We start from the raw sequence: 57,671 nt of genomic DNA on the forward strand, positions 1-57,671 counted from the left end.
AAAAGCGGTACGACAACGGTATAAAAATGGAGCAGATTGCATTAAAATTACAGCAACTGGAGGAGTATTAAGTGTTGCTAAATCAGGCGATAATCCGCAGTTTACAATTGAGGAAATTAAGACAATTTGTGATACTGCAAAAGATTACGGAATGCATGTTGCTGCGCATGCTCACGGAGATGAGGGCATGCAAAGAGCGATTATTGGAGGGGTAAAAACCATAGAACATGGTACCTATATGAGTGATGAAACTATGGAACTCATGAAAAAGCATGATGCTTATTTGGTGCCAACAATAACAGCAGGCAAAGAAGTGGAGGAAAAGGCAAAAATAGCAGGTTTTTATCCTGAAATTGTGGTGCCAAAAGCACTGGCTGTTGGTCCACAAATTCAAGGAACTTTTGCAAAAGCGTATAAAAAAGGAGTCGGAATTGCTTTCGGTACAGATGCAGGGGTTTTTAAACACGGAAATAACGGAAAAGAATTCGGATTTATGGTGGCCGCAGGAATGCCCGCTATGGAAACAATTCAGTCTGCAACCATTACCAATGCTATGTTATTAAAAATGGAAAACGAAATAGGACAAGTTAAAAAAGGTTTTTTCGCTGATATTATTGCGGTAAACGAAGATCCCACTAAAAATATTAACACCATGGAAAATGTTGTTTTTGTGATGAAAAACGGTGTTGTTTATAAGAAGTAAATTTTTAGACCTCACAGGTTTTTAAAACCTGTGAGGTCTCCCTTAATAAATTAATAATGACTTTATTTTGCAGACTTTCATGTGCTTAAAGGTTAAGTTTTTTTGAGGTTTGTTCTTTCCGTAGCGTTTTTTTTCTTTTTTGTATTTCTTCTTTAATAATCTTTCTGCTAAATCATAAGACATTGCTGTAATATTACCGTAACTAAAAATTTATTTACTAAATTGATGTGCGTTCACAAAATTAAAATAACGAATAACTGCTTTTTTATCATTTTTAGCTCGTAAAAAAAGTTGGTAAGCTTTTGCTCTTAAATCTTCATGAAAACATTCATCTACATAAGTTTTTAAGAGAATGTCCTTAATATAAATTTCAGCATCAAGTTTTTTATGGAATTCTATCTTTCGTTTTCTTCAGTTTTTTTTATTCAGAATATTTCTTAAAATTCCTTTTTTTAGGGCAGTATAATCTTTTTGGCTTCTTTTAAGAAATGCTATTAAAGAGTTTTATTTCTCATCTTGGATATAGCCAAATACCTTGTAGTTTCTTTTTAGTTTTTCTTGTAAGTCAAAATTTTTTAATTCGTAAAAATTAGAAAAACCTATTTATCTTCGTCAAAAGTAATATGTTGATATGCTCCAATATCAGGATTTGTAGTTCTGTCGATACCTAAAATATCAAAAGAGAACATCGTGCTTTTTGCTTTGTTGATTCCATCCGAATTTTCCCCAATGATAAAATCTCCATTCCTAGAATCTCTGAAATCTGAAAATCCATTTAAAATGATATTTTGATAGAAAGGATTGTTTTGAAAATCCATTTCGATATTTTCAGCAAAAGAATTGTTTGAATCTGTAAAAGAAATCAGACAATTCTGAATATTATAATTAAATAATAAGCCACCTCCGTCAACTTTATCTAAAATAAATTCAATATTGTTATTTCCATCAAAAATACAATTTGTAAAATTTGCCGCTTTTAAATTTCTTGTTTCTGTAATTTCTTGTCCGTTTTCATCATTATAAACAAAGAAATTATTTACTAAAACTGTTGGTAATTGGCGAATACCATTATTCCAATAATTTGCAAAAGTACTGTGTGTAAAATTATAAGTTCCGCCAATAGTAGCGGCTAAAGAAGCTTGACCTGCAGAACCAATCACTAGGTTATGCCCTTCAATATTAGTTTCTCTGGCTAAAATTCCAAAGTTAGCATGGTTATAAATTTCTGTATTTTGTATTTTTAAAGTGGGTAAAGAAGAGGATCCAATACTATCAATCAGAATACCAATAATTCCGTTTTTAATTTGTGCATGTTGCATTTCATTGTCTTTACTACCTGCTCGCATCCAAATTGTACCCCATTGTCCGGGTACATTGCTAAAACTATTTTCTAATCGATCGCCTTCAAAAATAACTTTTTCAGCTAAAGTTCCGTTTACTTTTAAGGTAGCTTTATGGTCAATAATTAATCCAGAATTACTATGAAAATAGACTTTTGATCCTGCTTGAATTGTTAACGTTTTATTGGCAGGTACGGCGGCATATCCGTAAATAACGGTTGGTTTTATATTGGTAATTATTAATTCGGTATCTGTTAAAAAACGTCCTTTAATAGTTGTTGCCTGTCCGTTAATAGTTAAACTATCAATTTTCATGGTAATAGGATCTTTACCTGGATAAATAAAATTAGCATCTTGTACTAAAGTAATCAAATCTACATCTTGCTGATTGGTACCCGTATCAAATAAAATTCTGTCTGTATATAAAGGATCTGAAACATTATGAACATCAATTGTAGTTTCTACAAAAACATAAATGCTGTCTTTACCAAGAATATCGATGTCATTAAATTCTTTTCCTGGAACCCCATCAACATTAAGTCTATAGTTAGAAGATGTTCCGTTTTCTAAGGTAATTTTAGGAATCGTAATGGCTTTATTACTTCTGTTATACACTTTTAAATTATACGTGGCAGAACCAATATTGGTGAAAACAGTATCTAAAAAAACGGTGTCTTTAGAGAACTCTAAGCTTCCAAAATTGGGAATTGTAGAAAAATCTTTTCTACAAGAACTTACAGAAATTAAAGCAACACAAATAAGAAAGGTAATGAGGTAACGCATAAATCAATTTTGTATTAAAATAGAACTTTAAAATGACGGATTTATTATTTTTTGATGAGCTCTATTTCAAAAAGTTTCCCCCAGTTTTTACCCGTAACAAACAATCTGTTATTTTCTTTGTCAAAGGCAATGCCGTTTAAAACTTCATCATCGGCAACTAGTTTTTGAGTTTTTTCCATTTCTTTTTTTAAACCAGATAAATTTACGATTCCTTCTACAACTCCATTTTTAGGGTTTATGATAGAAATTAGAGGTTTTAAATAATAATTAGCATAAATTTTTCCATTTATATATTCTAATTCATTCAATTTAGGGATGCTTTGTTTATGAGTATAAGCTTGTATATATTTTATTTCTTTTTTTGAATAAGGATCTAAAAACCAAATTTTAGAAGTTCCATCAGATTTAATAAGTAAACTATCATTGTTTGTTAAACCCCAGCCTTGTTTGCTTTTATCATAATCAAAACTTTCTTCTTGTTCAAATGTTTCTAAATTGTAGACAAAACCCTTCTTACTTTCCCAAGTTAACCAATAAATTTTATTATTAAAAATGGTCATACCTTCTCCGAAATATTTTTTATCCAAATCTACAGACTGTAAGACTTTCCCCGTTTTAATTTCTATTTTTCTTAACGTAGACTGTCCTCTTCTTCCAGTGGTTTCGTATAGAAAACCATTGTAATATTCTAAGCCCTGCGTGTATGCTTTTGTGTCATGAGGATAACTATTAATTATTTTATAAGTGTAGGCTTGGTATGGTGTATCGGCAAAAACTTCAAAAGAATTATTGATTTTTTTTGTTTTTCCAGGATAAAAAGCTAAAACAGAAACGGCGTGTTTGCCAACACCAAAATCAGAGGTATTAATGGTTATTTGATTTCCTTCAGAAGTAATTTCTTTCCCGTTTATAAAAAACTGAATTTTATCTAATGGTTTGTTATTCTTTTCTTTTAGACGAATGGTTACATTAGAGTTTATCGTTGTTTTCTTTGCAACATCTAACGTAAATTTGTAATCTTCATTGCAACCAATACATACTAATAAGGTTAAGATAGATATAAAAAAAGCAGTTTTCTTCATTATTTTTTAATTTTAAATAGTTAAAAAGAGTGCAATAAATCAATGATTTATGACAAATATAAAGCGATTTTCAAAGAATATTTTTATCATACCAAATAAAAGTAAAATATTTATTTGTAAATTAAAAAATATCGTTAAATTTGCATCCTCAAAATAGTAGTATATAGCTATTTAGAGATTTGAGTAAAATCTTACCAACTTTACTTATTGCAAACATAACATTAAAGAATTAAAATATAATAAAATGAAAAAAGGAATTCATCCAGAAAATTACAGAATGGTAGCTTTTAAAGATATGTCTAATGAAGATGTTTTTTTAACACGTTCTACAGTAGACACTAAAGAAACTTTAGAAGTTGATGGTGTTGAGTATCCTTTAGTAAAATTAGAGATTTCTAGAACTTCTCATCCATTTTACACTGGTAAATCTAAATTAATTGATGCTGCAGGTCGTATCGATAAATTTAAAACGAAATACGCAAAATTCAAAAAGTAATCTTTTTAGAATTTTCAACATATTAAAAAGCTCTAACATTTATTTGTTAGAGCTTTTTTTATGCCAAGCTTAACGCAACATCCAAGAAAAAATATTTTATTTTTGTGGATATGAAAATTTATGACATTATCATTGTTGGAGGTGGTCCTATTGGAATTGCTTGCGGATTAGAAGCTAAGAAAAAAGGATTAACATATGTAATTATTGAAAAAGGACCGATTGTAAATTCGATTTACAACTATCCTGTAAACATGCAGTTTTTTTCATCTTCAGAAAAGTTAGAAATAGGTGAAGTTCCTTTTATTAGTAAAGAACCAAAACCAAGTAGAAGCGAAGCTTTAGAGTATTATAGACGCATAACTACTTCTAATAAACTAAATATTCATTTATTTGAAAAGGTAAATTCGGTTGAAAAAAATGATGCCTTTTTTACAGTTATAACTTCAAAAAATAAGTATCAAGGAAAAAATATTGTGGTGGCGACTGGTTTTTATGATCTTCCGAATACCCTAAATATTCCCGGGGAAAGCTTACAAAAAGTTGCTCATTATTATAAGGATCCTCATTTTTATGCAGGTCAAAAATTAGCCGTTATTGGTGCTAGTAATTCTGCTATTGACGCGGCTTTGGAGTGTTATAGAAAAGGTGCTGAGGTTACTTTAATTATTAGAAAAGATGAGGTTGGTCAGCGTGTAAAATATTGGGTGCGCCCGGACATCATTAATCGTATAAAAGAAGGAAGTATTAAAGCGTTATACAATAGTACAGTTGTAGAAATTGAAGAAAATCATTTAAAAGTACAAACTTTAAAAGGAGAAATCAGAATTGAAAATGATTATGTTTTGGCTTTAACGGGGTATAAGCCTAATTTTGATTTTTTAATACATATGGGAATTGAATTGTCTGACGATGATAAGAAATATCCAGTATACAAGCAGGATACGATGGAAACCAATGTTCAAGGAATTTATTTAGCGGGTGTTATTTGTGGAGGTTTGGAAACTCACAAATGGTTTATTGAAAACTCTAGAGTACACGCAAAAATGATTGTCAATAGTATTTTGGACAAGTAAAATCATCATCAGAAATAACATGTTATCAGTTCGAGTGATTTCGCTTTTGGCCAGAATTGTATCGAGAACTCCTTCAGAATTCGTAAATCAAAAGTTACTGATATTCAAAGTGAATTCAAAAAAGGATTATTTCTTTGAAAAATAAAGATCGCGTAAATTGATAGGCTGTAAGAATTATGATTTTTTTAAAATTGATGTTTAATGTCAGAAGAAAATTCTCAAAAAATAAAAAAACCTTGGCCAACTAAAAAGGCGATGGAACAGATTTACGATCGTAATTTATGGGGAAATAATGATGCTGAATTCTATTCTGGTTTTGGTTCTCACAGCCCAGAATTGGTAAATCCTTATATTGAAAAAGTACAATCTTTTCTTACTTCGTTTGATGAATTTTTAACAGTTTGTGATTTAGGTTGTGGCGATTTTAATATAGGGAATCAACTTGTAAAATATACTCAAAAGTATATTGCTGTTGATATTGTGCCAGAGTTAATCAAATATAACAAGTCAAAATTTATGGCCGATAATTTAGAATTCAAATGTTTAGATGTTTCGAAAGATAACTTACCAAAAGTAGATTGTGTCATTATAAGACAGGTTTTGCAACATTTATCCAATGCTGAAGTACAACGTATCTTGCATAAATTAGTCAATTTTAAATATATTATTATCACAGAACATATCCCAAAAGGAGATTTTATAGCGAATAAAGACATTATTTCAGGGCAAGGAATTCGTCTTAAGAAAAATAGTGGATTGGATATTTTAAAACATCCTTTTTGTTTTGAGGTTAAAGATAAAAAGCAACTATTATGTGTTGATTTAGAAAATGAGAAAGGGGTTGTTGTTAGTTGGCTACTTGAAGTTTTTTAATTTCTCTTTTAACTTAATTTTTGTGAAATAGATTTGTTTGAGTGCCGTTTTTTGTCAAGATTACTTTTTGTTTATTAATTATCGTCCATTCTTGTTTATAGTTTAAGTTGTCAATTCTTTTTCCAATTGAGGTGAAAATTTGATAAACAAGCCTTTCTGTTTTGTCTAGCAATTTAAGTGAGATTATTATTACTTCTATATTTCTAAATTAGACACCAAAATTCCAGAAATTATAAATTAACAATTGTATAACAACCTGTTATTTTATATATTTACAAAAATTTAATAAATTATGAAAACGCAAACAGCATTTAGAATAGATAAGGCATTATTAGAGCTGATTAAGGAAAAAGCTAAAAGCACTAATAGAAGTTTAAATAATTATGTGGAATATTTGTTATATCAAGATGTTGGTAAAATGCCAAATGATAAAACTATAAAGGCTATTGAAGAAGTTGAAAGTGGTAAGGAATTGACTACTATTGAAAATCTTAAAAAATATAAAAAATCATTATTGAAATTGAATCGTTAATGTATATTTTAAAGGAATCTACTCAATTTAAAAAAGACCTCAAAAAACTTTCAAAAAAGAGTTTAGCCGATTTAAATATCACTTTTGAAGTTTTAGAGATTTTACAAATTAGTGGAGCAGTTGGGATACCCAAAGAAATGAAACCTCATAAACTAAGAGGTAATTACAAAAATAATTGGGAGTGCCATATGAAACCGGACTTACTAATTATTTGGTTTCAAATAGAAGAGAATTTTACCATTAAATTAGTTAGAATTGGTTCACATTCTGAATTGTTTACATAAACAGTTTTAATAATTTTAAAAAATTGGTTTTTATTTTTTATTGATGGATCATTTAGAATAAAAATTAATGAATAAGCTTTAACAGAATGTTGAATGCAATAATTCTTTAAAACTAGAATACAAAAAAAAACCGCTTCAAAAAAGAAACGGTTTTAAAATATTTAAAAACACTGCGTGTTTACATATATTCTTCAATCGGAATACAAGAACAAATTAAATTTCGATCTCCATAAGCATCATCAACCCTTCTTACAGAAGGCCAGAATTTATTATCAGAAACAAAACTTAGAGGAAATGCTGCCTGTTGTCTTGTATAAGGAAAATCCCAATCATCGTTAGTTAACATTTCTAAAGTATGTGGTGCATTCTTAAGAAGATTATTGCTTTCATCTTTAGTAGCTTCTACAATTTCTTTACGAATGGAAATCATGGCATCACAAAAACGATCTAATTCAGCAATAGATTCAGATTCGGTAGGTTCAATCATCATGGTGCCATTGACTGGAAAAGAAACAGTTGGGGCATGAAAACCATAATCCATTAAACGTTTTGCAATATCTACAACTTCAATACCACGTTCTTTAAACCCACGACAATCAATAATCATTTCGTGAGCCGCACGCCCTTTTTCGCCGGTGTATAAAGTGGGATAATGTCCTTCTAAACGCTCTTTAATATAGTTTGCGTTTAAAATAGCCATTTTAGTCGCATCCGTTAATCCTTGAGAACCAAGCATCGTAATATATCCGTAAGAAATTAAGCACGCCAAAGCAGAACCCCAAGGTGCTCCAGAAATTGCTGTTATTGCTTGTTCTCCTCCTGTTGCAATTACAGGGTTAGATGGTAAAAAAGGCACTAATTGCTTAGCAACACAAATAGGACCGACTCCTGGCCCTCCACCACCATGCGGAATTGCAAATGTTTTGTGTAAGTTTAAATGACAAACATCGGCGCCAATCGTAGCAGGATTCGTTAAGCCAACTTGTGCGTTCATATTTGCACCATCCATGTATACTTGACCTCCATGATCGTGAATTATTTTAGTAATTTCTTGAATTTCACTTTCAAAAACTCCATGCGTTGAAGGATAGGTAACCATTAAGGCTGCTAAATTATCCGCATGAAGAATTACTTTTTCACGCAAATCATTTAAATCGATATTTCCGTTTTCGGCAGCTTTCGTTACAATTACTTTCATACCAGCCATTACAGCAGAGGCAGGATTTGTACCGTGTGCAGAAGCAGGAATAATACAAATATTTCTATGCCCATCATTTCTTGATAAATGGTACGCTCTAATAGTCATTAGACCAGCAAACTCACCTTGAGCCCCAGAATTTGGTTGCAAAGAAGTGCCTGCAAAACCAGTAACCACATTTAATTGGTGTTCTAATTTTCTTAAAACTTCGTGATAACCCTCCGCTTGATTCAACGGAACAAAAGGATGAATATTTCCCCATTGTGGATTGCTTAAAGGCAACATTTCTGAAGCTGCATTCAATTTCATAGTACAAGAACCTAGAGAAATCATCGAATGATTTAATGCCAAATCTTTACGTTCTAGTCTTTTTATATAACGCATCATATCGGTTTCCGAATGATAGGTGTTAAAGATTTCGTTGTCTAAAAATGAGGTGTTTCTTTGCGTATTTTCTAAAATATTATTTCCTTGAGAAATAGCAGAAATAGTGACTTTGTTTAAGTTTAAAGCTTCTGTAAAAACAGCAACAATAGCATTCAGTTCTTTTAAATTAACTGTTTCGTTTATAGAGATAGACAAGGTTTCATCATCTATATAATTAAAGTTTATTTTATGTGCTTCTGCAATTTTTTTAATTTTTTTAGCGTCAGTTTTTATCGTAATCGTATCAAAATAAGAAGTGTTGGTTTGTTCAATTCCTAAGTCTGATAAAGCATTTGCTAAAGTACTTGTTTTATCATGCACAGAATCTGCAATAAATTGAATTCCACTTTTTCCATGAAAAACAGCATACATTCCTGCCATTACCGCTAATAAAACTTGTGCAGTACAAATGTTAGAGGTTGCTCTTTCTCGCTTAATGTGTTGTTCTCTGGTTTGCAATGCCATTCTTAAAGCACGCTTTCCATTCATGTCTTTAGTAACGCCAATAATTCTTCCAGGAATACTTCTTTTATAGGCTTCTTTGGTGGCAAAGAATGCAGCATGTGGTCCTCCATACCCTAAAGGAATTCCAAAACGTTGTGTAGTTCCTACCACAACAGATGCTCCAAATTCTCCTGGTGCTTTTAGTTTTACTAAGGATAAAATATCTGCGGCAACCGCAACTTTAATATGTTTTTCATTTGCTTTCGCAACAAAACTTTCGTAATCAAAAATTTGTCCATATTTTCCAGGATATTGCAAAATTGCTCCAAAAAAATCATCTGCAAAATCAAAATCTTCATGCTTTCCGATTACTAATTCAATGCCAATTGGAGTAGAGCGGGTTTGCAAAAGGGATAAAGTTTGTGGTAAGATTTCATCAGAAACAAAAAACTTATTGGCACCTACTTTTTTCTTTGCACGTTCTCTCACATCAAATAATAAAGCCATAGCTTCTGCGGCAGCGGTACTTTCATCTAAAAGCGAAGCATTTGCCAATTCCATTCCTGTTAAATCGCAAATCATGGTTTGGTAATTTAACAAGGCCTCCAATCTACCTTGTGCAATTTCTGCTTGGTAAGGAGTGTAAGCTGTGTACCAACCCGGGTTCTCTAAAATATTACGCTGAATTACACTCGGTACAATCGCTTCATGGTAGCCTAAACCGATATAACTTTTAAAAACTTTATTTTTTTCCGATAATTCTTTAATGTGTGCCAAATATTCGTATTCACTCATGGCTGGTGCTAAATCTAACTCGTTTTTTAAACGAATATTATCCGGTACAGTTTCATTAATTAATTGGTCTAAACTATCAATTTTAATAGTTTGTAACATTTTTTCTTGCTCCTTTTTGCTAGGGCCTATGTGTCTTAGTTGAAACGAGTTTGTATCCATTTATGATTGTAAAATTGCTAATTATTGAATAATTATCTGATTGCGTTAAAAATTTTAAAAAAATATCCTTTTTTTGCGATACAAAAATAAGCATTCTTTAAAATATACGCGATCAAAAAACAAGAGTGAGGCAATTAATTATTAACTATATAGAATAATTATAAACAAAAAGTTATTTTTGTGATATGAAGGTTGTAAAAAAGCTCGTAAATTTTTATATCAATGCAAGTATTCATGTTGCTTTTGCGGTGTTTGCTTTTTTAAAAATTACAGAAATCTATTTTGATCTTTCGTATGATAAAAACATAGATTATTTTGTTTTTTTCGGAACCATTACAGGGTATAATTTTGTAAAATATGCTGGCGTTGCAAAATTGCATCATAAAAGCCTAACCGATGATTTGAAAATTATTCAGATTTTTTCACTTTTATGCTTTGTAGTGCTGTGTTATTTTGCCTATGTAATTTCTTTAAAAACCCTACTTTTTTCCATTCCTTTTTGTTTGCTAACTATTTTGTATGCAGTTCCTTTTTTAAGCGGATTTGGCAAAAATTTAAGACAAATAAGTTATTTAAAAATAATTGTAGTCGCTTTAGTTTGGTCGGGTTTTACAGTTTTACTTCCTTTTGTTGATTCGATGCAAGAAATCACATTAAATACTGTTTTTTTCATCTTACAACGCTTTTTAATTGTCATCGTTTTAATACTCCCTTTTGATATCCGAGATGTAAAATATGATGCTATTTCTTTACAAACAATTCCTAAGAAAATTGGAATTGCAAAAACCAAAAGATTAGGTTTGCTATTAATGATTTTTTCATTGATTTTAGAGTATCTTTTTGCCACGGAAGCATTCGTAAAAACTCCTTTTATGATTTTCTTTTTTTTGGTGATTTTATTCTTAATGAGAGCTAAAATAACGCAATCTAAATACTACAGTTCTTTTTGGGTAGAGTCATTGCCAATTGTTTGGTGGTTGCTTCTTTTAGGATTTCATAATTTTTAATAGTGTAACATGATTTTCTTGTAAAGTATTTTGAGAATCAATCTTAAATAAAACAGATTTCATAAAACTATAAATTAACTACTTAATTTCCTGCTATATTTGTAGCTTTACCCACTTAAATTCAATCAAGATTTTTAAGGAATGAGTACCACAAAAAGAAATTATATTTTCGATTTTGATAGCACTTTAACTAGAGTGGAGGCGCTAGATGTTTTAGCGGAAATTACGCTTCAAAATGATCCGAAAAAAGATGCCATTATTCAGGAAATAATTGATATTACCAACCTTGGAATTGATGGTGAAATATCCTTCACAGAATCTCTAGAAAGAAGAATAAAATTACTAAATGCAAACAAATCTCATTTAACTAGATTAGTAGAACATTTAAAAAAGCAAGTATCAAAATCCATAGAAAGCAACAAAGGTTTTTTTGAATTGTATGCGGATGATATTTATGTTATTTCTTGTGGATTTAAAGAGTTTATAGATCCTATCGTACAAGAATATAATATTCCTTCAGAAAAAGTTTTTGCTAATACTTTTGAGTTTGCCGAAGATGGTAAAATTATTGGTTTTGATGCTGGCAATCCACTCTCACAACACAATGGAAAAATTAGGTGTTTAAGAGAGATGAATCTTGAAGGAGAAATACAAGTTATTGGAGATGGTTACAGCGATTATGTAACGCGAGAAGCAGGTGTCGCAGATAAGTTTTTTGCATACACAGAAAATGTTTCTAGAAGTAAAACAACAGAAAACGCAGACCATATTGCTCCGAATTTAGATGAATTTTTATACGTAAACAATTTGACAAGAAATATCTCATATCCAAAGAATAGAATTAAAATTTTATTGTTAGAAAATGTACATCCAGATGCTTTTACAAAGCTGTCTAAAGATGGATTTTCAGTAGAAACCGTTTCTAAAAGTTTATCAGAAGATGAACTGATAGAAAAAATAAAAGACGTCCATGTTTTAGGAATTCGTTCTAAAACCAATGTTACGCAAAAAGTCGTGGATGCCGCAGAAAAGTTAATGGTGGTAAGCGCTTTTTGTATTGGAACCAAACAGATTGATTTAGAGGCGTGTAAAGAAAAAGGAATCGTTGTTTTTAACGCTCCTTACAGCAATACACGTTCAGTGGTTGAATTGGCAATTGGCGAAATTATTATGTTAATGCGTAGTGTTTTTCAAAGAAGTACAGAAATTCATAATGGGCAATGGCAAAAAACAGCTGCTGGTTCTAAAGAAGTTCGTGGAAAAAAATTAGGAATTATAGGCTATGGTAATATTGGTTCTCAATTATCTATTTTGGCAGAAGCGCTAGGAATGGACGTGTATTATTATGATGTTGAAGATAAATTGGCTTTAGGAAACGCAACCAAGATTCATAAATTAGAAGATTTATTAGCTATTTCTGATGTAGTTACCTTGCATATTGATGACAACGCGGCTAATAAAAATTTCTTCGGAGAAAAGGAAATTGCTCAAATGAAAGAGGGTGCTCATTTAGTAAATCTTTCAAGAGGTTTTGTAGTAGATATTGAAGCTTTAGTAAATGGACTAAAAACCGGAAAAATAGCGGGTGCTGCCGTAGATGTTTATCCGGAAGAACCTGCAAAAAATGGCGAATTTTTCACAGAATTAAAAGGATTGCCTAACGTAATTTTAACACCGCATGTTGGCGGAAGTACAGAAGAAGCCCAAAGAGATATCGCAGATTTTGTTCCTGGGAAAATTATGGCATATATCAATTCAGGAAATACCGTAGATGCTGTAAACTTCCCAAATATACGTTTACCCAGACAAACCAATGCGCATCGTTTTTTACATATTCATAAAAATGTATCTGGGGTGATGGCAAAAATCAACAAAATTCTGGCAAAATATGATTTAAATATTACAGGTCAGTATTTGTCTACAGATTCTAAAGTAGGGTATGTAATTACCGATTTAGATAAAGAATACAACAAAGAGGTGATTGAAAAATTAAGAAATATTGAAGGAACTATTAAATTTAGAGTTCTATATTAATCGTATAGAATTCCGCGATGCTCTGCGTCGGGGTTTCCGTTGAAATTGTCATTCCCGTGAAATTTATGCTCAACTAGATTGGGTAACGGGAATCTAAATAATAGAATTTTGATTTTTGACCTTTTTAGGTCAAAGCTTGTGCTCAACTTGATTGAGTATGAAACGAGCGAAATTCCTCTATGGCTCTGCCTCCAGGATAGTTCGCTTCAAGAAATTCTTTATTTTTAAAAATTATCAAAAAAAAACTTGAAGAAAATATCTTCAAGTTTTTTTTTATTTGGGGGAAGTACTGTTAGCGATCAAAAATTAGGGGGAAACTCATGAAGATTGCTAGTAAGGTTGGCTTATTAAATATTAGCGCCTTTGTTCATTAAATCAACTAAAAAAGCTAATAACTTTAATAAGTTTTCTGGAGTTAAAAAAGATTGGACTGTAGGGTTCTTCTTTTTCTTTTATTTCGCCTAGAACCAAGGAGTTTAATAGATTCTTCTCAAAGACGTTCGTTAAAGTTTTATTTGATCCTTTAAATCAACAATCATAGCGTCTTTCTCACCCAAGTAACGTTTGCTACCTAAATAACGATTCCTATTCATCTCGTCATAATGAGATTGGTTTTTATCCATAGAACTCAAATGCACATTGCCAGAAGCATGAATAAATTCCATTTTATCATTCCCTAACCAAATACCAACATGCGTAACGCGTTGTTTCTTCTTTTTGGTCGCTTTTTTTCCGAAGAAAAGTAAATCTCCTTTTTCTAGACCTTCAAAAGTAAGTTTGTTATCAACCATTTTCCCTGCATTAATTTGCTGGGAAGCATCTCTAGGAATGATAAAACCATTCATTAAATACACCATTTTTGTAAAACCACTGCAATCCATCCCTTTGCTAGAGGTTCCTCCCCATAAATAAGGAAATCCATTCATGTTTTTAGCAACAGTTTCAATATTTTCTTTTGATGGAATTAAATTTTGGAGCCAAGATGCATATAAAATAGCCTCCTCTTGTTTTACAAACCCCGTTCTTTTATCAGGATATTCTACTTCAATAAAATTAGTACTTAAAGATTTAAATTTTAAAATCCCTCCTAAAGTAATATCAGATATGATCTTAGAATCTTCACTTTTATCAGCATACACATATCCGAAATTTTTAGTAAAAATGACTTTTTCAGAAGCATTCCAAGTATCAAAATCCTCTTTATTTACTATAGTAATTCCACCTTTATCAACCCAAGAAATATATTGGTCAGGAGTTTGTATTCTATAAAAATCACCGTTTTTGTCTAATACTTTTAAAGACATTCCCAACAAACCTTGTGTTCCTAATTCGGCAGAATGTTTTGGTTTAGAACGAATGTTAATGACCGAATTTCTAGCAATCGCAAATTGTAGATTTCCAACGGCAGAATCTGGCAACATACGTACTTGATTAACGAACGTTAATTTTCTGTTTTTTAAGCTGTCTAAAAGTATTTCAAAAGCTTTTTGGGAAGTTGTTTCTCCATTTAGAATAATTTTTTCATTTGATTGACTAAATTGAATGTCAAACAATTCAACTCTTTTGTCTGGAGCAAATGTTGCTTTAATAGATGCATGGATTTCTTGAATTTCAGAGATTGTTTTTGTGTCATTTTTACAAGACATAAAAACAAGTAAAACTACCAAAGAAAAGTATTTTAGGATTCTCATTAGAAATGATTTTTTTGCTAAAATACAAAACTAATTGCGGTATTAATAAATGAAGAAATTATTTAGAGCTAGATTATTTATTGTTGACGGTTTGCGAAATTCGTATGGAATAATTGAATTCTCAGTAGGAATGTTTTATATTTGGTATCAATCATTTTTTATTCCATGCAATATCAAAATTCGTTAACATTTGCTAAACAACAAGATAAGGAAGATAAACTTTCTTATTTACGAAATCGATTTCATATTCCGAAAGATAAAAACGGACATGAATGGTTGTATTTTACAGGGAATTCTCTTGGGTTGCAGCCAAAATCAACCAAAGAATATATCAACCAAGAATTAGAAGATTGGGCAAATTTAGGAGTTGAAGGGCATTTTGAAGCCAAAAACCCATGGTTAAATTATCACGAATATTTAACTGATAAAATGGCAAAAATCGTTGGTGCAAAACCAATTGAAACTGTCATCATGAACACATTAACAACAAATCTTCATTTGTTAATGGTGAGTTTCTACAGGCCTACAAAAACAAAATATAAAATAGTTATTGAGTCAGACGCTTTTCCTTCAGATCGATATGCAGTTCAAAGTCAATTAGAATTTCACGGTTTTTCTAAGGACGATGTTATTGAATGGAAACCAAGAAAAAATGAAGAACTTTTAAGAATAGAAGATTTAGAGGAAATTATTGCTACACAAGGAAATGAAATTGCGTTATTATTAATTGGCGGAGTTAATTATTACACAGGTCAGTTTTTAGATTTGAAAAAAATCGCAGAAATCGGACATTCAAAAGATTGTGTTGTTGGAATTGATTTAGCCCATGGCGCAGGAAACGTGGATCCGAATTTACATGATTCAGGAGTCGATTTTGCAGCTTGGTGTACCTACAAATATTTAAACTCAGGACCTGGTAGTTTAGCAGGATTATTTGTGCATGAAAAACATGCTAAAAACAAAGAGTTACCACGTTTTGCAGGTTGGTGGAATCATAACAAAGCAACTCGTTTTAATATGAGACAACCTTTTGATGTGCTGGAAGGTGCAGAAGGTTGGCAATTATCCAATCCGCCAATATTGTCTATGGCAGCCATAAAAGCTTCTCTAGATTTATTTGATGAGGTTGGGATGGATTCTTTAAGAGAAAAATCAGAAAAATTGACAGGTTATTTTGAGTTTTTAATTAATGAAATGGGGTCTAATGATATCAAAATTATCACACCAAAAAATCCAAAAGAAAGGGGTTGTCAATTATCAATTCAGGTTAAAAATGCAGATAAGAGTTTGCATCAAAAATTAACAAAAAAAAATATTATTACCGATTGGCGAGAGCCCGATGTGATTCGCTGTGCACCGGTACCAATGTATACTTCTTTTGAAGATGTGTATCACATGGTTTCAATTTTAAATAAATTACTTAAATAATTAGAAATGTCTCCTCGAGCGCAGTCGAGAGGTTTTAATTAGTTCTCGACTGCGCTCGAACTGACAAATTACAGAAATGAATAAACAAGAAAAAATACTGATTATCGGAGCAGGTTTATGTGGCTCCCTTTTAGCTTTAAGACTCGCGCAAAGAGGCTACAAAGTAGCAGTGTACGAAAGTAGACCCGATTTAAGAACCACAGATATTTCGGCTGGAAGATCCATCAATTTAGCATTATCAGACAGAGGTTTAAAAGCGCTACGTTTGTGCGGAATGGAAGAGAAGGCCAGAGAAATTTGCATTCCGATGTATGGTAGGTTAATGCACGATACTGCAGGAAATACATTTTCCTCTAACTATTCGGGTAGAGAAAATGAATATATCAATTCGATTTCTCGTGGAGATTTGAATGCAATTTTATTAGATGAAGCAGAAAAACACGAAAATGTAACGATTCATTTTAATAAAAAATGTACTCATGTTGATATCGAAAATGTCATTGCACATTTTCAAGATTATAAAACGAAAGAAGCTTTTTCTATAGATGCCACGGTTATTTTTGGAGCAGACGGCGCAGGTTCGTCTTTAAGAAAGAGTTATATGTCTGAACGAAAATTTTTGTTTAGCTATTCTCAAAATTATCTAAATCATGGGTATAAGGAGCTAGAAATCCCTGCAGCTGTAAATGGAAACCATCAAATAAGTAAAGGGCATTTGCATATTTGGCCTCGTGGCGATTTTATGTTAATTGCATTGCCAAATATGGATGGCAGTTTCACGGTTACTTTATTTTTAAGTTATGATGAAGGCGAATTTAATTTCGAAAACTTAACATCCGAAGAAAAAATTACCGAGTTTTTTGAAAAAGAATTCCCAGATGCTTTGGCTTTAATTCCAAATATTAAAGAAGAATTCATGAACAATCCAACGGGTCCATTAGGAACTGTAAAATGTTCACCTTGGAGTTATCAAAATAAAACCTTGTTAATTGGTGATTCTTCGCATGCAATTGTGCCTTTTTACGGTCAAGGAATGAATGCTTCCTTTGAAGATGTTTTTGTGCTAGACGAGGTTTTAAATCAACATTTACCAGATTGGGAAACTGTTTTTAAAGCCTATCAAAAAGCCAGAAAACAGGATACAGATGCCATTGCAGATTTGGCAATAGACAATTTTCATGAGATGAAAAACCATGTGGCAAATCCGCTTTTTAAAGAGAAGAGAAAGATAGAAATGGATTTAGAGAAAACATTTCCACATCAATATGCATCAAAATATTCTTTAGTTACTTTTAATGAACACATTGGTTATAATGAAGCCATGAAAAGAGGACGAGCGCAAGATAAAGCGTTGTTGAATATGATTTCAGATGATGAGGTTCACACACATTTAGCCATGACAAAAGAAGAATTAAAAGTTATTTTGGATAAGGTTATAGAAGAAACGAATGAAATTTTAGAAGAAGATAAAGTAGCGGGTTTATAAATAAAAAAGGATGAACGATAAAAAAGTAACACCAAGAGGGGCATATCCACATGTAAAAGTTGTGGGAGATTTTATTTTTGTTTCGGGAACAAGTTCTAGAAGAGCAGATAATACCATTGAAGGAGTTGTAATTATTGACGAAATGGGAACTAAAAAATTAGATGCGTATTTGCAAACAAAGGCAGTGTTAGAAAACATAGATAAAAACCTAAGAACAGTGGGTGCTAGTTTAAAAGACGTAGTAGATGTTTCTTCTTTTTTAGTAAATATGAACGATTTTGCCGATTATAACAAAGCCTATGCAGCGTTTTTTGATAAAGAAACGGGGCCAACAAGAACCACCGTTGCTGTGCATCAATTACCGCATCCAGATTTGGTTGTGGAGATTAAAGTTACGGCATACAAAAAGAATGATTAGAGAACTTAGAACCAAGAAACAAGACGCGTGAAATATTTTATCGCAATTCTTTTTTCTTTCATCTTTGAAATAAATGAACATAAAAAATTATATAAACGCCGAATTCGTAAATCCAATTGATGAAAAATATTTAGATAATTATAATCCGTCAATAGGAAAGGTTTACGGTCAAATACCAAATTCATCAAAAGAAGATGTAGAAACAGCATACAGAGCTGCGGCGAAGGCTTTTCCTAAATGGAGTGCTACAAGTTTAGAAGAAAGAAGTAAAATCCTTTCTAAAATAGCGTATTTAATTTTGGGAAAATTAGATGTTTTAGCGGAGGCAGAATCAAAAGATAATGGCAAACCAATCAGTTTAGCGAAGTCTGTTGATATTCCCAGAGCAGCAAGTAACTTTCAATTTTTTGCAAATGCAATTACGCAGTTTTCATCTGAAGCGCATGAAAGTGTGGGTTTCAATGCCGTTAATTTTACTTTGCGCCAACCGATTGGAGTTGTGGGTTGCATTTCTCCTTGGAATTTGCCTTTGTATTTATTTACCTGGAAAATAGCACCCGCCATGGCAGCAGGTAATTGTGTAGTGGCAAAACCAAGTGAAATTACCCCTATGACGGCTTTTTTATTAGGAGAAATTTGTAATGAGGCTGGCCTCCCAAAAGGGGTTTTAAATATTGTTCATGGTTTGGGCACAACAACAGGACAAGCAATTGTAGCGCATCCAAATATCAAGGCAATTTCATTTACAGGCGGAACAAAAACAGGTGCTCATATTGCTAGTATTGCCGCGCCAATGTTTAAAAAATTATCGTTAGAATTAGGCGGAAAGAACCCAAATATTATTTTTGCAGACTGTGATTATGAGAAGATGTTAGCAACTACCGTGCGCTCTTCGTTTTCTAATCAAGGTCAGATTTGTTTATGTGGAAGCAGAATTTTGATAGAAGAAAAAATCTATGATCAGTTTAAAAAAGATTTTATTAAAAAAGTAAAACAACTAAACGTAGATCATCCATCAAAAAGTAATTCAGATATTGGCGCATTAGTTTCTAAAGAACATCTAGAAAAGATAGAATCGTATATCGAAATTGCGGAAAATGAAGGCGGAAAAATAGTATGTGGAGGTTTAGAAGTAACCATTCCAGGTTTTGAGAATGGTTATTATTTTCAACCAACAATTATTGAAGTTACAGATAATTCTTGTCGTGTAAATCAAGAAGAAATTTTTGGACCAGTAGTTACAATTATGTCTTTTAAAACTGATGAAGAAGCATTAATTTTAGCAAACGATACAAAATACGGATTGTCATCAACAATATGGACCAATAATTTAAATAGAACTATGCAGTTTTCTAAACAATTACAAACAGGAATTGTTTGGGTAAATACTTGGATGTTAAGAGATTTAAGAACTCCATTTGGTGGAATAAAAGATTCTGGAGTTGGACGTGAAGGTGGTTTTGAAGCTTTACGGTTTTTTACAGAGCCTAAAAATGTTTGTATAAAATTCCCATCTTAATCTTCCCGTAGGGAAGAAACGGTTGCGATTAAAATGTGAAAAATAAAAAGTTGTCATCAAATTAAAATCACTAATATGTATTAATCCCCTTCCCTTTAGGAAGGGGTAGGAATGGGAATGAATGAATGAATGAATAAAGAAATAAAAGAAAGAATAATTCAAGTTTGTAATGAAAAGATCGCTAAAAAAGGAGAAAATGTAGGGTTGTCTTTTTATGCATTTTTTAAGAATAAAAATGACAATCCAAAATTATTAATGGAAATTGCTACTTGGTGGATAGAAACTCACCAACTAGATCATTTTGAAAAGGCAGTGAAGATTAAGCAGATGATAATCCTCCCTTAATCCCTCCAAAGGAGGGAAACTGTTGACTGTAAAAATTGAATTATAAAAATAAAATAGAAATACTAACACATAACAAATTCCCTTTCCTTAGGAAAGGGTTAGGGATAGGAATGAATTTACAACTAAAAAATAAAAACGCATTAGTCTGCGGAAGCACGCAAGGAATTGGTAAAGCAACAGCAATTTTATTAGCAGAAGAAGGAGCCAATGTTACGCTAATTGCTAGAAATGAAGAGAAATTAAAGTCAGTTTTAACAGAATTAAAAAATAACGGAGAACAAAATCATCGTTATTTAGTAGCAGATTTCTCGAAACCAACTGAGTTAAAAAAAGTTTTAGAAAATTCAAATTTACAGTTTCATGTTTTGGTCAATAACACAGGAGGTCCAGCGGGAGGCCCTATATTTAATGCAAGAATTGAGGAATTTGAAAGTGCTTTTACACAACATTTAAAGTGTAATCATATTTTGGTGCAAGCGTTAGTTCCGTTTATGAAAACGCAGTGTTTTGGCAGAATTATAAATGTAATTTCTACATCTGTAAAACAACCTTTAGATGGTTTAGGCGTTTCTAATACCATTCGTGGAGCAGTAGCAAGTTGGTCAAAAACTTTGGCAAATGAGTTGGGCGAATTCGGCATTACCGTAAATAATGTTTTGCCAGGAGCAACAGGAACAGAACGATTGAATGAAATTATCAAGAACAAAGCTCATAAAACAGGCAAGTCTTTTGAAGAGGTTTCTCAGAATATGAAAAATGCTTCACCTGCAAAACGATTTGCAAAACCCGAAGAAATTGCAAATGCTATTGTTTTTTTAGCAAGTGAAAAAGCAAGTTTTATTAACGGAATAAATGTTCCTGTGGATGGTGGTAGAACAAAGTCACTATAGAGGCCCTTTTCAATCCTCTAAAAGAGAGGAAGCTTTAGACGTTAAAAGTATTATATTAGTAGGATAAATTAAAATTATTAATAAATATTCCAAATTTTACCCAGTTTGGAGTTCCTTCCCTCTGGGAAGGCTAGGAAGGGATTTTAATATGAGTAAATTAGTACAACCTTTAAATTTTAAAAAATGGATTGATGAACATCGTCATTTATTAAAACCACCGGTGGGCAACAAACAGGTTTGGGAAAACGGAGAATTTATTGTGATGGTTGTTGGCGGACCCAATAACCGGAAAGATTATCATTATAATGAAACGCCTGAGTTTTTCTATCAAGTGGAAGGAGATATGATTCTGAAAATTATTGATGAGAAAGGTAAAATGATGGATGTAGAAATCAATGAAGGTGATATTTATTTATTACCAGGAAAAGTGCCACATTCGCCACAAAGAAAAGAAAATACAGTGGGTTTAGTAATTGAGTATCCGCGTTCTGAAGGAATGTTAGATGCTTTAGAATGGTATTGTGAAAATTGTGGAGATCTATTATATAGAGAAGAATTTGCTTTAGAAAATATTGAAACTGATATGCCTGTAATTTTCGATAACTATTATTCAGACACCAAAAAATGTACTTGTGATCATTGCGGATATGTAATGCAACCACCTAATAAAATCAATTAAATGAGACGAAAACTGCGCATCAACGGACATTCACATTTATTGCCTTATCCAGAAGAAATTCCTGATTTTATGAAGGAAAAGGAAATTTTTTGGGTAGATGATGAACGTAAACACATGTTGCAAAAAGGATGGAAGCGTCCTGTAACAGATTCTAGTTTTTTCTTGGACGAGAAATTAGTATGGATGGAAAAAAACAAGATAGATCATGCTGTTGTTTTAAATCTTTCTCAATTATACGGTAACGGATTGCGTTTGGAAGAAATGAAAAAAGCATTGCGTTTTCAGAATGATTTTAATGCGAAGGTGCAAAAAAACCATCCAGATAAATTTACCTGCGGGTTTGTGGTGCATCCTGGTTTTATTTATGGCGCATTATATGAAATGGAGCGTTGTGTGGAGGAATTGGGTTTAAAAGTTTTGTGCTTACCCACGCATTTTATGGATTCTATTGGGCAATGGCGTTGTGTTTTTGATGAAGAAAATGATCGGATTTTTGAGCTGGCAGATAAGTACAAATTGGCTATTGAAATCCATCCATATGATGGTGATAAAATGATCAAATTAGAAAATACCAACTGGCGTTTTCACTTAATTTGGATGTTGGCGCAATGTGGTGATGCCTATCACTTTTATACTTTAAACGGAATGCAAGAGCGTTTTCCAAATATCAGAACATGTTTTGCCCATGGAGGACAATTAGCGCAAATGAATTTAGGAAGAAGAATTCAAGGTTTTGATGGCAGACCAGATTTGTTTGAGGGCAAGTATCATCCTAGAAAAGCAGTTGGTCATCCAAATATCTTTTTTGACACCTTGGTGCATGACACAGATTCTTTAAAATTGATGATTGATCGGCAAAGTTCTAATCAAGTTTTAATGGGGTTAGATGATCCGTATCCTTTAGGAGAAATGGAGAGTGATCAGCAGTCTTCGTATCCTGGAAAAATTTTAGATTTAGCAAGAGAAAGAAATATCATCAACCAAAAACAGTACGACCAAATCTGGGAAGACAATACTTTGCGTTGGTTGTTTGGTGATGATGAAAAAGCAAAACAAGATTTGATTGATAAAATATTGAAATAAGTTGGCATTTGGCATTTGGCAGTATTCAGTTTTCAGTTGGCATTAGCAGTTCTCAGTTAGCCCTTGACTAGAAGCCACTGCTACACACTGCTACTGCACACTGCTACTGCACATTGCTATTGAATACTGCTACTGAATACTGCTACTGCACACTGCTACTGCAAACTGCTACTGAATACTGCTATTGAATACTGCTACTGCAAACTGCTACTGCAAACTGCTACTGCACACTGCTACTGCAAACTGCTACTGCACACTGCTACTGAATACTGCTACTGCACACTGCTACTGAATACTGCTACTGCACACTGCTACTGAATACTGCTACTGCGCACTGCTACTGAATACTGCTACTGCGCACTGCTACTGAAAACCGAATACTATTCCTCACATCCTTTTAAAACATCTTCTGCTCTAGAAAACATGAACTTAGGATAAAATTCTTCTTCAAGTTTTTCTTGTCTTCCTAATTTAATCGCTTTTTTAATTTCATTACAATAAGGTTTTGTAGATTTTCCGAAGAATTTTGCAGCACCCATGTTCCATTCTGCATATCCTAAAATTACACGCGGATTGTTGGGGGCAATTGCTAACGCTTTGTTATATAATTGACTGTTTTTTCCTGATAAAGACATTCCATATTTCTGTCCGTCAAAAGCAATATACGCCGTATTCAACAATGCTTGAGCAATGATTATTTCTGGGTTATTCTCTGAATTTGATTTGGCAAGATCTAAAAACTCTTGTGCTTTGGTTAATTTTGCAGTTAATTTTACCTCATCCTTTAAACCAAAACTCCCTATAATTTCAATTTGAGCAACATAGTAAGAAGGTAACCAGTTTTTGGTTTCTACTTTAGAAATTCTCTCGAAAATTTGAGAAGCCTCTGTCATTTTTCCTTGTTCCCAAAGAAAAAAAGCTTTTTGCATTCCTTTTTGATAAGGAGTTTGAGCAGCTATATTTAGGGTGATAGATAGCACTATGAAGAAAAATAATTTTTTCATGATAGATAAGTTTTATATTGATGGGTGTTTAAATAGAGTAGACTTAATTTATATTTTAATATCGATGGTTTTATTTGCTTCTAATTGAAATTTAGCATCTTCGTATTTTGGAGGTCCCATAAAACCGGTTGCATTATTGGAGCATCCATAGTCTTCTTTCGGAATTCCTATAAAGTTGGTATCCATTTTTTTATTTTCATTTTCATCGTGTACAAAAGAAACTGCATATTCTCCCTTTGGTAAATTTTTAAAAGTTGCCACTGATTTTTTGTCACTGATCGGAACAGTAACACCTTGAAATGTGTTCTTTAAAAAACTCTCTGAACTTTTGTATACGCCTACCATTAAGTTTCCTTTGTTAGAATTTAAGCCTGAAATATGTACGGTTAAAGTAAACGTTTCTTCTTGGGCTTGGATAGAAAAAAATCCCGTTAAAATGAAGATGATGGTTAGTACTAAATTTTTCATAAATATGGTTTTATTTGTTATTGATGGTTCAAATATCTGATGTTTTTAATAGAATAAAACAAGAAACATACCGAATTGTAATTTTTTGATTCTGAATTGTGTTTTTTGCGATTTGTTGGTTTAAGTATGAACTTTTTTCGCCCAATTTTGTCATTTCTACTTTAGAAGAAATCCTATAAAGTATCTTAATTATGTGTTATTTTTTGCGACTTCTCCTTAGGTCGAAGTGCCAAGTTTGCGTGCATTGTTCTTTCCGGTCTCGTTTCTTGCAAAAATAATATATAATGTAAAGCAAGAAATTGTTTTAAAAAAAATTATAAATTGTCTAATTGATTGCTTTTATTATCATCACTAATTGTCCAGAAAAAACCAACAAAAAAGAAACTATTTACGTTGGGCAAGATGGCTTGTCTGTCGAAATTTCCGAATGAATTCTGGGTATTTTTATAGTTGTAACCAAATACATTTTGAGTTCCTAAAACATTGGAGGCAGACAGATATAGTATTTTTTGTTGATCTATTAAATATGCCCAATTTAAACTTAAAGAATTAAAGTTTTTAGTTTGGTTATTTAAAAAACCAGGTTCGTTAGGATTTGTAAAGGTTCTACCCGAGGCAAAATTGTAGCTAAAACCAACTTGACTTTTTAAATCTACAATCCAATGTTTGGCAACAATCGACAAATTGTGTTGAGAGGCAAAATTTGGACGTGCAGCAATAGGGTGATTTCTGTAATCTCGTTTGGTGTCTAAATAGGAATAAGAAACCCAATAATCGGTGTTTTTAATTTTGCCATTTTGTCTCCAAAATAGATCAATTCCTTTTGCAAAACCAGTTCCGTTATTGTTGAAATTCGAATTGAAATTTGCCATTTCCGTATCAAACTTCACCAAACTTTTATAGTCTTTATAATACGCTTCCAATCTAAATATTTGATTTTGTTTGGTGCTTTGAAAGTTAGCAATTACATGCGAGGTGTTTTCAGCTTTAAAATCTTCACTAAATTTTAAGAAGTCGTTTTTCGGATTTTGATAAAACTGTCCATAGGCTAATGAAAATTGCGACTTTTTGCCCAATTTATAAGCTATAGAGGCTCTAGGTGATAGTGTAAATTCATTTAATAATTCAGAGTTTTCTGCTCGAACGCCTATTTTTGCTGCAAGATATTTTGAGAAAAAAATATCGGTTTCTACAAAAGCAGCTAACAAATTATTTTGGAAACCATAGTGAAAACTGTTCTCTAACAAAGGTTGATAGTCCTCGTTAAAATGGGTCATAAAATATTCAGAGCCCAAGCTGATTTTAAATCGATTTGAAAAATTCTTTTTAAGTTTGAGTTTAAAATGTGCGGAGTTTTCATGGTTGTTTATTTTATCATCGATGACCTTCATTTCGGTTTGATCGTTTGTAAAACTTAATCCTGTTTCAAAACGCCAATTGTTGCCAAACTTATTTTTATAAGAAGTGTTGATGTATAAGTTGCTGTTTTTTAATCTAAACCGAACACCTTCGTCAAAATTAATATCCTCTTGAATTAAATCGAAGTTTGTAGCGCTAAAGGCACCGTAAACTTTAAGCATAGAATCGTCTTTGAAAGTATGTCTGTAAACGGTTTCCCCGCTGATCGCTTCTACAGGTTTTATCCATTTATTTCTGTCGGGCAAAGCAAATTGATAGGGCGCTAAATTGGTGTAAGAAGCGTTCACGCTTAACGAATTTTTATCCCAAATTTGAGTACTTCCAAGTCCTAATCCAACGGACATAAAAGATAGATCAGTTTTCTCTTGGTCGGGTTTATCAATCGTATTTAATAACAATACACTAGACAATGCTTGGCCATATTCTGCGGAATATCCGCCTGTAGAAAATGAAATTCCTGAAAATAAAAAAGGCGAATAACGACCACGCACAGGCAAGTTATTGGCACTTGGTGTGTAGGGCGTAAATACACGAATTCCGTCAATAAAAATTTGGGTTTCTTCCGCTTCGCCGCCTCTCACAAATAATCGTCCATCTTCATCTACAGCAGAGGTTCCTGGTAATGTTTGTAAAGCCCCTAAAAAATCGCCCAAGGCACTTGCAGTCGTAACAATATCTAAAGGTTTTAACACAGTTACTTTTCCTTTTTCACCGGCTTCAAACATCCCTGCATTCATCACAACGGCGTCCAATGAATTAACATCATCGCGCAACTTTATTTGCAAGTTTTTGAGTGATGAAACTTCAGCAGTGAGAATGTAAGTTTCAAAAGAGATAAAGGAAATGACTAAAGTTTGTGTTCCTTGTTCTTCCGTTTTAAATAAAAAATGTCCTTGTTCATTTGTGGATACACCATCATAAGTGCCATCTAAATAAACATTTGCGCCAAAAATAGGGTGTTTTTTTGAATCGGTTACAGTACCCGAAATAGTGGTTTGTGCATTGCTTTGAAATTGCATTACAATACAAAGGAATAAAAATAGTATTTTCATCATCTTTAAGTTTGATGCTGTAAAGATGTATTCCTTAAATGAGGTTTAGAAACAAGAATTACTGAGTTGTAATTTTTATAGTCTCAATTGTTGTTTTTAAGATTTTAGACAATTTAAGGAGTTGTTTTAGGTTGGTTTCATAAATTCTATGGATATTATAAAACCGGAATACATAAATCTACAATAAATTTATTCTCTGGATGTTCGGCAGCATTGTTATGGTATATTTCAAAAGGATCTGTAGTGGCTTTTTTATATCCGTTTTCAACCATCCAAGCAAAACTAGATTCCCATGCTTGCTGAAATTCGTGCGGAGTAATTTCTAATCTTGACACAATACATTTTGTAGCTTTTATAGTTCTTAAATTTACTTCACTATCTACTTTTATGGCATTGTTTAGCCAAATGCAAGCACTCATCCGTAAATTATTAGGATCCGTAATTTTAGGACTATCGTGATATATCGTAACCATTTTTGTTGCATCGTTCATCAATCCTTTAGAAGCTGCCCATTGTACTAGTCGGTCATATACTTCGGCAATTGCTTCTATTTTTCCTTGATGAGAAATGTAAGCCAATTCTATTTTTTCAATTTGTTTTATTGATGTGTTTGTTCTCATTTTTAACCAATTTAGCGCATTGTTTATATTGCAAATATATTGTTCAAAAGTAATGTTGACTTTTCCGTTCTTGCTTTTTATTGCAAGGATTTGACTAAATTTCTTCGGACTCTCCTCTTTAAATTGATGCGGAGAAATTCCGTAGAATTTTTTGAAAGATTTAGAGAAAGAAGATACATCACTGAAACCTATTTCTTCTGCAATTGTTGTGCTGCTTTTTTCTTTTCGATACAACAAAAAAGAGGCAGCTTTCTCGATTCTTTTTCTGTTGATAAAAGTATGTAACGTTTCGCCAACAATTAATGTAAACATTCTATGAAAATGAAAAGGTGAAAAATGTGCTTTTTCAGCAATGATTTTTAGCGACAGATTTTCTGATAAATGCTCCTCGATATAGTTGATGGCAGTATTTAATCTGGCTATGTTTTCTTTTGCAATTACAGAAGTTTTCATTTAGGATCGTTTTTGTAAATAGTAGAAAAAAATTCCGCTTGCAAAATATAAAACAATATCCATAAAATCCTTGGTATATCTTGCTACATATTTTGGCAAAAAGTACTCAAATAGCATGCTATACAAAAAGCATACATAGAGAATAATAGGAATTTTAAGAAAGAATTTTCCATCGTTTCGAGACCATCTTAAAACAACTAAACTGGTATAAAGAACAATCGGAATAATTAAAAAATCATTTAAATAATTATTGATAATAGGAGGTAAGGAGACGTTAAAGAATTGTAAAAAATAGATCGTTGTGCCTATAAGTAAGCAGCATACAAAGAAATAAGTGAGTTTTTTATGCATATTAACCAGCAGCCACCATTGCAATCATCCAAGCTAAGCCAGCTCCTATGATACTGACCACCGATACTACAGAATACAAAATCCAACCTACTATTCTATACAGCAGGTTGGAGTGCTGTTTTAAACGTTTTGCTAATCCCGGGTTTTCTAAACTATAAACCGCTTCATCAATATGTTGTTGTTTTAGAGCAGCTACTTTTAATTCTCTTTTTTTATCATTAGAAATGAGTGTGTTACAGTTTTTGCAATAGTCTCGGTTGGTATTAAAAACTCCGCATTTCGGGCATTTTATCATTCTAGAACCCATACATCTAAACTATTTTTTTCTTTTAAAAGGTCGGATAATCAATCTGGTTTCTCTATCGAAACGAATATAATTATATACCCAATTCAGAAAAACGATGGATTTATTTCTAAAACCAATCAATGAAAATAAATGTACAAACATCCATACAAACCAAGCAAAAACTCCTTGAAACTTCCACTTATTTAAATCCACTACGGCTTTATTTCGTCCAATGGTAGCCATCGACCCTTTGTCATTGTAAACGAATGGAGTTTGTATTTTGTTACTTAGTTTGGCAAGAATATTTTGAGCAAGTAATTTTCCTTGTTGAATGGCAGGTTGCGCCATCATTGGGTGTCCTTTAGGATATTTATCTGAAGCCATAGAAGCCACATCCCCAATGGCATAAATATTTTTATAATTTGCAACTTGACTAAATTCATTTACTTTGAATCTTTCCGCACGTTCAATAATACAATTGGCTTCTAAGCCAGCTATCGTTTCCCCTTGAACACCAGCTGCCCAAATAACCGTCTCAGCTCTAAAATGATCAATACCATTTGTAGTAACCAGTTTTCCGTCATAATTTAAAACACGCAAATTTTTCCAAACATTGACGCCTAAACTAATTAAAAAATCTTCTGCTTTTTCAGAGGCTTCTTCGCTCATTCCTTTTAACAGACATTCAGAACTTTGAATAAGGTTAATTTGCATTTGCCTGATATCTAAATCAGGATAATCTTTTGGTAAAATTCCTTTTTTCATTTCGGCTAAAGCGCCTGCTAATTCAACTCCAGTTGGCCCTCCACCGACAATGATAAAATTCATCAACGCATTTCTTTCTTCGATGTTGGAAGTCAATAAAGCCTCTTCGAAATTTTCTATAATTAAACTTCTAATGTTTAAAGATTGCGGAATGGATTTCATTTCCATGGCAAATTTTTCGATATTGGTATTGCCAAAAAAGTTTGTAGTTGATCCACTAGCAATAATCAATTCATCATATTCTAAAAATCCAATAGTGGTTTCAATGGTGTTTTTGTCCGGATGAATTTTAACAACTTCCGTCAATCTAAAATAGAAATTCTCTACATCGTTCAATAATTTTCTTAAAGGAAAAGCGATAGAATCTGGCTCTAAACCACCAGTTGCTACTTGATACAAAAGCGGTTGAAACGTGTGATAGTTGTGTTTATCTACTAAAACAACTTGTAGTTCTTGTTTTTCTAGACCTTTTGCGGCTGCTAAACCAGCAAAACCACCACCAATAATGACAACTCGAGGAAAACTTGTTTGTGGAATGTTCATTTTTTTTGATTGATTAGACGGTTATGTTGTTCTAATTTTAGCACTGCAAATTTACCTAAAATTGATTTGTTCTATGCTTTTATAAAGATCAATTAAAAAAGGTATTAATGAAAATTTCTCTTTATTTCTTGAAGTGTTTTATTGAATTTGATAAAATCAGAAATAATCTGAAAACGTAATTCTGTAATTTCTAAATCGTAATGTTTAGCCCATTTATCATCTTTAAATAGATGTTGTATTTGTTGGGTTCTTTTTTGGGCTTCAGAGAAAGTAAATAAATACTGAGATGGATTATTTATTTTAGGTTGAAGTTTAGCCGTCTTTGATTTAAAATCCACATCAATATAAAAGATTTTTTCTGAAGAATTCATCGGATAAAAATGCGTCCATTTTGCAAAACCAATTACTATTTGCTGGTTTTTGTAATGCTCATTTGCAATAATTTTCCATCTGCAATTAGCAACTCTTCCCCAATGATTCGATTTTCTATATACGCCTTCATCCGTGTAAAAATAGCTGCTTTCAGATTTACTTTTATAGTGGGGGTTTTCTGGGAATGTGAAATGATCAGCTTGTTGAAACTCGCAAAAAGTATGTTTAAAAAAATTATTTTGATTGTAGGTTTTCAAAAAACTGTTTTATTTAATGACTAATTTTCTAGAAGGTTCGCGCTGATATCCTTCAATAAAAATCGTGTCTTTATCAAATTTTACTTTGGCAAAAGCAGAGGTGTTTTCTGTATCTACCATTCCTTTAAAAGTTAAATAATGCACATTATCAACAAATTGATAGGCTCCTGCATGGTTATGACCATTAAAAAATACCTTGACATTTTTATAGGGTTTTATAAGTGATAAAAACTGCTCTCTATTCCAAATATTATGTTGATCTACAGGGAAAATAGGAAAGTGACAATAAAAGCCCACTTTTTGTTTTTTACTAACAGCTTCATCCAATTCTTTGCGAATCCAGTTTAATTGATCTGTACTTAGAGCTCCATTATATTTTTTTAAATAGGGTAAATCTTTACCTTCTAATAAATTGAAAAGAGAATCTGTTTGTTGTTCCTTCTTTTTAGTTGTGGTGCCATAAAAACTCAAATCGTTTCCGTCTAAAACAATGAAACGCCAATCTTTTTCTACAAAGCTGTAGTATCTGTTTTTTAAATTTAATTTATTGAGCATTCGTAGTTTATTGGTTGCACCCACATCAAAATCATGGTTGCCCAAAACATGATATGTTTTAGCGTTTAAAGCATTCCAAGTTGGTAAAACACTATCTAAGCTCCTAATATTTCTATCGATAAAATCACCCAAATGAATTGTATAAGTTAAAGAATCCTTATTTAAAGTGGTAACGGCTTCTTTTAATCTTTGTGGTGCTTTTTTATAATAGCGGTTCCATTTAACATCACAATTACAGTATTGGCAATCTGCAATTACACCAATTTTAAACGGTGAATAATTTGTTTTAGCACAAGAAATAATGCCAATTAAAATTGTAAGTACTATTATTTTTTTCATGTGAGTTTCGTAATGTACAAATATATTGTAATAAAAAACGCAATCAAATTAATGATTGCGTTTTTAGATTCTAAAATTATTTAGAAATAACTATTTTGAGATCCGGTTATTTAGAAATATCTATTTTGAGATCCGGTTATTTAGAGATAACTGTTTTGAGATCCGGTTATTTAGAAATATCTATTTTGAGATCTGCTTATTTAGAAATATCTATTTTGAGATCCGTTTATTTAGAAATATCTATTTTGAGATCCGTTTATTTAGAAATATCTATTTTGAGATCCCGCAAAAAAATGGGACAAGTTCAATTACGTATTTTGTGAAAAACAAAATACTATTTCACTTATTTCACTTCTTCGAAATCTACATCTTCAACATTGTCTCCTTGTTCGTTGTTAGACGATTTTGGTTGACCTTGTTGTTCTGCTCCAGGCGCTCCTTCAGCTCCACCTTGCGCTGCATACATCTCTTCAGAGGCAACTTTCCAAGCTTCGTTGATTTTTTCCATGGCAGCATCAATTTGTGCTAAATCTTTCGATTCATGTGCCGCTTTTAATGCTACTAAAGCCGCTTCAATTGGTTCTTTTTTATCCGCAGATAATTTTTCACCAAACTCTTTCAATTGCTTTTCTGTTTGAAAAATCATGGAGTCTGCACCGTTAATTTTCTCTGCAGTTTCTTTTGCAACTTTATCGGCATCTGCATTTGCTTCTGCTTCTGCTCTCATTTTTTTGATTTCTTCTTCAGATAATCCAGAAGAAGCTTCAATTCTAATTTCATGAGATTTGTTTGTGCCTTTATCTAACGCAGATACTTTAATAATACCATTGGCATCAATATCAAACGTTACTTCAACTTGTGGTACGCCCCTTTGTGCTGGTGGTAATCCATCTAAATGGAAACGTCCTATAGTGTTATTATCAGCAGCCATGGCTCTTTCACCTTGTAAAACGTGAATTTCTACAGAAGGTTGATTGTCTACTGCTGTAGAAAATACTTGCGATTTTTTAGTAGGGATTGTTGTGTTTGCATCAATTAATTTCGTGAAAACATTTCCCATTGTTTCAATACCTAAGGATAAAGGTGTCACGTCTAACAACAATACATCTTTTACATCACCCGATAAAACACCACCTTGAATTGCAGCTCCTAAGGCAACAACTTCATCAGGGTTTACTCCTTTACTTGGCGCTTTTCCAAAGAATTTTTCAACCGCTTCTTGAACAGCAGGGATTCTTGTAGAACCACCAACTAAAACGATCTCATCAATATCAGACTTAGATAAATCTGCATTTCTTAAAGCAGTTTCACAAGGCTCAATAGTTCTTTTTACTAAATCATCAATTAATTGCTCAAATTTAGATCTAGACAATGTTCTTACCAAGTGTTTTGGTCCAGAAGCAGTAGCCGTAATATATGGCAAGTTAATTTCAGTAGATGCAGAAGAAGATAATTCAATCTTCGCTTTTTCAGCAGCTTCTTTTAAACGTTGTAAAGCCATTGGATCTGTTGTTAAATCCATGTTTTCATCCGCTTTAAATTCATCAGCTAACCAGTCAATAATTTTTGCATCCACATCATCACCACCTAAATGTGTATCACCGTCAGTCGCTAATACTTCAAAAACTCCGTCTCCTAATTCTAAGATAGAAACATCATGTGTTCCACCACCAAAATCAAAAACAACAATTTTTTTATCATCGTTAGATTTGTCTAAACCATATGCTAAAGCAGCAGCTGTTGGTTCGTTTATAATTCTTCTTACTTTTAAACCTGCAATTTCACCAGCTTCTTTGGTTGCTTGTCTTTGTGCATCGTTAAAATACGCAGGTACAGTAATTACAGCTTCAGAAACATCAGCCCCTAAATAATCTTCAGCTGTTTTTTTCATTTTCTGTAATACCATTGCAGAAATTTCTTGAGGTGTATATAAACGACCATCAATATCTACTCTTGGTGTATCATTATCTCCTTTTACTACCTTATAAGGAACTCTTTTAATTTCGTTAGAAGATTCAGAGAATTTGTTTCCCATAAAACGTTTGATAGAAGAAACAGTGTTTGTTGGGTTTGTAACAGCTTGTCTTTTTGCAGGATCACCAATTTTACGTTCTCCTCCTTCTACAAAGGCAACAATTGAGGGAGTTGTTCTTTTTCCTTCGGCATTTGGGATAACAACGGGCTCATTTCCTTCCATTACGGAAACACACGAATTCGTTGTTCCTAAATCTATTCCTATAATTTTACTCATAATATTTATTTTTATTAAAAATTCGTTTTCAATTTACAATTTCTTTTAGTCAAACTGTATGCCAACGAGTTTTTGATAGGAAAATGTCAGTTTTAATTTTTTTTAATAAAATTGATGTGACATATTGACATAAATGGTGTCTTAAAAGTAGAACTGTATCAAATATAAAAACTATTTTAATTTCCTTATATTTGACTTGTTCTTTAAGAATCAAAACATTAAATAATCTATTAAACACAAAATCATGAGTAAATTTGACGAAAAAGTAGCACAGTATTCTAAATTTATGGACGACAAAGGCCTATCATACGATTTAAATTTATTAAAAGCGGTTACAAAAGGCTTAGGACCATCAATCTATAAAAGAGACGCAGAAACTGTTTCTGGTTCTGATGCGAAAGAGTTAGCAACCGTAAAAAATAATTTTCTAATAAAAAAATTAGGTTTACCAGATACTGACGCTTTAGATACAGCAATTGCAAAAGTAATTGAAGCCATAGGGAAATCTGAAAGAAGTAAGTACAGAGCGGTTGTATATTATATGTTAGCTGTTGAATTTGGAAAAGAATCTATTTATAGTTAAAATAGAACTTTTTAATTTTCATAAAAAAATCCAACTCATTGCGTTGGATTTTTTACTTTTACGCGGTTTATCTTTTAAAAATTAAGAATGTCGCAATTTATTAGTGTTTTTGATATGTTGAAGATTGGTGTAGGTCCATCAAGCTCGCACACATTGGGTCCTTGGAGAGCTGCCATAGCGTGGGTTCAGAAATTAAGAGACACCAATCTGTTAGAGGCTCTAGATCGAGTAGAGGTGCATTTATACGGTTCGTTGTCTTTAACAGGAAAAGGACACGCTACAGATGTTGCCATTTTATTAGGTTTAAGTGAAGCCGATCCGGAATATATTCCGATTGAAGATCTTTTTATCATTATAGACAGAATAAATACGCAAGAAGAATTGTATTTTAAAGGCGGTAAAAAAATAAATTTCTTAAAAAGTGCTATTGTTTTTAATCGTGAGTTTTTACCATTTCATGCAAACGGAATTACCTTTAAAGGTTTTTCCAAAGAGGAAGAAATATCAACTGAAACCTATTTTTCTATAGGAGGAGGTTTTATTGTTCAAGAAGATGATAATTTAGAAGAGGAAATAGAAATTAATAAAAAAAACTTTCCGTATCCTATTAATAGAGCAATTCAACTAGAAGGATATTGTGAAAAAGAAAATCTACCAATTTCAGAGATTGTATTAAAAAATGAATTGGAGTTAAGATCTGGCGATGAAATTGATTTTGAATTGCATCGAATTTGGGATACAATGTTAGAGAGTATGTACATTGGTTGCCATACAGAGGGTAGATTGCCTGGAGGATTAAATGTAAAAAGGCGTGCTTTTGATACACATCAAAAATTAATAAAAGATACGAGTTATAAAAATCCGAAAGAATGGATTACGGCTATTAGAAGCACAGAAGTAAAATTTAGAGAAATTTTAAAATGGGTAAGTTGTTTTGCGCTTTCTGTAAATGAGGTAAATGCCGCCTTAGGACGCGTTGTTACTGCACCAACAAACGGAAGTGCTGGGGTAATTCCTGCAGTTTTAATGTATTATTTGGTCATAGAAAATCATGAAGCTGATTTTAATCAAATTAAAAAATTCTTATTAGTTGCGGGCGAAATTGGTAGTATTTTTAAGAAAAACGCAACGATATCGGCAGCAATGGGTGGTTGTCAGGCAGAAATTGGTGTTTCATCGGCAATGGCTGCAGGGGCGTTAACAGAATTGTTAGGAGGAACGGCAGCACAAGTTTTGTCGGCCGCAGAAATAGCCATGGAACATCATTTAGGATTAACCTGCGATCCTATCGGTGGGTTGGTGCAAGTGCCTTGTATAGAACGTAATTCTATGGGGGCCATAAAAGCAATTCATGCAGCAGAAATAGCTTTAGAGACTAATCCAAAAGAATGTTTGGTGCATTTAGATGAAGTAATTGATACCATGTGGGAAACTGCCAAAGACATGAATAAGAATTATAAAGAAACTTCAGAGGGTGGTTTGGCGGTAACTGTTAGAATTGTAGATTGTTAAATTTAGTATTCAGAAAGCAGTAGCAGTTAACAGTGAGAAACTGAATACTGCTAACTGCGACTAGCAACTCTTAATCACCTTGTAAAAACCAATTCGTTTCCTTTAGATAATTCTTCAGAAAAACGATATTTCTCTATATTAAAGCCTTTTAAATCTTCGATTGTTTTTACGTTGTTATCAATTATGTAACGAACCATATAACCACGTGCCATTTTAGCGTAGGTCATAATTGTTTTATATTCTCCGTTTTTAAAATCTTTAAAAACGGGTGTAATCATATCAACCTTTAAAACTTTTTTTGGAATCACTTTAAAATATTCCGTGCTTGCTAAATTCACTAACAATTCGTCATCTGCTAATTCATCATTTAAAGCTTTGGCAACAGCATCATCCCAAAATTTGTATAAGTTATCTTTTTTACCCACTTTTAAACGTGTTCCCATTTCTAAACGGTATGGCTGAATTAAATCTAAAGGTTTTAGCAAACCATATAGACCCGATAAAATTCTTAAATTTTCTTGCAATAATGGTATTTTTTCTTCGGATAAAGAATTAACATCAATCCCTTGAAAAACGGCACCTGTAAAAGCATAAATAGCTTGTTTGGCGTTTTCTTTTGTAAAAGGTGTTTGCCAAGTTTGATTGCGCTCATAATTTAAAGAAGCCAAATCATCAGAAATTTTCATTAAATTTGATAGCTTACTTTTAGATAGCGACTTTAGTTTTTTATTAAGTGTTGCAGATTTATCCAAAAAGCGTGGCTGAGTGTGTAAACTTGTGGGCACACTGCTTTCAAAGTCTAAGGATTTTGCTGGGGATATAATGATTTTCATTTTTTTTGAATTACAATATTAGGCTATAAAAATACAATTTCGCTTTAGTTTTGTCAAAATATTTAGGCAGTAAAATCTGATAATGCTATTATAAAAATAAATAATAAAGGGTTATTATGTTATTTAATCGTAATATTGCAATAAATAAAACGTATGAAATTATCAGAAATAAAAAATCATTTACAGCATCTAGAAAAAATAGGTTTTCAATTACCAAATGGTGAATTAGTTGCTCCTCACTTTCATGTTACAGAAGTCGGGAAAGTTATCAAAGATTTTATCGATTGTGGCGGTAAGATTCGAAGCGAAGTCGTAATTAATTTTCAGCTTTGGGAAGAAGAAGATTACGACCATAGATTACATCCTGAAAAATTATTACACATCATCGAACTTTCAGAGAAGATATTCAAATTTGATGATTTAGAGATTGAAGTAGAATACCAAGGTAAAGAAACTATTGGTAAATACAATTTAGATTTTGACGGAAAAAACTTCTTATTAGTTTCAAAATTAACTGCTTGTTTGGCAAAAGAAGCTTGCGGAATTCCTGAAGAAAAGCCAAGAGTTCGTATTTCTGAAAAAGGCACATTAACTGCTTGCAAACCCAATTCGGGCTGTTGTTAAAATGGATTTTTTCTATCGTTTGTTTCTAAACTTAATTTATCCTAACTTCGCTCAAAAGCAAAATAACCTCTAAAAAAGAGTCTATTTTTAAGGCATTTGTATGCATAAAATAAAAACAAGGTTCAGATTTAAAAAAGATAAAATTAGTTATGAAGAAGGAAACGTTTAAAGCATTAGTAGTAGAAGAAAAGGAAGGTATTTTTACTAGGGGGATAAAATCAAGATTCATAAGTGATTTGCCAGAAGGAGATTTGTTGATAAAAGTGCATTATTCCTCTCTAAATTATAAGGATGCGCTATCTGCAAGTGGTAATAAAGGGGTTACTAGAAATTATCCGCATACGCCAGGCATTGATGCGGTTGGAACCGTGGTAACTTCAAAATCGAATAAATTTAAGGCTCAGGATAAAGTAATCGTTACCAGTTATGATTTGGGAATGAATACAGACGGAGGATTTGGTCAGTTTATTAGCGTGCCTGAAAATTGGGCGGTAAGGTTGCCCGAAACTCTTTCCATGAAAGAGGCGATGATTATAGGAACGGCAGGTTTTACTGCCGCGATGTCGGTATTAAAACTCACAGAAACTGTAAAACCAGCAGACGGAGAGGTTATTGTTTCTGGCGCTACAGGTGGAGTAGGCGCTTTAAGCATTTCTATTTTAAAAAAGCTAGGCTATCAAGTTGCTGGAATTACGGGCAAAGAATCAGGGCGGGAATATTTAAAAAATCTCGGGACAGACACGATTATCATGCGGAACGATTTTGAATCCTTAGCTCCAAAACCACTTTTAAAACCCGTATTTGCTGGCGGTATAGATACTGTTGGAGGTGTTATTTTAGAGAATATTATAAAATCTACAAATCCGATGGGTGTGATTACTTGTTGCGGTAATGTTGCTTCACCAAAACTTAATTTAACCGTATTTCCCTTTATTTTAAGAGGAATAAGTCTTATCGGTATTGATTCGCAAAATTACCCAATGTCGCATCGAGAATTTTTATGGCATAAATTATCTAAAGACTGGAAGCTAGAAAAATTAGAGAATACGTGCACAGAAATATCTTTAAATGAATTAACCGAAAAGATTGATTTAATGCTGATTGGACAATTAAAAGGAAGAACTATTGTAAACATGCAAGCTTAAAAACTGCTGTAAAATATGTATAAGTCATGTCTTTTTATTCATAAAAACGCGATAGACAAAAGTGTTTTTATAAAACTTGAAAACGCACAAGAGAACAAATTTGAAATTTTTGCAAAGATTGACAAGGGTAACTAAAAAAAGAAATATTAGTAGTAGGCGAAATTCAAATAAATGACAAGTACAGCATAATAAAACCGGTTTAAGGGCTTCTCAAAATCTACAATAAAAAAGTCAAAGAAGTATTCGATAAACTTTTGTTGATTAAAATTCTTCTTTAGAATTTTCACTATACGTTCTCCATTTTTCTAAACAATCTGTAATATCTTGAGGAACTTCTGAATTAAACTGCATAAATTCTCCAGTTTTAGGATGCGTAAAACCGAGAGTTTTTGCATGCAAAGCTTGTCTTGGAAGCACTTTAAAGCAATTGTGAACAAATTGTTTGTATTTTGTAAAGGTTGTTCCTTTTAAAATGTCATCACCTCCATAACGTTCGTCATTAAAAAGGGTATGACCAATATGTTTAAAATGGGCTCTTATTTGATGCGTTCTCCCTGTTTCTAACTTGCATTGAACCAAAGTTACATAAGTTAAGCGCTCTAAAACCTTATAATGCGTTACGGCATGTTTTCCGAAATCGGCATCAGGAAAGACAGCCATTTGCAAACGATTTTTTAAACTTCGACCTATATTTCCTTCAATGCGGCCTTCATCCTCTTCAACATTTCCCCAAACTAAGGCATAGTAGAACCGTTCTGTGGTTCTGTCAAAAAATTGTTTTGATAAATGTGCCATAGCAAATTCGGTTTTAGCAACCACTAACAATCCGCTCGTGTCTTTATCAATTCGATGCACCAAACCAGGGCGCTCATTAGAATTCGTAGGTAAATTTTCTATATGATGAATTAAGCCATTTACTAAGGTTCCAGAATAATTTCCGTGACCAGGATGCACCACCATTCCGGCAGGTTTATTCACTACAATTACAGTATCATCTTCAAAAACAATATCTAAAGGAATAGCCTCGGCAACCAATAAGTTTTCTGCTGGCGGATACGCTAAAACTACTTTTACAACATCCTTAGGTTTTACTTTATAATTCGATTTTACAACAAGATCATTTACAAAAATATTTCCAGCTTTCGCAGCTTGTTGTATCTTATTTCTGGTAGCATTTTCTATGAAATTCATCAAAAATTTATCAACACGCAGAGGTTCTTGACCAACATTTGCTGTAAATCTGTAATGTTCATACAAATCATCATTTTCTAAATCTCGAGAATCGTTTTCTTGCAAATCGTTTAAGTTAAGTTATTTTTTGAATACTGAATACTAAATACTGAATACTGAGTACTGAATACTAATTTCCATTTCCATCACCTAAAACCAAATCTATGATAGAGTTTTTGGGCAATTGGTCATTAGGGTTTAAAATTTTATCTTTGTGTCTTAAGCCTCTAACCACATCTTTTCCGATATCTTTTACATAGGTAAATTCAGTGCCTACTATAAAACCAATGGCTTGTAATTCAGAAATCGCTTGTCTTTTTGTACGACCGTTTAAATCAGGAATCGTAATATCTCTATATTTAGAAGGATTTAGCGTTAAGTAAATTTTACGTTTTTCTTTCACAAAGTCGCCAGCTTCCGGACTTTGTTCTATCACAGATTTTTTAGGATATTCAGGATTGTAACTAGCACTATCAATCACCTTAAAGTCTAAATTTAACGCTGTTAATTTTTCTTCAGCTTCTTTAATTGTCAATTTGTGTAAATAAGGAACTTGTATCTTTTGGTCATGATTGGTCGTAATATTCAACCAAAATTTTAATCCAAAAAATAAGATCACAAAACCTATAACGGCAATGGCAATTTGTTTAAAAAACGATTTGCTTTTAAGAAACTTAAAAATACTCATAAAATGTTTTTTGTTAGATGACAAATATATAAAAACTAAACGTTGTTGTTTCTATTTATATTTTGATAAATTTGTTTCTATAATTAAAACTGATGAGAAAAAATATTGCTATTATAATGGGCGGATATTCATCCGAAGTGAACATTTCTTTAAAAAGTGGAAATGTTGTTTTTAACCATTTAGACCGCGAAAAATACAATCCTTTTCGAGTTCATATTTTAAAAGAAAAGTGGGTTGCTTTAGATGATGATGACGTAGAATATGAAATCAATAAAAATAATTTTTCGTTTCTAAAAGGGATTACAAATACCATTTTCGATTGTGTTTTTAATGCAATTCACGGAAATCCTGGAGAAAACGGAATGATTTTAAGTTATTTAGAGCTGTTAGGCATCAAACATACATCTGCACCTTTTTATCAAATGGCATTGACTTTTAACAAAAGAGATACATTGAGTGTTGTAAAAGAATACGGTATTAAAACGGCCATTTCTGTTTATTTAAATCAAGGAGATAGCATTGATACAGATCAGATAATTGCCAAAGTTGGGCTGCCTTGTTTTATAAAACCCAATAATGCAGGTTCTAGCTACGGCATTTCTAAAGCCTATACAAAAGAAGAAGTTTTGCAAGGAATTGAAACCGCTTACAAAGAAGATACCGCTATTTTAATAGAATCTTTTTTAGACGGCACAGAAGTTTCTGTCGGTGTTATTGAATATAAAGGTGCCATAAAAGTGTTGCCAATTACAGAAATTGTTTCGGAAAATGATTTCTTTGATTATGAGGCAAAATATGAAGGAAAATCACAAGAAATAACGCCAGCTAGAATTTCATTAGAAGAAAAAAATAGTGTAGAGACAGTTGCTAAAAAAGTGTATAAAGTTTTAAATATGTCTGGTTTTTCTAGAGCTGAATATATTTTGATAAACGGAGAACCACATTTTCTCGAAATTAATACGGTGCCAGGAATGACGTTAGAAAGCATTTTACCGCAACAAGCTAAAGAAGCAGGAATTTCATTACATGAATTGTTTGACAATTCCATTCAAATGGCTTTAAAATAAGTTAAGGTTTGTGAATCAAAACCACGAAAATCATCAAAAACATAAAGTAATACATGAAAAGAGCAATATTTCCCGGATCTTTCGATCCCATCACTTTAGGACATTTTGATATTATTAAAAGAGGCGTAAAATTATTTGACGAACTCATTATCGCAATTGGTATCAATGCCGATAAGAAATATATGTTTTCTTTAGAGCAGCGTAAAAAGTTTATTGAAGATTGTTTTCAGCACGAACCTAAAATAAAAGTAGTTACTTACGAGGGTTTAACCGTTCATTTTTGTCAAAAAAATAAGGTAGATTTTATTTTAAGAGGCTTAAGAAATCCTGCTGATTTTGAGTTTGAAAAGTCTATTGCGCATACAAACAGAGATTTAGCGCCTATTGAAACCGTCTTTTTATTAACATCCGCAAATACCTCATACATTTCGTCGTCTATTGTAAGAGATGTGATTAGAAATCATGGCGATTATACAAAGTTAGTTCCTAAACCAGTTAGATTTCAGTAGTTTACATTGTTTTTTTAGTAGCAAATATTTAAATAGAATAAAAATGAAACCAAGCGTACCCTTAAAAATTATAGTGCTTTTTTCTTGCTGTTTTTTGTTGATTTTTTGTGATAAATCCTCTAATGAAAATATTGATTTTACCACACGTTTTGAAACTTCAAAAGGAACAGAAACTCCAGAATATAAGGATGTAATTGCTTATTATACAGAGTTGTCTGAAGCTTATAGTCAGATTTCTTTGTTCTCTTTTGGGCAAACAGATTCAGGAGAACCTCTGCATTTGGTGGTTTATAATAGAGAAGGAATTTATAATGTGGATGAAATTAAGGATTCGCAAAAAAATAGAATTTTAATTAACAACGGAATTCATCCAGGAGAATCAGACGGAATTGACGCTTCCATGATGTTGTTACGAGACATTGTTCAGAACGATTCTATCAAAGAGAAATATAAAAATTCGATTATTTGCGTCATTCCTGTGTACAATGTTGGTGGATCTTTAAATCGAAATTCGCATACAAGAACCAATCAAAATGGTCCTTTAGAATATGGTTTTAGAGGAAATGCTAGAAACTACGATTTAAATAGAGATTTCATCAAACAAGATACCAAAAATGCAGCTACTTTTGCAGAAATTTTTCATGCGGTAGACCCAGATGTATTTATAGACAATCACGTAAGTAATGGTGCCGATTATCAATATGCCATTACCCATTTATTTACGCAGCACAATAAGTTAGGGGGCAGTTTAGGTGCGTTTTTACAAAATGAAATGCGACCGCAATTAGAAACTTCTTTAGAAACAAAAGGAATTCATATTACGCCGTATGTAAATGTTTGGGGCACGACACCCGAAGCAGGTTTTTCGCAGTTTTTCGATTCGCCAAGATATTCTACGGGTTATACAACTCTCTTTCATACCTTGGGTTTAATGGTAGAAACACACATGTTAAAACCGTATAAAATTAGAGTGGAACAAACCTATGAATTGATGTTTTCTGCATTTGATTTCACCGAAGAAAATTCAGCAATGATTAAAGATTTGCGTTCTAAAGCAACCGAAGAAATTTTAGCAAAGAAAACCTACCCAATTCAGTATAAAGTAGATCGAGAAAAATTTAGAACTTTAAATTTTAAAGGGTATGAAGGCGAAATAGTTGACAGTAAAGTAACCAATGGAAAGCGATTATTTTATGATAAAAATAAACCTTTTGTCAAAGAAGTAAAATATTATGATGAGTTTGTGGTTACCGAAGAAATTACCATTCCGAAAGCCTATATTTTACCTCAAGGTTGGCATGATGTTATCGAAAGATTAGAGAATAATAATATTGAATTTTCAACTTTTAAAAAAGATACCATAATTGCAGTCGAAGTAAATCATATACAAGATTTTAAAACTAGAAAATCGCCTTATGAAGGGCATTATTTGCATTACAATACAAAAACTTCTAAAACAACAGAAAATATCAATTTTAAAGAAGGAGACCTTTACATTCCTACAGATCAAAATGGGGTGCGTTATATACTAGAAACGATGGAAGCAGCGGCTACAGATTCCTTTTTTAATTGGAATTTTTTCGATACCGTTCTTCAGAAAAAGGAAGGTTATTCTGGGTATGTTTTTGAAGATCTTGCAGAAAAAATATTGTTAGAAAATCCATCTCTTAAAAAACAGTTGGATGAAAAAATGTCTTCGGATGACAATTTTGCAAAGAACCCGAGAATGCAACTAGACTTCGTTTACAAGAATTCTCCTCATTATGAAAAAGCATACTTACGTTTGCCCGTTTTTAAAGTTTTTTAAACCTTTTTGTTGATGAAATATTTGTTTGTTCTCTTTTTTGTTTTCCTTTTTGCTAGTTGCGATACTGCTCCAAAACCCATTAAAAAGGGGATAAAAGAAATAGCAAAAGAGATTATGAGAGATGCAAAAAATTGTGCACTCATAACGATCGATTCTGTAGGGATTGCACATGCAAGAACTATGGATCCTTTTTTACCAGAAGAAGATTTTACGGTTTGGATGGGTACAAAACCAAAAAGTTTAAAAGTACAGCAAATACAAAAAAACAAAAATGTAACCCTGTATTATTTTGATACTAAAACGGGTAGCTATGTTACTTTACAAGGCACTGCAAATAGTGTGAATAGTGAAATGGAAAAAGAAAAATATTGGAAAACAGCCTGGAAAAATTTTTACAAGAATAAAACAACAGATTATCTATTGATAAAATTCACTCCCAAGAAAGCGACTATCATCAGTGAAAAGTATTCTATATTGGGAGATACAATTACTTGGAAAGCTCCTCAATTAAACTTAAATTAAAAATGAAAAAAATAACACTATTGTTCGCTTTAATACTCCTTTTTAGCTGTCAAAAATCAAAAATGAAAGAAGAAATTGTTACTAATTTTTTTGTTGGAACTTATACCAACGGAGATAGCAAAGGAATTTATAAATATGAACTTTCTACAGAAGGAAAATTAAGACAAATAGGTTTGATGGCAGCAACCAGCAATCCTTCTTTTTTGGCGAAAAGCACTGATAATAAAACGCTTTTTACGGTTGATGAAGCAAATGAAGAAGGAACAGGTTTTGTAAAATCATATCGCATAGAAAAGGATTCGCTTTTATTGATAAGTAAATCAAAATCAGGTGGCGCGCACCCTTGTTTTATAACGGTAAATGATAAAAATCAGGTTTTAGTTGCTAATTATTCGGGAGGAAATGTAGGTTTTTTACAAGCAAATATTTCAGGTAAATTATCACCTTTATTGCATGTGCAGCAACATACAGGTAAAGGTACAACAGACAGGCAAACGGCGCCTCATGCGCACTCAACATGGTTTCACCCTGCTAAAAAAGAAATTATTTCTGTAGATTTGGGAAGCAACGAATTGTGGTTTTCTACGATTGACACCACTAAAAAAGAGTTGGTTTTTACCGATCAAAAAACATTACAAATGGCAGAAGGTGCAGGACCAAGACATCTTACGTTTCATCCCAATCATCAATGGATTTATGTTTTAAACGAACTAAATAACACGGTTTCTTTGGTGAAAGAAAAAGAAGGTAGGTATTATGTAGATACAGCTATTTCTATGATACCAGAAGGATATGCTGAATATACTAAAGGCGCAGATATTCATATTTCTAAGGACGGTCAGTTTTTATATGCATCCAACCGAGGGCATAATTCGATTGTTATCTTTAAAATAAACGCAGAAAATGGAAGTTTAAATTTGGTCGGTTTTGAACCAGTAAAAGGAGGGAATCCTCGTAACTTTTCTTTATCTCCAGACAATAAATTTTTGTTAGTAGCCAATAGGGATACCCATAATATGGTTTCTTTTAAAAGAGATGAATTCACCGGTAAGTTAACTTTTGTAGATGAAGTTACGGCTCCAGATCCTGTTTGTATCTTGTTTTAAGAACGAAAATAACATCATTCAATTTTATGGAGAAAAATCATGCGACGTAATGATCGATGTGTTCAGTAGTTTTTAATTAAATTCAAAGAGGTATAATGGCATAAAATGTAAATTTTAGCGTTTATAAAAACCAATATCTTTTTTATTTTCAAGACAAATGAGCATCAAACTTTTTTTAAAAGAAAAGGTTTTAAATCCGTTTACTTAAAATTTAAATTCAATTCCGTAACTTGTTGCATTAAAATAGATATACATCATGAAATCTTTATCAATTAACGGAAAAATCTTCACGATTGATGTGCAAGACGACATGCCTTTATTATGGGCAATTAGAGACATTGTAGGTTTAACGGGAACCAAGTTTGGTTGTGGTGTAGCGCAATGTGGCGCCTGTTCTGTGCTCATCAATGGGAAGCTGACAAAATCTTGTAGCATGCCCGTTTCTTACGGAATAGGAAAGGAAATTTTTACGATTGAAGGATCTTCTGAAAATCTCGAGTTTTTACGAGAAGCTTGGCATGATGGCAACGTACCACAATGCGGCTATTGCCAACCTGGGCAGTTAATTGCAGCCACTTTTTTGCTAGATACCACCGAAAATCCTTCGGATGAAGATATTGATACTGCCATGAGTGGAAACATTTGCAGGTGCGGAACCTACCCAAGAATTAGAAAAGCAATTCATAAAGCTGTTGCACTTAAAAACGAAAAGATATGAGTACCATACAGCAAATAAAACGTAGAGATTTTATAAAGTTATTCGGATTGGCTTCGGGTGGAATCCTTTTAGGATGTACCGTATCTTCTGATAAAAAAGAATTTATTCCGCAGATAGCGGGTACTTTTACACCGAATTTATTTGTGCAAATTCAAAAAGACGGACATATTACACTACTTGCTTCACGCTCAGAAATGGGGCAAGGTATCAGAACTTCTTTGGCATCCGCAATTGCGGATGAGTTAGAAGCAGATTGGAAGTATATCACCGTAAAACAAGCCACAGGAAATGCGAAATATGGCAATCAAAATACAGATGGTTCTCGAAGTGTAAGAACGTTATTAGAACCGATGCGAAAAATGGGAGCTACCGCAAAAGCGATGTTAATTACTGCCGCTGCCACAAAATGGAATATTCCAGAAGCGGCTTGTAAAGCTGCAAACCATTATGTCATCAATACGCAAAATAACGATACAATGTTCTTTGGTGATTTGGTAGAAGAAGCTTCTAAAGTTGCCATACCGGCTGAAGAAAGTATCGAGCTAAAAAAAGTGGAAGATTTTAAATTTATCGGAAAAACGTTAAAAAGTGTCGATTTAAAAGATTTTACACACGGAACTGCCAATTACGGAATTGATATACGAATTCCGAATCTAAAATTTGCTGCCATTGCAAGATGTCCTGTAACTTTCGGAACCGTAAAAAGTTATGAAGATACAAATGCTAAGAAAATAGCGGGTGTAGAGACTATTTTTCAATTAGATAGGATGGTGCCGCCAACAGGCAAGTTTTTTGGAGCATTAGGCGGGGTTGTTGTTATTGCAAATAATACTTGGGCTGCTTTTCAAGGGAAATTAGACTTAAATATTGAATGGAATTACGGTAAAAATCAATCTTTTGATACTGAGAAATTCAAAGAAAAACTCACCCAAAGAGCGCATGAAAAAGGCAAACTAGTTCCTGGTAGTCATGGCAATGTGTATCGTGCTTTTGATGCTTCTAAAAATATTGTGGAAGCAACATATCATGTTCCGTTTTTAGTCCATGCACCCATGGAAGTACCCAATGCAACCGCTTGGTTTCAAGGAGATACCGTAGAAGTTTGGGCACCTGTGCAAGATCCGCAAACGGCAAGGGCAGAAATTGCACACTTCTTTAAAATTCCGTTAGAAAATATAACGGTCAATGTTACCTTTTTAGGAGGTGCTTTTGGTCGGAAATCAAAATCTGATTTTGTGGTAGAGGCTGTTGCTATTTCTAAAAAAATAAACGCACCTGTTCAAGTAGTTTGGACGCGAGAAGATGATATACAACATAGTTTTTACCATGCCACAAGTGTGCAGTATTTAAAGGGTTCTATAAATGAGGCAGGCAACGTTACCGGTTGGTTGCAGCGTCTTGCCATGCCATCTATTGTGTCTTCTTTTAAACCGATGTCTGATTATGTTTCTGGTTTTGAGCTGAATCAAGGGTTTACAAACAATCCGTATCAACTTACTAATTTTAGATTAGAAAACTCGAAAGCAGAAGCTCATGTAAGAATTGGTTGGATGCGCTCTGTAGTGAACATTCATAGTGGTTTTGGTAACAATTCTTTTGTAGATGAATTGGCACATGCGGCGAATATAGATCCGGTGCAGTTTCATTTAAATTTAATTGGGAAAGATACCATTGTCTCCGGTAAGTCTAAATTCCCTTATAATTCTAAACGGATGAAAGACGTGTTAAAAAACACTGCTAAAATAGCGAATTGGGGAAAAAAGTTGCCTGAAAATCACGGTTTGGGAGTTGCCATTCACTATAGTTTTTATAGTTATGTAGCAACGATTGTTGAGGTTTCTGTAAAAAACGAAAAAGTAAAAGTTGAACATATTTGGACGACCATAGATTGTGGATTGGCATTAAATAAAGACAATATTATTAATCAACTAGAAGGAGCTGCCATTTTTGGAATGTCGCTTGCTTTGTACGGTAAAATTTCTGCAAAAGAAGGCGCCGTGGAACAACATAATTTCTTTGATTACGAAATGACAAGAATGAAGGATGCGCCAAAAATAGAAGTAGCAATTATGGATAAAATGGACGAGCCACCAACCGGAGTAGGAGAGCCTGGGGTGCCACCAATTGCACCTGCAATTTGTAACGCTATTTTTAATGCGATAGGCAAACGAATTCGAAGTTTGCCTTTGATGGATGAAGGGTTGGTTTAGAAGAAACAACCTAGGAGAAACAACCTAGAAGTAGCGCATGGATATATCAAAAAATAATGCCTTTTTACAATTGATAAAATTATCCGACGCTCTGCGCAGGTGGTCAATAGGAAAGTTTGAAAACTTGGATTTTCATCAAACTAAAAATAAGATTTTTTCCGCTTGAGACTTCGATGGCGCTGCCCTCTAGGTAGTTTATTTCCTTTTTTTTCATTGTGGTTAAAATAATTTTCTCAATAAAAAAATTAGGAATATAACATTTTTACAATTCTAAAATTTGACGCATTCTACGTGTAATTGCATTTTCCTTATTTAAACGAAAATAGATTTCTAGTAGCGAATCTTCATCTCTATAAATACGACTGGGGTCTTTCGTTCCAAGCAATTTACAATTGCTCTCTACCTAATTCCATTATTTGGTAATATGGGTTCAATAAGTCTTATTTTTCTTAAAACTATTTGGTTTAAAGCGAATACCATTTACATCTTTAGTTTACCGTAATAAAACGCCTCTTTACTTTCTTCATCATTTAAAAAATAAATCGTAGCGATGGGGCTATGCTTCCTATTTTAAACTAGAAAAAAGAAAAAAAGTCATCATTTTATTTTTACGGTAAATCCAAATCATAAATGATATAACACAACATGAAATGGTATAATATCAAAACAATTTTAAGCGGATTTCAGATAATCAATGTGTTAAACAAATGATAAAAGGGTTTAAATAGAAAGTTGACTGATATAAATCATTACCTGAGACTTACATGGATTATATCTTCACTGAACAAATTATTGTTTAATTAAATTTTTTTAAAAATGAAAACAGATTTAGAAATCAGAGATGATGTACTCGATGAGTTGGCTTGGCAACCAAACGTTGATGAAACCGAAATTGGTGTGATTGTAAAAGATGGCATTGTTACTCTTACTGGAACAGTGGGTAGTTACGCAAAAAAGAGAGCAGCTGAAGAAGCCGTAAAAAAAGTAAAAGGAGTTAAAGCAGTAGCAGAAGACATTGAGGTAAAGTTTGGCAATTCCTTTGCAAGAACGGACGCCGATATTGCAAAAGTGGCCGTTAGTTCGTTAGAATGGAATTCTTCGGTACCAAATAATAAAGTGATGGTTAAAGTTGATGACGGTTGGGTGAGCCTAACTGGCGAAGTGCCATGGTCCTATCAAAAAGATTCAGCCAAAAGAGCTGTTGAGAATTTACAGGGTGTGAGAGGTGTGACTAATTTAATTACCATTAAACAAGCTGTGGAACCTTATCAAATTAAGGAAAGAATTAAAAAAGCTTTTGAACGCTCTGCAGATCTTGAAGCTAAAAATATTATGGTAACTGTGGATGGTCATAAAGTGAAATTAAAAGGTAAAGTACATTCACTTACAGAAAAAGATGAAGCGCTTAAGGCAGCATACTATGCACCCGGCGTATATGAAGTAGATAATGAATTGGAAGTTTCTTATTATTAGAAACGATAGTTTGTAAAGTAGCCCCAACCTAAACAAAATGGTAGGGGCTACTTTATTTTTATAATCATTGTTGTCCGATAAAAGATAAAAAGACCGCTTTCGCTATTAGAATAAAGAACAAATACTTGAATGTAACTAACTGAAAAACAACATTATTATGATTTTAAATTTTTCGATACATCATAAATTCTAAAGCGGTTTTAAAAGCAAGGTATACTTTAAAGACTCTTCAAAATCAATACTATCAATACTTTAAAACACTTTAGCTAATTTTAATCGGAAAACACTATTTTATACTATCTTAATTATCCTATTTTAATTTGTTGTTTTATGGATAGCACTTCTGAAAACAAATCGCCTAATTTTTCTACTCTTTTAGGCATCGTTTTTATATTAAAATCTTTTGGAAGAAAACCACCATTTTTAACCTCTTTCCAAGTTAATGGAGCAGAAACTGGAGCGTTAGGATAGGCACGAACTGTATAAGGAGCAGCTGTATTTCTACTGATGACATTTTGTAAATAATCTACAGTTACTTTGTTACTAATATGCGTTTTTTTGCTTTTTTTTTGGGTAGTAATCAAGTTGGGATATTTTTTAGCTAATGTGTCGTTTATACGTTTTACCCATTCTCTTACTTCTTTAAACGAATATTTAGGAACTATAGGAACATAAACATGTAAACCCGAGCCTCCTGTTGTCTTTGGATATGATTTTAAGTTCATTGAATTTAGTAATTCATTTAAATAACTTGCTGCTTGCAGTACGGTCTCAAAAGCAACATTTTCATTTACATCAAAATCAAAAATAGCCATATCAGGATAACTATAATTAGTTGCTTTTGAAGACCATAGATGAAATTCAAAGCCACCTCTAGACGCAAAAAATAATAGACCAGCAGCAGAATCAATCAATGGAACTCGAATAGTTTTATCTTGACTAATTTCTTCGTATGCAATGGTGTGAAATAGATTTTCATCTTCCTCTTCATCTTCAAAATTCCTTTTGTAAAAAGAAAGCTCCTCAATACCCTTCGGAAAGTAATGCAGGGTCACAGGTCGGTCTTTAAAATAAGGTAATAGTGTAGGCGCCATATCAAAATAGTATTGTAATATATCTAGCTTGGTATAGCCTTCTTTAGGCCAATATACTTTATTAGGATGAGTAATTTGTAACTCATACCCTCGAACGTTCCATATTATTGGTTTTTCTTTATCTAAACTCATTTTAAATACATTTTACAAATAATCTTTACAATTTTACGAGGTGTTTTTACCAGTATTGTCTTGTCTGTTCGCTTTGCATTGGGGTCTTTTATAAATTCAGGATTTTTGTGCATTACTTTTATTCAGTCGTCATTGCTTAAATTAGGGTTTCTAAAGGGTTTTTTAAACCTTGAATGCTTTTTATTTACCAATCTATCAAAACTTAAATGAAGTCTATCGGCAAGCTCTTCTAGCCGTGTTTCTGTAATTGGTGTTTTTATAATATCTGCATCTCTAGTTGTTAAACCACATGCCAATTTTTTTTCTGCTATTCAAGAATTAGGGTTATAAAATAGCGTCACTTCCCAATTTGATGTTGCTATTTCTCCTATTGTATTTTTTTTAAATCATTTTATGAAATTAGTTCATTCAATGAAAGTTGCCAATGATATAAATCAGTGAACTACTAAAAATTGAATAATGAGTGCTTTACATAAATTTTGGAAGAAATCGATAGAAGTCTTTCTTCAAATCGCCGTAAATCTTTCTTTGCGTTTCCATACGATCCCTAAATGCAACATGATGTTTGGCTAAATTTACATTTATGACGTTTTCCCCTTTTTCATCGTGAGTGACCATATTGGTTTCATGCACATTAATGTGGTGTTGTAAAGTGTCAATGACTTCACCTTGACGAATAAATTGATTTTGAAAATGCTCTAACTGAGCCAATACATTTTTGTCTGTCCAGCGTTTAATCAACTCTTCTAAGCGATTATTAAATGTTTTTAATTCGTCTTCCCAAAATGAGAGTTCACTTCGCCATTGTTTATGTTCAAAATGTAAATCTGAATTATTCATACTTTCTTTTTTCATTACAGGTGTTTTAATTTTTACTTGTTATTGTAATGTTTGTTATGTATGCTCTTTTAAGGCGATAAATTGATTTAATGCCTCTAAAGCTTCGCAACCATACACTACAGAAGGACCACCTCCCATTAGTATGGCAACTCCAATTGTTTCTGTAATCTCTTGTGAAGAAGCACCAGATTCAAGTGCATCGTGAACATGAAAGGCTATACATCCATCACATCGTACCGTAATGGCTATACCTAATGCAATAAGTTCTTTGGTTTTAGCATTTAATGCTCCGTCTGCGATACTTGCTTTGTGCAAATTTTCAAATCCCTGCATTGTAGTTGGAATTTTAGCGCCTAATTGATCCATTAGTTTTAAAAGGTTGTTATAATGTTTTGGAAATTCTTTGATCATGACCTAATTATTTAAATTTGGATATTCTTTGTCATCAAAGTTATTTTAAAATGAAAACATCTGAAATGATGTGTATCATTTAGTTTCATTCCCCTCTAAAAGTTTTTTAAAAACAGACAAATAGACTCTGAATCCTTTATACATAGGCTTTTATTTTAAGTAAATAAATACCATCTACTACTTGAATTTACCGCAATAAAACACCCTTTTTTTATCACCTAAAAAATAAACCGTACTAGGGCTATGCTTGATGTTTTAAATTCAAATAAAGAAAAAAAGCATCATTTTATATTATGATAAATTCAAATCGTTCATGGTATAAGATACATATTCGCAGTAATTTTTAATCTTTTAATTCTTGGTGTTTCTAAAGAAATAAAAGTAACTTTTTTAAATCATGGCTGTCCGATAAAAGATAAAAAGACTGCTTTCGCTGTTAGAATAAAGAACAAAGACTTGAATGTAACTAACTGAAAAACAATAGTATTACGGTTTTAAATTTTTCGATACATCATAAATTCTAAAGCGGTTTTAATAGCAAGGTGTACTACTTTAAAAACCTTTGAAAATCAAGACTATCAATACTTTAAAACACTTTAGCCAATTTTAATCGGACAACACTATTTTTAAATATTAAATAAGTTAAATAATTGTAAATCAATATTTTGATTAATGTGTTAAAAGAATGATGTGTTCGGTTTTTGGTGCTTAAATAACTAATTAATTTTATAAATATAGCTAGGCTGATGGGGGTCAGTTAATTATATCTTAATAGTATTTAATATTGTACTGTTAATTATAAATACATTTTACCATGTCAAAAAAAATACTTCTGGTATATAATGACCAAGGTGTGTCATTTCTACTAAAAAAGATGTTAAAATCACCAAATATAGATATTACCATTAAAAGAACATATGAAGAAGTTGCCTATGCAATCTCAAAGAATCGTTACAATCTTATTTTAACGGATGCGGTTATTAACGGTAACTTTTTTTTTCAGTACATAGAAGATCTAAGGTTTAACGCTCCAAAAACGCGCATCGTAGTAATGTCTCAAATGTCTCAATCTTCTATGACGGCAAGTTTAGAAAAAATGGGTGTCAAAGATTTTATTTCACTACCAGCGCCTATTCCTGCAATAAAAGAGCTAATTTCTAAGTATATATTATGACTGTCTTAACAATAACATATCTAGTTATTACATTATTTTCAATAACATTATTAGGTTTATGGTTTTCTTTATTAAACCGTATGGGTAATGATGAATTAGAAGAGAAGCAATATCTAAGATTAGAGGAAAACCTTATAGACGGCATTGCCTCTAGCTATTCAGAAGACTCTAATGAGTTAGCTATAAAAAAACTGCAGTACGCGTCTCGATATATGAAATATAATAAGAGCAAGTTTAGTAGTGTTGCTTATGTTTTTTTAAAAGTTAATTGTGTTTTTAAATTTTCTAAAAGCACTAATTTAAAAACACTTTTTCATCATTTAGGATTGAATACTGATTTGCGTAAAAAATTACAATCTAAAGATTGGTTTGATAAAGCCAAAGCAATTTGGCTGTCTTATGAGTTAAATTTAAGTGAGAATAATTTAATTATTTCGAATTATAAAGATGGCGAAAACAGGCTCGTAAAAAGAGAAGCGCAAATTGCTTTAATTACTTTTATGGGATGGAAAAGTTTAAACTCTTTTCCGGATATTACTATTCCTATCTCTTTATGGCAACAAATTCGTATTATAGAAAAACTACAGGAAATTGAAGCACCATTTGATGTTATCGCTTTTGAGAAAGCTTTAAAAGCGGATAATCACATCACCAGAGAATTGATGGTTAGAATTATAAAAAACTTTAAACTGCATCATTATATCGATTATGTAAACGAGCAGCTTAACTCAGATAATAAACAGCTCGCTAAGGTTGCGCTAGAAGCACTAGATCAATTAGATCCAAATCACCTTGGGCTAAAACAAATTGAACAAAGGTTGCCAGAAGCACCAGAACTTATGCAAAGAGCAGTAAGTAGTAATTATCAACACGTTTCTAAATAAATATAAATATGCACAGTTTTTACCATTCTATTATAGAGTTTATGTTTTTGTTTTATGGAGTAAGTCTATTTGCTATTTACACAAGTATCGTTATTCTATCTAAAAAAGCAGTTAAACGTAACCGACAAGAAGCCAGTTTTTTAGATATAAATTTAGTAAAAGGCGCCAAAGATCTTCCTTCTATAACACTTGTTGCTCCTGCTTTTAATGAAGGAAAAACAATTATTACAAATGTAAGATCGCTACTATCTCTTCAATACCCATTATATGAGTTAATCATATCTAATGATGGTAGTACAGATGATTCTTTAAAACAATTAATTCGTGTTTTTAATTTGGAAGCCATTCCTTTTTACAAAGGTGCTAAAGAAATTAAAACAGCTCCCATAAGAGCTATTTATAAAAGTAACAATCCTAAATATGCAAGTTTAACCGTAATAGACAAAAAGAACGGCGGGCGTTCTGATGCTCTTAATGCAGGTGTTGCCTATGCTAAATCTAATCTTGTATTGTGTACAGATGCAGATTGTATTATAGAACAAGATGCCTTGTTAAAAATGGTGAGGCCTTATTTAGAAGCAGTAGACGAAGAAATTATAGCTAGTGGCGGTGCCATAGGAATTGCGAACGATTCTGTGATTGTAAATGGTACTATTAAAGAGATTTTATTACCTAAAAAATTGTTGTCAAGAATTCAGATTGTAGAATACATTCGTGCTTTTTTGTTAGGACGCATGGCTTGGGGAGAAATAGGTGGTTTAATGCTTGTTTCTGGAGCTTTTGGACTGTATCCTAAACAACGCTTGCTAGAGGTTGGGGGCTTTGATAAAGATACCATTGGTGAAGATTTAGAGCTCTGTATAAGATTAAGACGCCATATGGAAGATTTAAAATTAAAGTATAAAGTGGTGTATGTTCCGGAGACCTTATGCTGGACAGAATCTCCTTCTACCTTTAAAGTATATGTAATGCAACGTGATCGTTGGGCAAGAGGTTTATGGGAAACTATTGTGAAGCATAAAGCACTATTTTTTAATAGAAAATATGGTAATATGGGGAAATACTTCTTTCCATATTGGGTGTTTTTTGAGCTAGGAGCGCCAATTGTAGAGTTTTTAGGAATACTGTATATCATATATCTTATTTTTTTTATGGGTGTAAATTGGGTAACTGTTTTTCCGATTCTTATCGCAGTTTACCTCGCAGGTTGTGTGTTATCAACAATTGCAGTTTCAATGTATACTGCTAATTACTCGCATTATTCTAAACCAAAAATGATTTTTAAGTTATTGTTAGCGGCTTATTTAGAACCGTTTTACAGTCATCCTATTCTATTATTCGCACAATTAAAAGGTTTTGCCAAAAAAATATTTAATATCGATACGGGCTGGGGAGTAATGACCCGAACAGGATTTAATGAACAGAAAACACAAATGGAAATGGGTGTAGAAAAAAATAGAATTAATTAACTAGGATAGAAAATAAACATGAAAAGACTTATTATTATCACAATCGCCATTTTGAGTGTTTTAACCTTAAAAGCACAAAATCATCAAGTAAATGTAGACTCGCTTTACTATCAAGCAAAAGAATTATACAGCACTAAATCGTATAATAACGCCTTAACAAAATTAGATAAAGGCTTATTAATTGCTCCAGAATATACAGATATTCGCGTTTTACGAATTAGAGTTTTTCAGGCTTTAAATAAATATAAGGAAGCCTCTAAAGATTTAATCATGCTGGTAAATAGCAATACATATACCACCTATAAAGAACTAGTTTTGAAGCAAATTACATTAGCAAAAACTATAAAAGAATTAACCTCTTTTGAAGCCAACATGAATGTTTTTTATTCAGATGATGTTGATTATAAATTAGCCAGAATTGAAACCTACATAAGACTTAATCACTTTGAAACTGCCAAATCTATCATGCAAACACTTCAAAACAATGATTTAAGTCAAGAGCAAAACGACAGATATCAATTGTTTTCTAAACAATTATTAGCCATATCGGCGAAAGAAAATCAAGTAAATGTAGATTCACTTTATTATCAAGCAAAAGAATTATACGCCACTAAATCTTACAATAAGGCTTTGGTTAAATTAAATAGATGCTTATTAATTGCGCCCGAATATATTGATATTCGTGTTTTACGTATTAGAGTCTATCAGGCATTAAAAAAATATAATCTAGCCTCTAATGATTTAAGTTTGCTAGTGAATGCCAATACGGTTAATACTTATAGAAATTTAGTTTTAAGACAAATTACACTCGCTAAAACTAGTAAAGAATTAACTGCTTTTGTAACTAAGATAAATTCTTTTTATTCAAATGATGTTGATTTTAATTTAGCTAAAATTGAAACTTATATAAGGCTTAATGATCGTGAAAATGCTAAATCTGTGGCAAAAACACTTAAAAATACCCGTTTAAATCAACAGCAGAACTATAGATATAGATTGTCATTAAAACGGTTAAATAAAAACCAAATTGGTGTTTATCATGAAATTTTAAATTTTTTAGATGATTATCCTTTAAAAAATAGCTGGAATACAACTCAAGTAGCATATACAAGATTTGTCGGGGCAAATGCTATAATTGCTAGGGTTAGTTATAGTCAACGTTTTTTTGATGAGGCTTTTTTGTATGAACTAGAATCTTATCCTGTTTTTTCAAATAAATTATATGCACTTGTTAATTTAAGTGCATCCGCAAGTTCTAATTTTTTTCAGAATTATGGCGCTAGTGCTTCGATTTATTATGGGGCTACAAAATGGATTGAAATAGAAGGTGGGTTTAGATATTTTAGTTTTAGTGATAATGTTGAAGCTTTAACATATGTTTTCGGCTTAACATCCTATGTGAATAAGTTTTACTTAAACGCTCGAACTTTTATTGGTCCAAAAGTAGCGAGTACACTGGTACAAAATTATCAATTAAACGTCCGTTATTATTTCAACAGTAATATAGAAAATTATACATTTCTTAGAATTGGTACAGGGATTTCGCCAGATGAAACAACGCGATTTGATCAAATTATTACAGATCCAGATTTAAGTGCCTTTTATACAACCCTTGGCTTTTCTAAATCTATTGGCCGCAGTTATACAATACAAGCTAGTGTAGGTTTCTTAAATGAAGAATTGCCAAATAACTTTACTGGAAATCAAATTAACGGATCGATAGGTTTAAAATATCGGTTTTGATTTGGTAACACTATCATTTGAAATTACTTAAATATAATGCGACTCATCCCTTTCTATTTCAACAAAAAAGAAACTGTATGAGGACATTTTAATAGTGTATTAAAAAAATATTCAACCCACTAAGAAAAAAAGGGTGATGTGATAAGGGGCGGAAAGTTGTAAAATTAAGGATGCAATAAGATTTTTTCTTATTGCATTCTGTTTTTAATAACTTAAAAATTATATAAAATTTGTGTCACTATTTTCAGATGAAAAAGCAATCAAAGAAATCTATTTCTTTTCGAAAATAATTATTTTTCTTAAAACTTATATTCGCTCAAAGGTTTCGGAAAATCTTCCGGATTTGCCGCGAAATGATACCTAGGGTCATCGATACCTTCTTTGATAACGCCTT

Annotated in this window: 53 protein-coding genes (2 of these 53 running past the window's edge); 33 read left to right on the top strand and 20 right to left on the bottom strand. The window is 32.4% G+C overall.

Going from position 1 to position 57,671, the window contains the following annotated elements:
* On the top strand, nt 1-703 hold the 3' portion of the coding sequence (locus K8354_RS01470; protein ID WP_223444839.1) for a metal-dependent hydrolase family protein. 572 nt of this gene lie to the left of the window's left edge; only the last 703 of its 1,275 coding nucleotides appear in the window; its start codon lies off the left edge, out of view; it ends in the stop codon at nt 701-703.
* A gap of 599 nt (nt 704-1,302) precedes the next feature.
* Here K8354_RS01470 and K8354_RS01475 read toward each other — a convergent pair.
* On the bottom strand, nt 1,303-2,826 hold the full coding sequence (locus tag K8354_RS01475) for a hypothetical protein (protein ID WP_223444841.1): 1,524 nt from the start codon (nt 2,824-2,826) through the stop codon (nt 1,303-1,305).
* A 44-nt stretch (nt 2,827-2,870) separates the two neighbouring features.
* Nucleotides 2,871-3,908, bottom strand: coding sequence for a glutaminyl-peptide cyclotransferase (locus K8354_RS01480; protein ID WP_223444843.1), 1,038 nt, complete (start codon nt 3,906-3,908; stop codon nt 2,871-2,873).
* A gap of 244 nt (nt 3,909-4,152) precedes the next feature.
* On the opposite strand from K8354_RS01480, the gene K8354_RS01485 reads away from it, so the two are divergent.
* From K8354_RS01485 to K8354_RS01505, 5 genes are all read left to right on the top strand, one after another.
* Nucleotides 4,153-4,404, top strand: a complete 252-nt coding sequence (locus tag K8354_RS01485; RefSeq protein ID WP_223444845.1) for a type B 50S ribosomal protein L31 — start codon at nt 4,153-4,155, stop codon at nt 4,402-4,404.
* Between the two features lie 110 nt (nt 4,405-4,514).
* On the top strand, nt 4,515-5,477 hold the full coding sequence (locus K8354_RS01490) for a YpdA family putative bacillithiol disulfide reductase (RefSeq protein WP_223444847.1): 963 nt from the start codon (nt 4,515-4,517) through the stop codon (nt 5,475-5,477).
* Between the two features lie 201 nt (nt 5,478-5,678).
* A complete protein-coding gene (locus K8354_RS01495) occupies nt 5,679-6,350 on the top strand; it encodes a class I SAM-dependent methyltransferase (RefSeq protein ID WP_223444848.1) in 672 nt (223 codons plus the stop codon).
* Between the two features lie 292 nt (nt 6,351-6,642).
* Complete coding sequence (locus K8354_RS01500) at nt 6,643-6,882, top strand: hypothetical protein (protein WP_223444849.1); 240 nt, start codon at nt 6,643-6,645, stop codon at nt 6,880-6,882.
* Nucleotides 6,882-7,166: a type II toxin-antitoxin system YafQ family toxin gene (locus K8354_RS01505; RefSeq protein ID WP_223444850.1), complete on the top strand. Its 285-nt coding sequence runs from the start codon at nt 6,882-6,884 to the stop codon at nt 7,164-7,166. The genes K8354_RS01500 and K8354_RS01505 overlap by 1 nt, the downstream gene beginning before the upstream one ends.
* A gap of 178 nt (nt 7,167-7,344) precedes the next feature.
* On the opposite strand, the gene gcvP is transcribed toward K8354_RS01505, so the two are convergent.
* Nucleotides 7,345-10,188, bottom strand: a complete 2,844-nt coding sequence (gene gcvP / locus K8354_RS01510) for an aminomethyl-transferring glycine dehydrogenase (RefSeq protein ID WP_223444851.1) — start codon at nt 10,186-10,188, stop codon at nt 7,345-7,347.
* Nucleotides 10,189-10,373: 185 nt separating this feature from the next.
* Between gcvP and K8354_RS01515 the strand changes: the two genes are divergently transcribed.
* Nucleotides 10,374-11,195: a UbiA prenyltransferase family protein gene (locus K8354_RS01515; RefSeq protein WP_223444852.1), complete on the top strand. Its 822-nt coding sequence runs from the start codon at nt 10,374-10,376 to the stop codon at nt 11,193-11,195.
* 141 nt (nt 11,196-11,336) lie between these two features.
* Nucleotides 11,337-13,229 (top strand): phosphoglycerate dehydrogenase, encoded by a 1,893-nt coding sequence (gene serA, locus K8354_RS01520; protein WP_223444853.1) that lies wholly within the window; start codon nt 11,337-11,339, stop codon nt 13,227-13,229.
* Nucleotides 13,230-13,732: 503 nt separating this feature from the next.
* On the opposite strand, the gene K8354_RS01525 is transcribed toward serA, so the two are convergent.
* Nucleotides 13,733-14,920 carry a C40 family peptidase gene (locus tag K8354_RS01525; protein WP_223444855.1) on the bottom strand — a complete coding sequence of 396 codons (1,188 nt, stop codon included), beginning with the start codon at nt 14,918-14,920 and terminating at the stop codon, nt 13,733-13,735.
* Nucleotides 14,921-15,085: 165 nt separating this feature from the next.
* Here K8354_RS01525 and kynU point away from each other — a divergent pair, with 165 nt between their 5' ends.
* From kynU to K8354_RS01565, 8 genes are all read left to right on the top strand, one after another.
* The gene (kynU, locus tag K8354_RS01530) at nt 15,086-16,348 is read left to right on the top strand and encodes a kynureninase (RefSeq protein WP_223444857.1); all 1,263 of its coding nucleotides are present in this window, start codon (nt 15,086-15,088) and stop codon (nt 16,346-16,348) included.
* Between the two features lie 76 nt (nt 16,349-16,424).
* The gene (locus tag K8354_RS01535) at nt 16,425-17,834 is read left to right on the top strand and encodes an FAD-dependent oxidoreductase (RefSeq protein ID WP_223444858.1); all 1,410 of its coding nucleotides are present in this window, start codon (nt 16,425-16,427) and stop codon (nt 17,832-17,834) included.
* Nucleotides 17,835-17,844: 10 nt separating this feature from the next.
* Complete coding sequence (locus K8354_RS01540; protein ID WP_223444859.1) at nt 17,845-18,252, top strand: RidA family protein; 408 nt, start codon at nt 17,845-17,847, stop codon at nt 18,250-18,252.
* 73 nt (nt 18,253-18,325) lie between these two features.
* The gene (locus K8354_RS01545) at nt 18,326-19,771 is read left to right on the top strand and encodes an aldehyde dehydrogenase (RefSeq protein WP_223444860.1); all 1,446 of its coding nucleotides are present in this window, start codon (nt 18,326-18,328) and stop codon (nt 19,769-19,771) included.
* A gap of 129 nt (nt 19,772-19,900) precedes the next feature.
* Nucleotides 19,901-20,116: a DUF6500 family protein gene (locus K8354_RS01550; protein ID WP_223444861.1), complete on the top strand. Its 216-nt coding sequence runs from the start codon at nt 19,901-19,903 to the stop codon at nt 20,114-20,116.
* Nucleotides 20,117-20,226: 110 nt separating this feature from the next.
* Nucleotides 20,227-21,006 carry an SDR family oxidoreductase gene (locus K8354_RS01555; RefSeq protein ID WP_223444862.1) on the top strand — a complete coding sequence of 260 codons (780 nt, stop codon included), beginning with the start codon at nt 20,227-20,229 and terminating at the stop codon, nt 21,004-21,006.
* Nucleotides 21,007-21,154: 148 nt separating this feature from the next.
* On the top strand, nt 21,155-21,685 hold the full coding sequence (locus K8354_RS01560; protein WP_223444863.1) for a 3-hydroxyanthranilate 3,4-dioxygenase: 531 nt from the start codon (nt 21,155-21,157) through the stop codon (nt 21,683-21,685).
* Complete coding sequence (locus K8354_RS01565; protein ID WP_223444865.1) at nt 21,686-22,768, top strand: amidohydrolase family protein; 1,083 nt, start codon at nt 21,686-21,688, stop codon at nt 22,766-22,768.
* A gap of 380 nt (nt 22,769-23,148) precedes the next feature.
* On the opposite strand, the gene K8354_RS01570 is transcribed toward K8354_RS01565, so the two are convergent.
* From K8354_RS01570 to dnaK, 9 genes are all read right to left on the bottom strand, one after another.
* Nucleotides 23,149-23,772, bottom strand: a complete 624-nt coding sequence (locus K8354_RS01570) for a hypothetical protein (protein WP_223444867.1) — start codon at nt 23,770-23,772, stop codon at nt 23,149-23,151.
* Nucleotides 23,773-23,820: 48 nt separating this feature from the next.
* Nucleotides 23,821-24,240 carry a DUF2141 domain-containing protein gene (locus tag K8354_RS01575; protein WP_223444868.1) on the bottom strand — a complete coding sequence of 140 codons (420 nt, stop codon included), beginning with the start codon at nt 24,238-24,240 and terminating at the stop codon, nt 23,821-23,823.
* A gap of 314 nt (nt 24,241-24,554) precedes the next feature.
* Nucleotides 24,555-26,711: a TonB-dependent receptor gene (locus tag K8354_RS01580; RefSeq protein ID WP_223447758.1), complete on the bottom strand. Its 2,157-nt coding sequence runs from the start codon at nt 26,709-26,711 to the stop codon at nt 24,555-24,557.
* A gap of 155 nt (nt 26,712-26,866) precedes the next feature.
* Nucleotides 26,867-27,784, bottom strand: a complete 918-nt coding sequence (locus K8354_RS01585; protein WP_223444869.1) for an AraC family transcriptional regulator — start codon at nt 27,782-27,784, stop codon at nt 26,867-26,869.
* Nucleotides 27,785-28,136: 352 nt separating this feature from the next.
* Nucleotides 28,137-28,442 (bottom strand): hypothetical protein, encoded by a 306-nt coding sequence (locus K8354_RS01590; RefSeq protein WP_223444870.1) that lies wholly within the window; start codon nt 28,440-28,442, stop codon nt 28,137-28,139.
* Nucleotides 28,443-28,451: 9 nt separating this feature from the next.
* On the bottom strand, nt 28,452-29,729 hold the full coding sequence (locus tag K8354_RS01595; RefSeq protein WP_223444871.1) for an NAD(P)/FAD-dependent oxidoreductase: 1,278 nt from the start codon (nt 29,727-29,729) through the stop codon (nt 28,452-28,454).
* A 104-nt stretch (nt 29,730-29,833) separates the two neighbouring features.
* Nucleotides 29,834-30,358, bottom strand: coding sequence for a hypothetical protein (locus K8354_RS01600; protein WP_223444872.1), 525 nt, complete (start codon nt 30,356-30,358; stop codon nt 29,834-29,836).
* A gap of 9 nt (nt 30,359-30,367) precedes the next feature.
* Nucleotides 30,368-31,252, bottom strand: a complete 885-nt coding sequence (locus K8354_RS01605; RefSeq protein WP_223444874.1) for a metallophosphoesterase — start codon at nt 31,250-31,252, stop codon at nt 30,368-30,370.
* 343 nt (nt 31,253-31,595) lie between these two features.
* Entirely contained in the window at nt 31,596-33,503 is a 1,908-nt protein-coding gene (gene dnaK, locus K8354_RS01610) for a molecular chaperone DnaK (protein WP_223444878.1), read from the bottom strand.
* 244 nt (nt 33,504-33,747) lie between these two features.
* On the opposite strand from dnaK, the gene K8354_RS01615 reads away from it, so the two are divergent.
* Nucleotides 33,748-34,086, top strand: coding sequence for a DUF2853 family protein (locus tag K8354_RS01615; protein WP_223444880.1), 339 nt, complete (start codon nt 33,748-33,750; stop codon nt 34,084-34,086).
* 87 nt (nt 34,087-34,173) lie between these two features.
* On the top strand, nt 34,174-35,598 hold the full coding sequence (locus tag K8354_RS01620; RefSeq protein WP_223444883.1) for an L-serine ammonia-lyase: 1,425 nt from the start codon (nt 34,174-34,176) through the stop codon (nt 35,596-35,598).
* 74 nt (nt 35,599-35,672) lie between these two features.
* Here K8354_RS01620 and yaaA read toward each other — a convergent pair whose 3' ends face one another.
* On the bottom strand, nt 35,673-36,431 hold the full coding sequence (yaaA, locus tag K8354_RS01625) for a peroxide stress protein YaaA (RefSeq protein ID WP_223444885.1): 759 nt from the start codon (nt 36,429-36,431) through the stop codon (nt 35,673-35,675).
* 153 nt (nt 36,432-36,584) lie between these two features.
* On the opposite strand from yaaA, the gene K8354_RS01630 reads away from it, so the two are divergent.
* Together K8354_RS01630 and K8354_RS01635 are read left to right on the top strand one after the other, a co-directional pair.
* A complete protein-coding gene (locus K8354_RS01630; protein WP_223444886.1) occupies nt 36,585-37,055 on the top strand; it encodes a DUF6428 family protein in 471 nt (156 codons plus the stop codon).
* A gap of 149 nt (nt 37,056-37,204) precedes the next feature.
* Nucleotides 37,205-38,200: a YhdH/YhfP family quinone oxidoreductase gene (locus K8354_RS01635; protein WP_223444887.1), complete on the top strand. Its 996-nt coding sequence runs from the start codon at nt 37,205-37,207 to the stop codon at nt 38,198-38,200.
* Between the two features lie 261 nt (nt 38,201-38,461).
* On the opposite strand, the gene K8354_RS01640 is transcribed toward K8354_RS01635, so the two are convergent.
* Both K8354_RS01640 and K8354_RS01645 read right to left on the bottom strand, forming a co-directional pair.
* Nucleotides 38,462-39,496 (bottom strand): RluA family pseudouridine synthase, encoded by a 1,035-nt coding sequence (locus tag K8354_RS01640; RefSeq protein WP_223444888.1) that lies wholly within the window; start codon nt 39,494-39,496, stop codon nt 38,462-38,464.
* 64 nt (nt 39,497-39,560) lie between these two features.
* Nucleotides 39,561-40,118: a PASTA domain-containing protein gene (locus K8354_RS01645; protein WP_223444889.1), complete on the bottom strand. Its 558-nt coding sequence runs from the start codon at nt 40,116-40,118 to the stop codon at nt 39,561-39,563.
* 92 nt (nt 40,119-40,210) lie between these two features.
* Between K8354_RS01645 and K8354_RS01650 the strand changes: the two genes are divergently transcribed.
* From K8354_RS01650 to K8354_RS01685, 8 genes are all read left to right on the top strand, one after another.
* Nucleotides 40,211-41,185 carry a D-alanine--D-alanine ligase gene (locus K8354_RS01650; protein ID WP_223444890.1) on the top strand — a complete coding sequence of 325 codons (975 nt, stop codon included), beginning with the start codon at nt 40,211-40,213 and terminating at the stop codon, nt 41,183-41,185.
* A 53-nt stretch (nt 41,186-41,238) separates the two neighbouring features.
* The gene (gene coaD, locus K8354_RS01655) at nt 41,239-41,694 is read left to right on the top strand and encodes a pantetheine-phosphate adenylyltransferase (RefSeq protein WP_223444891.1); all 456 of its coding nucleotides are present in this window, start codon (nt 41,239-41,241) and stop codon (nt 41,692-41,694) included.
* A 43-nt stretch (nt 41,695-41,737) separates the two neighbouring features.
* Complete coding sequence (locus tag K8354_RS01660; RefSeq protein ID WP_223444892.1) at nt 41,738-43,501, top strand: M14 family metallopeptidase; 1,764 nt, start codon at nt 41,738-41,740, stop codon at nt 43,499-43,501.
* 12 nt (nt 43,502-43,513) lie between these two features.
* Complete coding sequence (locus K8354_RS01665; protein ID WP_223444893.1) at nt 43,514-44,023, top strand: pyridoxamine 5'-phosphate oxidase family protein; 510 nt, start codon at nt 43,514-43,516, stop codon at nt 44,021-44,023.
* Nucleotides 44,024-44,025: 2 nt separating this feature from the next.
* A complete protein-coding gene (locus tag K8354_RS01670; protein ID WP_223444894.1) occupies nt 44,026-45,129 on the top strand; it encodes a lactonase family protein in 1,104 nt (367 codons plus the stop codon).
* A gap of 256 nt (nt 45,130-45,385) precedes the next feature.
* Nucleotides 45,386-45,847 carry a (2Fe-2S)-binding protein gene (locus K8354_RS01675; RefSeq protein WP_223444904.1) on the top strand — a complete coding sequence of 154 codons (462 nt, stop codon included), beginning with the start codon at nt 45,386-45,388 and terminating at the stop codon, nt 45,845-45,847.
* On the top strand, nt 45,844-48,057 hold the full coding sequence (locus tag K8354_RS01680; RefSeq protein WP_223444905.1) for a xanthine dehydrogenase family protein molybdopterin-binding subunit: 2,214 nt from the start codon (nt 45,844-45,846) through the stop codon (nt 48,055-48,057). Before K8354_RS01675 ends, K8354_RS01680 begins: the two co-directional genes overlap by 4 nt.
* A gap of 816 nt (nt 48,058-48,873) precedes the next feature.
* Nucleotides 48,874-49,530: a BON domain-containing protein gene (locus tag K8354_RS01685; protein WP_223444906.1), complete on the top strand. Its 657-nt coding sequence runs from the start codon at nt 48,874-48,876 to the stop codon at nt 49,528-49,530.
* A 305-nt stretch (nt 49,531-49,835) separates the two neighbouring features.
* On the opposite strand, the gene ligD is transcribed toward K8354_RS01685, so the two are convergent.
* The 4 genes from ligD to K8354_RS01705 all read right to left on the bottom strand — a co-directional run bounded on the left by ligD (nt 49,836) and on the right by K8354_RS01705 (nt 52,007).
* Nucleotides 49,836-50,756, bottom strand: coding sequence for a non-homologous end-joining DNA ligase (gene ligD / locus K8354_RS01690; protein WP_223444907.1), 921 nt, complete (start codon nt 50,754-50,756; stop codon nt 49,836-49,838).
* 122 nt (nt 50,757-50,878) lie between these two features.
* Nucleotides 50,879-51,052 (bottom strand): arsenate reductase family protein, encoded by a 174-nt coding sequence (locus K8354_RS01695; protein WP_223444908.1) that lies wholly within the window; start codon nt 51,050-51,052, stop codon nt 50,879-50,881.
* A gap of 172 nt (nt 51,053-51,224) precedes the next feature.
* A complete protein-coding gene (locus tag K8354_RS01700; protein WP_223444909.1) occupies nt 51,225-51,611 on the bottom strand; it encodes a hypothetical protein in 387 nt (128 codons plus the stop codon).
* Nucleotides 51,612-51,650: 39 nt separating this feature from the next.
* Complete coding sequence (locus tag K8354_RS01705; protein ID WP_223444910.1) at nt 51,651-52,007, bottom strand: carboxymuconolactone decarboxylase family protein; 357 nt, start codon at nt 52,005-52,007, stop codon at nt 51,651-51,653.
* 814 nt (nt 52,008-52,821) lie between these two features.
* Between K8354_RS01705 and K8354_RS01710 the strand changes: the two genes are divergently transcribed.
* The 5 genes from K8354_RS01710 to K8354_RS01730 all read left to right on the top strand — a co-directional run.
* Complete coding sequence (locus tag K8354_RS01710) at nt 52,822-53,181, top strand: response regulator (protein ID WP_223444911.1); 360 nt, start codon at nt 52,822-52,824, stop codon at nt 53,179-53,181.
* Nucleotides 53,178-54,065, top strand: coding sequence for a hypothetical protein (locus K8354_RS01715; protein ID WP_223444913.1), 888 nt, complete (start codon nt 53,178-53,180; stop codon nt 54,063-54,065). Before K8354_RS01710 ends, K8354_RS01715 begins: the two co-directional genes overlap by 4 nt.
* 8 nt (nt 54,066-54,073) lie before the next feature.
* Nucleotides 54,074-55,534 (top strand): glycosyltransferase family 2 protein, encoded by a 1,461-nt coding sequence (locus K8354_RS01720; protein ID WP_223444916.1) that lies wholly within the window; start codon nt 54,074-54,076, stop codon nt 55,532-55,534.
* An 18-nt stretch (nt 55,535-55,552) separates the two neighbouring features.
* Nucleotides 55,553-57,277: a YaiO family outer membrane beta-barrel protein gene (locus tag K8354_RS01725; RefSeq protein WP_223444919.1), complete on the top strand. Its 1,725-nt coding sequence runs from the start codon at nt 55,553-55,555 to the stop codon at nt 57,275-57,277.
* Nucleotides 57,278-57,658: 381 nt separating this feature from the next.
* Nucleotides 57,659-57,671: the 5' portion of a hypothetical protein gene (locus K8354_RS01730; RefSeq protein ID WP_223444921.1), read on the top strand. It continues 164 nt past the right edge of the window; the window shows 13 of its 177 coding nt (coding positions 1-13); the start codon lies at nt 57,659-57,661; the stop codon falls past the right edge of the window.

This window comes from Polaribacter litorisediminis (genome assembly GCF_019968605.1).
Classification (GTDB): domain Bacteria; phylum Bacteroidota; class Bacteroidia; order Flavobacteriales; family Flavobacteriaceae; genus Polaribacter; species Polaribacter litorisediminis.

Excerpts from the sequence above, each read along its gene's own strand:
- K8354_RS01550 (WP_223444861.1), top strand. The coding sequence starts at position 19,901 with ATGAATAAAGAAATAAAAGAAAGAATAATTCAAGTTTGTAATGAAAAG.
- K8354_RS01560 (WP_223444863.1), top strand. The coding sequence starts at position 21,155 with ATGAGTAAATTAGTACAACCTTTAAATTTTAAAAAATGGATTGATGAA.
- K8354_RS01590 (WP_223444870.1), bottom strand. The coding sequence starts at position 28,442 with ATGGGTTCTAGAATGATAAAATGCCCGAAATGCGGAGTTTTTAATACC.
- K8354_RS01675 (WP_223444904.1), top strand. The coding sequence starts at position 45,386 with ATGAAATCTTTATCAATTAACGGAAAAATCTTCACGATTGATGTGCAA.
- coaD (WP_223444891.1), top strand. The coding sequence starts at position 41,239 with ATGAAAAGAGCAATATTTCCCGGATCTTTCGATCCCATCACTTTAGGA.
- serA (WP_223444853.1), top strand. The coding sequence starts at position 11,337 with ATGAGTACCACAAAAAGAAATTATATTTTCGATTTTGATAGCACTTTA.
- K8354_RS01685 (WP_223444906.1), top strand. The coding sequence starts at position 48,874 with ATGAAAACAGATTTAGAAATCAGAGATGATGTACTCGATGAGTTGGCT.
- K8354_RS01595 (WP_223444871.1), bottom strand. The coding sequence starts at position 29,729 with ATGAACATTCCACAAACAAGTTTTCCTCGAGTTGTCATTATTGGTGGT.
- K8354_RS01485 (WP_223444845.1), top strand. The coding sequence starts at position 4,153 with ATGAAAAAAGGAATTCATCCAGAAAATTACAGAATGGTAGCTTTTAAA.
- K8354_RS01620 (WP_223444883.1), top strand. The coding sequence starts at position 34,174 with ATGTCGCAATTTATTAGTGTTTTTGATATGTTGAAGATTGGTGTAGGT.
- K8354_RS01555 (WP_223444862.1), top strand. The coding sequence starts at position 20,227 with ATGAATTTACAACTAAAAAATAAAAACGCATTAGTCTGCGGAAGCACG.
- K8354_RS01570 (WP_223444867.1), bottom strand. The coding sequence starts at position 23,772 with ATGAAAAAATTATTTTTCTTCATAGTGCTATCTATCACCCTAAATATA.
- K8354_RS01540 (WP_223444859.1), top strand. The coding sequence starts at position 17,845 with ATGAACGATAAAAAAGTAACACCAAGAGGGGCATATCCACATGTAAAA.
- K8354_RS01705 (WP_223444910.1), bottom strand. The coding sequence starts at position 52,007 with ATGATCAAAGAATTTCCAAAACATTATAACAACCTTTTAAAACTAATG.
- K8354_RS01490 (WP_223444847.1), top strand. The coding sequence starts at position 4,515 with ATGAAAATTTATGACATTATCATTGTTGGAGGTGGTCCTATTGGAATT.
- K8354_RS01715 (WP_223444913.1), top strand. The coding sequence starts at position 53,178 with ATGACTGTCTTAACAATAACATATCTAGTTATTACATTATTTTCAATA.
- ligD (WP_223444907.1), bottom strand. The coding sequence starts at position 50,756 with ATGAGTTTAGATAAAGAAAAACCAATAATATGGAACGTTCGAGGGTAT.
- K8354_RS01630 (WP_223444886.1), top strand. The coding sequence starts at position 36,585 with ATGAAATTATCAGAAATAAAAAATCATTTACAGCATCTAGAAAAAATA.
- K8354_RS01650 (WP_223444890.1), top strand. The coding sequence starts at position 40,211 with ATGAGAAAAAATATTGCTATTATAATGGGCGGATATTCATCCGAAGTG.
- K8354_RS01515 (WP_223444852.1), top strand. The coding sequence starts at position 10,374 with ATGAAGGTTGTAAAAAAGCTCGTAAATTTTTATATCAATGCAAGTATT.
- K8354_RS01580 (WP_223447758.1), bottom strand. The coding sequence starts at position 26,711 with ATGAAAATACTATTTTTATTCCTTTGTATTGTAATGCAATTTCAAAGC.
- K8354_RS01585 (WP_223444869.1), bottom strand. The coding sequence starts at position 27,784 with ATGAAAACTTCTGTAATTGCAAAAGAAAACATAGCCAGATTAAATACT.
- K8354_RS01670 (WP_223444894.1), top strand. The coding sequence starts at position 44,026 with ATGAAAAAAATAACACTATTGTTCGCTTTAATACTCCTTTTTAGCTGT.
- K8354_RS01635 (WP_223444887.1), top strand. The coding sequence starts at position 37,205 with ATGAAGAAGGAAACGTTTAAAGCATTAGTAGTAGAAGAAAAGGAAGGT.
- yaaA (WP_223444885.1), bottom strand. The coding sequence starts at position 36,431 with ATGAAAATCATTATATCCCCAGCAAAATCCTTAGACTTTGAAAGCAGT.
- kynU (WP_223444857.1), top strand. The coding sequence starts at position 15,086 with ATGCAATATCAAAATTCGTTAACATTTGCTAAACAACAAGATAAGGAA.
- gcvP (WP_223444851.1), bottom strand. The coding sequence starts at position 10,188 with ATGGATACAAACTCGTTTCAACTAAGACACATAGGCCCTAGCAAAAAG.
- K8354_RS01565 (WP_223444865.1), top strand. The coding sequence starts at position 21,686 with ATGAGACGAAAACTGCGCATCAACGGACATTCACATTTATTGCCTTAT.
- K8354_RS01605 (WP_223444874.1), bottom strand. The coding sequence starts at position 31,252 with ATGAAAAAAATAATAGTACTTACAATTTTAATTGGCATTATTTCTTGT.
- K8354_RS01500 (WP_223444849.1), top strand. The coding sequence starts at position 6,643 with ATGAAAACGCAAACAGCATTTAGAATAGATAAGGCATTATTAGAGCTG.
- K8354_RS01645 (WP_223444889.1), bottom strand. The coding sequence starts at position 40,118 with ATGAGTATTTTTAAGTTTCTTAAAAGCAAATCGTTTTTTAAACAAATT.
- K8354_RS01475 (WP_223444841.1), bottom strand. The coding sequence starts at position 2,826 with ATGCGTTACCTCATTACCTTTCTTATTTGTGTTGCTTTAATTTCTGTA.
- K8354_RS01700 (WP_223444909.1), bottom strand. The coding sequence starts at position 51,611 with ATGAAAAAAGAAAGTATGAATAATTCAGATTTACATTTTGAACATAAA.
- K8354_RS01720 (WP_223444916.1), top strand. The coding sequence starts at position 54,074 with ATGCACAGTTTTTACCATTCTATTATAGAGTTTATGTTTTTGTTTTAT.
- K8354_RS01525 (WP_223444855.1), bottom strand. The coding sequence starts at position 14,920 with ATGAGAATCCTAAAATACTTTTCTTTGGTAGTTTTACTTGTTTTTATG.
- K8354_RS01575 (WP_223444868.1), bottom strand. The coding sequence starts at position 24,240 with ATGAAAAATTTAGTACTAACCATCATCTTCATTTTAACGGGATTTTTT.
- dnaK (WP_223444878.1), bottom strand. The coding sequence starts at position 33,503 with ATGAGTAAAATTATAGGAATAGATTTAGGAACAACGAATTCGTGTGTT.
- K8354_RS01660 (WP_223444892.1), top strand. The coding sequence starts at position 41,738 with ATGAAACCAAGCGTACCCTTAAAAATTATAGTGCTTTTTTCTTGCTGT.
- K8354_RS01545 (WP_223444860.1), top strand. The coding sequence starts at position 18,326 with ATGAACATAAAAAATTATATAAACGCCGAATTCGTAAATCCAATTGAT.
- K8354_RS01725 (WP_223444919.1), top strand. The coding sequence starts at position 55,553 with ATGAAAAGACTTATTATTATCACAATCGCCATTTTGAGTGTTTTAACC.
- K8354_RS01505 (WP_223444850.1), top strand. The coding sequence starts at position 6,882 with ATGTATATTTTAAAGGAATCTACTCAATTTAAAAAAGACCTCAAAAAA.
- K8354_RS01665 (WP_223444893.1), top strand. The coding sequence starts at position 43,514 with ATGAAATATTTGTTTGTTCTCTTTTTTGTTTTCCTTTTTGCTAGTTGC.
- K8354_RS01710 (WP_223444911.1), top strand. The coding sequence starts at position 52,822 with ATGTCAAAAAAAATACTTCTGGTATATAATGACCAAGGTGTGTCATTT.
- K8354_RS01615 (WP_223444880.1), top strand. The coding sequence starts at position 33,748 with ATGAGTAAATTTGACGAAAAAGTAGCACAGTATTCTAAATTTATGGAC.
- K8354_RS01680 (WP_223444905.1), top strand. The coding sequence starts at position 45,844 with ATGAGTACCATACAGCAAATAAAACGTAGAGATTTTATAAAGTTATTC.
- K8354_RS01535 (WP_223444858.1), top strand. The coding sequence starts at position 16,425 with ATGAATAAACAAGAAAAAATACTGATTATCGGAGCAGGTTTATGTGGC.
- K8354_RS01480 (WP_223444843.1), bottom strand. The coding sequence starts at position 3,908 with ATGAAGAAAACTGCTTTTTTTATATCTATCTTAACCTTATTAGTATGT.
- K8354_RS01495 (WP_223444848.1), top strand. The coding sequence starts at position 5,679 with ATGTCAGAAGAAAATTCTCAAAAAATAAAAAAACCTTGGCCAACTAAA.